The 57339-nt window shown below is 41.7% G+C and carries 52 protein-coding genes (1 of these 52 cut by a window edge); all 52 read right to left on the bottom strand.

The genetic code is table 11. The annotated features are described in order from the left end of the window. Window positions 1-169: 169 nt before the first annotated feature. On the bottom strand, window positions 170-1168 hold the full coding sequence (locus J2T13_RS16330) for an acryloyl-CoA reductase (RefSeq protein WP_429373093.1): 999 nt from the start codon (window positions 1166-1168) through the stop codon (window positions 170-172). Between the two features lie 91 nt (window positions 1169-1259). After that, entirely contained in the window at window positions 1260-3566 is a 2307-nt protein-coding gene (locus J2T13_RS16325; protein WP_429373091.1) for a thiamine pyrophosphate-dependent enzyme, read from the bottom strand. 22 nt (window positions 3567-3588) lie between these two features. Then, entirely contained in the window at window positions 3589-4596 is a 1008-nt protein-coding gene (locus J2T13_RS16320) for a 2-oxoacid:acceptor oxidoreductase family protein (RefSeq protein ID WP_429373123.1), read from the bottom strand. Between the two features lie 297 nt (window positions 4597-4893). Then, window positions 4894-6348, bottom strand: a complete 1455-nt coding sequence (locus tag J2T13_RS16315; protein WP_429373089.1) for a nicotinate phosphoribosyltransferase — start codon at window positions 6346-6348, stop codon at window positions 4894-4896. Window positions 6349-6412: 64 nt separating this feature from the next. Next, a complete protein-coding gene (locus J2T13_RS16310) occupies window positions 6413-6958 on the bottom strand; it encodes a cysteine hydrolase family protein (RefSeq protein ID WP_429373087.1) in 546 nt (181 codons plus the stop codon). A gap of 36 nt (window positions 6959-6994) precedes the next feature. Further along, window positions 6995-7777, bottom strand: a complete 783-nt coding sequence (locus tag J2T13_RS16305; RefSeq protein ID WP_429373085.1) for an NUDIX domain-containing protein — start codon at window positions 7775-7777, stop codon at window positions 6995-6997. A gap of 84 nt (window positions 7778-7861) precedes the next feature. After that, on the bottom strand, window positions 7862-8263 hold the full coding sequence (locus J2T13_RS16300) for a PaaI family thioesterase (protein WP_429373083.1): 402 nt from the start codon (window positions 8261-8263) through the stop codon (window positions 7862-7864). A gap of 94 nt (window positions 8264-8357) precedes the next feature. Beyond that, on the bottom strand, window positions 8358-8771 hold the full coding sequence (locus J2T13_RS16295) for a RicAFT regulatory complex protein RicA family protein (RefSeq protein ID WP_429373121.1): 414 nt from the start codon (window positions 8769-8771) through the stop codon (window positions 8358-8360). Window positions 8772-8826: 55 nt separating this feature from the next. Next, window positions 8827-10374, bottom strand: a complete 1548-nt coding sequence (gene miaB / locus J2T13_RS16290; RefSeq protein WP_429373081.1) for a tRNA (N6-isopentenyl adenosine(37)-C2)-methylthiotransferase MiaB — start codon at window positions 10372-10374, stop codon at window positions 8827-8829. 191 nt (window positions 10375-10565) lie between these two features. Beyond that, complete coding sequence (gene pduL, locus J2T13_RS16285) at window positions 10566-11138, bottom strand: phosphate propanoyltransferase (protein WP_429373079.1); 573 nt, start codon at window positions 11136-11138, stop codon at window positions 10566-10568. 184 nt (window positions 11139-11322) lie between these two features. Next, the gene (locus J2T13_RS16280; protein WP_429373077.1) at window positions 11323-12303 is read right to left on the bottom strand and encodes a dipeptidase; all 981 of its coding nucleotides are present in this window, start codon (window positions 12301-12303) and stop codon (window positions 11323-11325) included. A gap of 140 nt (window positions 12304-12443) precedes the next feature. Then, window positions 12444-12704 carry a stage V sporulation protein S gene (locus tag J2T13_RS16275; protein WP_068534754.1) on the bottom strand — a complete coding sequence of 87 codons (261 nt, stop codon included), beginning with the start codon at window positions 12702-12704 and terminating at the stop codon, window positions 12444-12446. Between the two features lie 94 nt (window positions 12705-12798). Continuing rightward, entirely contained in the window at window positions 12799-13593 is a 795-nt protein-coding gene (locus J2T13_RS16270) for a TIGR00282 family metallophosphoesterase (protein ID WP_429373119.1), read from the bottom strand. 66 nt (window positions 13594-13659) lie between these two features. Then, on the bottom strand, window positions 13660-15201 hold the full coding sequence (rny, locus tag J2T13_RS16265; protein WP_429373117.1) for a ribonuclease Y: 1542 nt from the start codon (window positions 15199-15201) through the stop codon (window positions 13660-13662). A gap of 319 nt (window positions 15202-15520) precedes the next feature. Then, window positions 15521-16279, bottom strand: coding sequence for a regulatory protein RecX (locus J2T13_RS16260; RefSeq protein WP_429373075.1), 759 nt, complete (start codon window positions 16277-16279; stop codon window positions 15521-15523). A 177-nt stretch (window positions 16280-16456) separates the two neighbouring features. After that, on the bottom strand, window positions 16457-17518 hold the full coding sequence (gene recA, locus J2T13_RS16255) for a recombinase RecA (RefSeq protein ID WP_429373115.1): 1062 nt from the start codon (window positions 17516-17518) through the stop codon (window positions 16457-16459). Window positions 17519-17747: 229 nt separating this feature from the next. Further along, window positions 17748-19013, bottom strand: coding sequence for a competence/damage-inducible protein A (locus tag J2T13_RS16250; RefSeq protein WP_429373073.1), 1266 nt, complete (start codon window positions 19011-19013; stop codon window positions 17748-17750). 387 nt (window positions 19014-19400) lie between these two features. Next, window positions 19401-19988 carry a CDP-diacylglycerol--glycerol-3-phosphate 3-phosphatidyltransferase gene (gene pgsA / locus J2T13_RS16245; protein WP_429373072.1) on the bottom strand — a complete coding sequence of 196 codons (588 nt, stop codon included), beginning with the start codon at window positions 19986-19988 and terminating at the stop codon, window positions 19401-19403. A gap of 214 nt (window positions 19989-20202) precedes the next feature. Then, on the bottom strand, window positions 20203-20694 hold the full coding sequence (locus J2T13_RS16240) for a YajQ family cyclic di-GMP-binding protein (RefSeq protein ID WP_429373070.1): 492 nt from the start codon (window positions 20692-20694) through the stop codon (window positions 20203-20205). Window positions 20695-20829: 135 nt separating this feature from the next. After that, window positions 20830-20991, bottom strand: coding sequence for a hypothetical protein (locus tag J2T13_RS16235; RefSeq protein WP_429373068.1), 162 nt, complete (start codon window positions 20989-20991; stop codon window positions 20830-20832). An 80-nt stretch (window positions 20992-21071) separates the two neighbouring features. Beyond that, on the bottom strand, window positions 21072-22019 hold the full coding sequence (locus tag J2T13_RS16230) for a RodZ domain-containing protein (protein ID WP_429373066.1): 948 nt from the start codon (window positions 22017-22019) through the stop codon (window positions 21072-21074). 20 nt (window positions 22020-22039) lie between these two features. Beyond that, window positions 22040-22807 carry a DUF3388 domain-containing protein gene (locus tag J2T13_RS16225; protein WP_429373064.1) on the bottom strand — a complete coding sequence of 256 codons (768 nt, stop codon included), beginning with the start codon at window positions 22805-22807 and terminating at the stop codon, window positions 22040-22042. A 181-nt stretch (window positions 22808-22988) separates the two neighbouring features. Beyond that, entirely contained in the window at window positions 22989-23243 is a 255-nt protein-coding gene (locus J2T13_RS16220; RefSeq protein ID WP_429373062.1) for a DUF3243 domain-containing protein, read from the bottom strand. Window positions 23244-23344: 101 nt separating this feature from the next. Beyond that, window positions 23345-24073, bottom strand: coding sequence for an elongation factor P 5-aminopentanone reductase (gene ymfI / locus J2T13_RS16215; RefSeq protein WP_429373113.1), 729 nt, complete (start codon window positions 24071-24073; stop codon window positions 23345-23347). Window positions 24074-24111: 38 nt separating this feature from the next. After that, window positions 24112-25341 carry an EF-P 5-aminopentanol modification-associated protein YfmH gene (yfmH, locus tag J2T13_RS16210; protein ID WP_429373111.1) on the bottom strand — a complete coding sequence of 410 codons (1230 nt, stop codon included), beginning with the start codon at window positions 25339-25341 and terminating at the stop codon, window positions 24112-24114. Window positions 25342-25395: 54 nt separating this feature from the next. Further along, a complete protein-coding gene (yfmF, locus tag J2T13_RS16205) occupies window positions 25396-26676 on the bottom strand; it encodes an EF-P 5-aminopentanol modification-associated protein YfmF (RefSeq protein WP_429373060.1) in 1281 nt (426 codons plus the stop codon). Window positions 26677-26799: 123 nt separating this feature from the next. Further along, the gene (gene sleB / locus J2T13_RS16200) at window positions 26800-27612 is read right to left on the bottom strand and encodes a spore cortex-lytic enzyme (RefSeq protein WP_429373058.1); all 813 of its coding nucleotides are present in this window, start codon (window positions 27610-27612) and stop codon (window positions 26800-26802) included. 137 nt (window positions 27613-27749) lie between these two features. Beyond that, window positions 27750-30386: a DNA translocase FtsK 4TM domain-containing protein gene (locus J2T13_RS16195; RefSeq protein ID WP_429373056.1), complete on the bottom strand. Its 2637-nt coding sequence runs from the start codon at window positions 30384-30386 to the stop codon at window positions 27750-27752. Between the two features lie 61 nt (window positions 30387-30447). After that, on the bottom strand, window positions 30448-30687 hold the full coding sequence (locus J2T13_RS16190; RefSeq protein WP_429373054.1) for a YlzJ-like family protein: 240 nt from the start codon (window positions 30685-30687) through the stop codon (window positions 30448-30450). Continuing rightward, window positions 30687-31460 carry a ClpP family protease gene (locus J2T13_RS16185; RefSeq protein WP_429373052.1) on the bottom strand — a complete coding sequence of 258 codons (774 nt, stop codon included), beginning with the start codon at window positions 31458-31460 and terminating at the stop codon, window positions 30687-30689. The genes J2T13_RS16190 and J2T13_RS16185 overlap by 1 nt, the downstream gene beginning before the upstream one ends. 174 nt (window positions 31461-31634) lie before the next feature. Further along, window positions 31635-33314: a ribonuclease J gene (locus J2T13_RS16180; protein WP_429373050.1), complete on the bottom strand. Its 1680-nt coding sequence runs from the start codon at window positions 33312-33314 to the stop codon at window positions 31635-31637. A gap of 234 nt (window positions 33315-33548) precedes the next feature. Beyond that, on the bottom strand, window positions 33549-34430 hold the full coding sequence (dapA, locus tag J2T13_RS16175) for a 4-hydroxy-tetrahydrodipicolinate synthase (RefSeq protein ID WP_429373048.1): 882 nt from the start codon (window positions 34428-34430) through the stop codon (window positions 33549-33551). 54 nt (window positions 34431-34484) lie between these two features. Beyond that, on the bottom strand, window positions 34485-35702 hold the full coding sequence (dapG, locus tag J2T13_RS16170; protein ID WP_429373110.1) for an aspartate kinase: 1218 nt from the start codon (window positions 35700-35702) through the stop codon (window positions 34485-34487). Between the two features lie 20 nt (window positions 35703-35722). Beyond that, window positions 35723-36769, bottom strand: a complete 1047-nt coding sequence (locus tag J2T13_RS16165; protein WP_429373046.1) for an aspartate-semialdehyde dehydrogenase — start codon at window positions 36767-36769, stop codon at window positions 35723-35725. Window positions 36770-36829: 60 nt separating this feature from the next. After that, complete coding sequence (locus J2T13_RS16160; protein WP_429373044.1) at window positions 36830-37426, bottom strand: dipicolinate synthase subunit B; 597 nt, start codon at window positions 37424-37426, stop codon at window positions 36830-36832. Next, window positions 37423-38322 (bottom strand): dipicolinate synthase subunit DpsA, encoded by a 900-nt coding sequence (gene dpsA / locus J2T13_RS16155; RefSeq protein ID WP_429373043.1) that lies wholly within the window; start codon window positions 38320-38322, stop codon window positions 37423-37425. The genes J2T13_RS16160 and dpsA overlap by 4 nt, the downstream gene beginning before the upstream one ends. A gap of 131 nt (window positions 38323-38453) precedes the next feature. Next, a complete protein-coding gene (gene dut / locus J2T13_RS16150) occupies window positions 38454-38903 on the bottom strand; it encodes a dUTP diphosphatase (RefSeq protein ID WP_429373109.1) in 450 nt (149 codons plus the stop codon). Then, window positions 38878-40146, bottom strand: a complete 1269-nt coding sequence (locus tag J2T13_RS16145) for a M16 family metallopeptidase (RefSeq protein ID WP_429373041.1) — start codon at window positions 40144-40146, stop codon at window positions 38878-38880. The genes dut and J2T13_RS16145 overlap by 26 nt, the downstream gene beginning before the upstream one ends. A gap of 83 nt (window positions 40147-40229) precedes the next feature. Beyond that, on the bottom strand, window positions 40230-41219 hold the full coding sequence (locus tag J2T13_RS16140; RefSeq protein WP_429373039.1) for a polysaccharide deacetylase family protein: 990 nt from the start codon (window positions 41217-41219) through the stop codon (window positions 40230-40232). A 270-nt stretch (window positions 41220-41489) separates the two neighbouring features. Beyond that, a complete protein-coding gene (gene pnp / locus J2T13_RS16135) occupies window positions 41490-43574 on the bottom strand; it encodes a polyribonucleotide nucleotidyltransferase (RefSeq protein ID WP_429373037.1) in 2085 nt (694 codons plus the stop codon). A gap of 243 nt (window positions 43575-43817) precedes the next feature. Next, window positions 43818-44087, bottom strand: a complete 270-nt coding sequence (gene rpsO, locus J2T13_RS16130; RefSeq protein WP_429373035.1) for a 30S ribosomal protein S15 — start codon at window positions 44085-44087, stop codon at window positions 43818-43820. 148 nt (window positions 44088-44235) lie between these two features. After that, on the bottom strand, window positions 44236-45216 hold the full coding sequence (locus J2T13_RS16125; RefSeq protein ID WP_429373107.1) for a bifunctional riboflavin kinase/FAD synthetase: 981 nt from the start codon (window positions 45214-45216) through the stop codon (window positions 44236-44238). Window positions 45217-45243: 27 nt separating this feature from the next. Further along, window positions 45244-46161, bottom strand: coding sequence for a tRNA pseudouridine(55) synthase TruB (truB, locus tag J2T13_RS16120; protein WP_429373033.1), 918 nt, complete (start codon window positions 46159-46161; stop codon window positions 45244-45246). Beyond that, window positions 46158-47135, bottom strand: coding sequence for a DHH family phosphoesterase (locus tag J2T13_RS16115; protein ID WP_429373105.1), 978 nt, complete (start codon window positions 47133-47135; stop codon window positions 46158-46160). The genes truB and J2T13_RS16115 overlap by 4 nt, the downstream gene beginning before the upstream one ends. Before the next feature lie 29 nt (window positions 47136-47164). Further along, window positions 47165-47512, bottom strand: a complete 348-nt coding sequence (gene rbfA / locus J2T13_RS16110; RefSeq protein ID WP_429373031.1) for a 30S ribosome-binding factor RbfA — start codon at window positions 47510-47512, stop codon at window positions 47165-47167. 14 nt (window positions 47513-47526) lie between these two features. After that, window positions 47527-50154, bottom strand: coding sequence for a translation initiation factor IF-2 (gene infB, locus J2T13_RS16105; protein WP_429373029.1), 2628 nt, complete (start codon window positions 50152-50154; stop codon window positions 47527-47529). Beyond that, the gene (locus tag J2T13_RS16100) at window positions 50147-50470 is read right to left on the bottom strand and encodes a L7Ae/L30e/S12e/Gadd45 family ribosomal protein (protein WP_429373103.1); all 324 of its coding nucleotides are present in this window, start codon (window positions 50468-50470) and stop codon (window positions 50147-50149) included. Before J2T13_RS16100 ends, infB begins: the two co-directional genes overlap by 8 nt. Further along, window positions 50463-50771, bottom strand: coding sequence for an RNase P modulator RnpM (gene rnpM, locus J2T13_RS16095; protein ID WP_429373027.1), 309 nt, complete (start codon window positions 50769-50771; stop codon window positions 50463-50465). Before rnpM ends, J2T13_RS16100 begins: the two co-directional genes overlap by 8 nt. Before the next feature lie 26 nt (window positions 50772-50797). Beyond that, window positions 50798-51895, bottom strand: coding sequence for a transcription termination factor NusA (nusA, locus tag J2T13_RS16090; protein ID WP_429373025.1), 1098 nt, complete (start codon window positions 51893-51895; stop codon window positions 50798-50800). 121 nt (window positions 51896-52016) lie between these two features. Continuing rightward, window positions 52017-52490, bottom strand: a complete 474-nt coding sequence (gene rimP / locus J2T13_RS16085) for a ribosome maturation factor RimP (protein WP_429373023.1) — start codon at window positions 52488-52490, stop codon at window positions 52017-52019. Window positions 52491-52688: 198 nt separating this feature from the next. Then, window positions 52689-57005: a PolC-type DNA polymerase III gene (locus J2T13_RS16080; RefSeq protein WP_429373021.1), complete on the bottom strand. Its 4317-nt coding sequence runs from the start codon at window positions 57003-57005 to the stop codon at window positions 52689-52691. A 132-nt stretch (window positions 57006-57137) separates the two neighbouring features. Next, a protein-coding gene (gene proS / locus J2T13_RS16075; protein ID WP_429373019.1) for a proline--tRNA ligase crosses the window boundary here: on the bottom strand, window positions 57138-57339 show its 3' end. 1247 nt of this gene lie beyond the right edge of the window; the window shows 202 of its 1449 coding nt (coding positions 1248-1449); its start codon lies off the right edge, out of view; its stop codon occupies window positions 57138-57140.

Here is a 57339-nt window from a genome sequence, read left to right as displayed (position 1 = left end):
TTCGCCATACGCAGGTATCCTAGCTACGAAGGTGGCTTGGTCCCTCCTTCGGTTGGACTTTCACCAACTAGATAATGCGTGCCTCTGGGCACGCCGCCACACAAAAAAGGAACCTCATGGAGGTTCCCCTATATATATGCTCATTCCAACTCTTTTAGTACTCCATGTATTAACGATTCAATGTAATCAGTGTTCGTCCTACAGCCCCACCCTGCAAAATAGTCTCCAACACAGAAGAAAGACCCTCAAGTGGAACCTCTGTAATCCCTTGCTGAAGTGCAGTGACGGGTTTCCAGTCCGTAGCCAACTTATTCCAAATCGCCTGTCTGCGATCCATTGGACAGTTAACAGAGTCTATACCTAACAATTGTATACCACGTAGAATAAATGGATAGACCGTATGATCAAATGACGCACCACCTGTCAGCCCAGATAATGCCACACTTCCACCATACTGTAAGCTTTTTAATATTCCAGTGAGTTGCGCTCCTCCTACAGGATCTATCACCCCAGCCCAGCGTTCTTTAGCTAGAACTCCTTTAACTGGAGCTTCAATATCTCCCCTAGTCACAACTGCGGTTGCTCCCAATTGCTTCAGGAAGTCTGTGTATTGATCCGCTTTTCCTGTGCTTGCTACAACTTCAAATCCAAGCCTAGCCAGAATAGATACTGCTATACTACCTACACCCCCAGTAGCTCCCGTGACCAACACAGGCCCCTGCTCCACTTTGAGACCATTGTGCAGGAGCTGATCTACAGATAAAGCTGCCGTAAATCCAGCTGTCCCAATGCTCATCACTTCTCGCGAAGTTAAGCCCTCAGGGAGCGCAACGAGCCACTCACTATTCAGTCTTGCATAACCACTGTATCCCCCATAGTGAGATACTCCAAGACCATAACCTGTACACAGAACAGAATCGCCCACCATAAATTTAGGGTTGCTTGATTCCACAACTGTTCCAGCTAAATCTATACCGGGTATGAACGGATATGTGCTTACAATTCTTCCGTTCGCTGAATTCGCTAATCCATCCTTATAATTAACGCCCGAATACTCAACTTGGACTGTCACGTCCCCCTCGGGTAATTGATTTAGTGCTACTGTCTCGACTCCACTCCGAAATCCTTGCTCATCGTTATGGATCATAAATGCCTGAAATTTATCCATCCTAAACCTTCCCTTCTAGAAAAAGAAGATCCCGTCCATCTAAGGGAGGTGATCTTCTTAATTATGTCACTAAATATATTACTATTTGTCCCTACAAATAAGGGTTATCGTGTTTAGCTTTCAATACATGCCAACGACGATGGACTTCTCCTTGAAAACTTTCATATGCAGCTTCGTTCTCAGGCTTGAGTAGATGTTTGGTTTTACCCATCCATTTCAACCATTCCCGGAGTTCAATCTGCTTATTCTTGTCTTCTGGATTGTAGGTAATTTGGGTGCAACCCTGTTCCACCTCATATAGTGGAAAGAAACAAGAGTCTACCGCAGCGCCCACGATCTGCGTACCTTCATTATCGTTGGATAACCAATTTAGTGGACAAGCTATTAATATTTTACCATACACTAATCCTACATGTTGCGCATACCATTGCGCCTTAGCCGCCTTCTTCACTAAATCTTGCGGGAATGCTTCAGAACCTGTAAATACATAAGGAATATTCGTCGCAGCCATAATCTGTGCTGTATCTTTATGATGCGTTGTTTTCCCTTGCTGTGTCGATCCCAGATTCGATGTAGAAGTTCGATTACCCATAGGTGTAGAGTAGGATTGTTGCGCACCAGTGTTCATATAACCTTCATTATCATACTCAATAATAATCATCTTATGATTGCGAAGTGCTGCACCAATCGCCGGTCCCATGCCGATATCCATTCCTCCGTCACCTGTAACCATGACAAATGTGAAGTCATCCTGTAAACCTAAATGTTCTAATTCACCTCGTCGTTTGCGCTCCCAGAACATCTCCACAACACCCGACAAGGTTGCTGCACCATTCTGAAATAAATTATGAATATATGTTGCCTTATGAGCAGAGTATGGATATCCCGTAGTTACAACCATGGCACAACCTGTGTGATACAATGCGATAATATCACCTTCAATGCCTTTAAAGAACGTTTCGAGTCCCGAAAAAATACCGCACCCAGGACAAGCACCATGTCCAGGAGCGAGACGTTTAGGTTTCTTCGTCAATGAACGAAGAGGGGGAATACGCACACTCAACTTTCCGGTTGCCTCATCCTTCTTTACAGTAATAAGACCTGTTTTCAAATCCTCAAACTTCATCGGCTTCAATACTCTCTTAGGTGCTTTGTCAGGTTCTCCTACGGTATGACCATAATAATCAAAAGGAACCTCAACTTTGCCCTTAGCAGCAGCCTCTATCGCTAATTCAAATAGATGGTGACCATCCTCAGCGTAAAACTCCTTACCCCCAAGTCCAAAAATCCGGCTAATCACTTGCGTTGTGCTATTACCATAGGTAAATAATGCTGCCTTTATTTCATTGACCATATTTCCACCATGGGCACCATATGAATCAGCACGGTCTCCTACTGTTATGGCTTTGACATGCTTAAGAGCTTCGGCTATTTCCTTCTGTGGAAAAGGGCGAATCATATTCGGTGCTATGGAACCCGCCTTAATCCCCTGACTGCGAAGCTGGTCTACGACATCCTTAATAATTTCTGAGGCAGAGTTCATTAGAAATACGGCCACTTCAGCATCTTCCATTTGGTACATATCCAACATGTCATACTGCCGCCCCGTCAATTGCTCATATTCGCGGGAAATAACCTCAAACACCTCACCAGCACTATACATGGCCTGAGATTGTTGATATCGATTATTAATGTAGTCAGGTTCATTCATATAAGGACCGACCGTAATCGGATTCTCTCGATCTAACGTATCTGGAAAGCCTGCTGGTGGTTTTTCTCCAACGAACTTCAGAACATCAGCTCGATGAGCAAATGCTTGCACACGGCGCTTTTGGTGAGATGTAAAGTATCCATCCGAAGCGACCATGACGGGTAAGCGAACATCTGGATGTTCTGCAAGTTTCAGTGCGATCAGGTTCATATCATATACAGCCTGTGGATCACGACACATTAAAATTGGCCAACCTGTATTCAAGGCAAAATACAAATCAGAATGATCTCCATGTATATTAAGAGGACCTGAAATGGATCTACAGACAAGATTCAAAACCATCGGGAAACGTGTCCCTGACTGCACTGGCATCTGTTCCAGCATGTACATGTAACCGTTAGCACTTGTTGCATTAAACACTCGACCGCCCGCCGTAGAGGCCCCATAACAGATACCAGCCGAGCTATGTTCTCCATCTGAAGGGATCAACTTGATATCATGCTGTCCGTTAGCTTTCATTAAATCTAGAAACTGTGCGACCTCAGTCGATGGGGAAATTGGAAAATACCCCATTACATGATAATTGATCTGATGTGCCGCATAAGCAGCCATTTCATTCCCTGATTCATATACATACACTTGCTCGACCTTCGAGCTCCCTACTTCTTGTTCATAATCGATAGCCATCCTTATATTCCTCCCTTCATTCCTAATCCGTTACTAAGTCGAATTGATGTTTTACCCCTTGCTCATCGGCAGCGCCTTCTATTTCAAGAATACCTGATAGAGCATCGGTTGGGCAGGCCTCAATACATTTCAGACATCCTTTGCAATACTGAAAATCGATACCTTGCAGGAACATTTGTGGCCGTCCCTTTTTATCTGGTTTCTCTTCCCATACAAAACAAAAGTCAGGACAAACCGTGTCACATTGAGCACAATGAATACATTCATCCACAGCAAAGACAGGCATCATACCTGAACGTGAAATACTGAGGTTCTTTAAGAAGCTGTTCCCCGGATTGGTAATCACACCCCCGATAGACTGTGTTCCGTAACCTAATACAGGCACGTCTGAACGTACGAACTCAGGCATAGACTGTCCCTCTTGCAGAACAAATTGTTGAATTACCACTTCCTGATAACCACGCTCAAATGTATTTAGGGCCGAAGCCACACTTTGTGGATACTTCTTCTCAAGTGATTTGCGAATAACTTCCTTCATTGTCCCCGGATCTAAGAATGGACAGAATCGGAACATCGCACCTAACATCGCCATATTCACACGGTTTTTCTCGTTTAGAGCAATCCCTGTGGCATCAATAATAGCCACTGTTCCTCCTAACATCTTCAACTCATTTTTTATTTGTTCGGGTGATTTTTGTGAATTAATTAGAACGATGCTATCTTCATATATTCCGCTAGTCACATTCACTGTCTTCGCTAATGCCTCATGAAAGATACTGACAACATGTGGTCGCTCAACAGGAGAAGTATCACGAATAGGTGTCGTCAAATCGCAAAAACGAATATGTGCCTTTACCGGGGAACCCTTCTTCTCTGAACCATAAGATGAGAAGCTAACACCATTCAGCCCCGCTCCCTCAACACCAGCTTCAGCTAGCATTTTCCCAGCAAGGTTTGCTCCTAGACCTCCGATCGATTCCAAGCGAATCTCGAAGAAGCCTAGCTCATTTTTTTTGGGCAAATGTACCACCGACATGACCCCTTTCAGCTATAATTTCTACAATCATTATTCTTCCATTTAACGTAATATCTCAAATTTTAGATATGAAGAATATCATATCCGAGCACTCACAATAACTTTTATCACCCTCCATATTCTCACCACAGCAACATGACACAGCATGACAAGCTATTGTCGAATGCCGCATCATTCTGCCATCTCCTGCGCTTTCCCGAGAAATAATTAACTTTCTTCTAGTTGCAAAAAAAAAGCATGTCACTCACCCATACAGGGGAAGTAACATGCTTTGCAATCTTATCTTATCTCTTAAATATCTTCTTCTTGCATATACTCTGCCATCATATTTTTCTTCAGTTCCCAAACTTCATGACTAATGTTGACACGATAAATTTCCGGATTCAACTTACGTAAATATTCAGGCCAGAACATGTTCATTTGCTCTACATGATAGCTACGTATTTCTTCAAGTTTAGGCAATGTATATACCTGAAGCCCATCAACAAAGATCGGTTCTAACATAGGCGTAGCTTCATAGTTGCGAACACTCTTTTGTAAATAAGGATGCTGCGGATTAAATAATGTAATTTTTCTACCATCGCTAGGTTGTTCTTCCCCAGGGAAACAAATATAATCAGCTAGTGCTTTCTGACTGACTTTATCGATAATACGATAGACTTCCTTCTTACCTGGTGTGGACACCTTCTCTGGATTAGCAGAAATTTTGAGCGTAGGTGTCATGATTCCATCTATATCCCGCTCTACAAGCTTGTATACTCCACCTAATGAAGGTTGATCTGAAGCGGTAATAAGCTGGGTTCCAACGCCCCATATATCAATTCGCGCTCCTTGAGCTTTCAAATTCAGAATGGTATTCTCGTCTAAATCATTGGAAGCAACGATTTTGACATATGGCAAGCCCGCTTCATCTAACATTTCACGAGCCTTAATGGAAAGATAAGCCAAGTCACCACTATCTAAACGAATCGCACTCATTTTCTTACCGATAGACTCCAGCTTTTTGGCTGTATTGATCGCATTTGGAACACCACTTTTTAGCGTATCAAAAGTATCCACAAGGAGTGTAACTTGATCAGGAAGTACTTTAGCATAAGCATCAAAAGCCTCTTGCTCCGTTTTGAAACTCTGTACCCATGAATGTGCATGCGTTCCCTTGGTTGGGATCCCAAACTTCTGACCCGCTAACATATTCGATGTAGCATCGAAGCCAGCGATATAAGCAGCTCGCGCTCCCCATACCGCCGCATCTGCCTCTTGAGCTCGTCTAGTCCCGAATTCCAGTAACGTATCTTGACCGGCAACCTGCTTGATTCTTGACGCCTTCGTCGCAATCAAAGTCTGGAAATTCATAAAGTTAAGAAGAGCAGTCTCAACCAATTGGGCTTCCATCATGGTACCCTCTACTCGTATAAGTGGCTCACTAGGAAAGACTAGCGCCCCTTCCTTCATCGAATGAATCGTTCCACGGAAATGAAACTGTCTCAGCTCTTCAAGGAATCCAGAATCATAATTCTCTTCCTGTTCAGATAAATATCTGATATCTTCCTCTGTAAATCTAAGGTTCGCAATGTAATGAACAATTCGTTCGAGACCTGCAAATACGGCATATCCATTCCCAAATGGCAACTTGCGAAAATAAGCTTCAAATACGGCTTTACGTTTGTGTGTTCCTCCGTACCAATGTGCATACATCATATTAATTTGATATTTATCGGTGTGTAATGCTAGACCCATTGTTTGCATAACTGATTTCTCCCCTTGTCTTTGAGCCAAGGCAGCATTGTTATAGAAGATGAACCGAAGTACATCAGCTTTGACTACTGATCACGCGTGCTCCAAGACTTCCTTTGAAATGCTGCAATGCCCATTCATGTCCATTCGGATTGAAACTAGCTACAGCATCCTCAAACACTGTTACATGATATCCTTTGTTATAAGCATCAACGGCGGTATGTAAGACACAAATATCTGTACACACCCCCATCAAATATATATCCTTAATCCCTCGTTCTTGAAGCTTGATGTCGAGATCAGTTCCACAAAAAGCACTATATCTCGTTTTGTCCATCCAATAAATACGCTCTTGATGACGATGGTATACATTCGCTAATTCTCCATAAAGATCTCTTCCCCGTGTCCCTCTGATATTGTGTGGCGGAAAAAGAGCAGTCTCCGGATGATAAGGATCATTCTCCTCGTGCAAGTCAACAGCCATCACTACGAAATCACCTTGATCTACATAATTCTGAGTTATCGTTGCTATCGTATGCTGAATAGCTATACCTGGCTCTCCTACAGGAAGATTGCCTTCCACAAAATCATAGGTGTAATCAATCACGATCAGTGCATTCATTACGCTCACTCCTCACAGAATTAGATCGACGATAGGTTACGTATAGATCGATAATAGGGGTACATTATCCGTAAACATATACAATTGTGCTGAACGTTGTGAATATTGATTCGAACTAAGCTTCTTCCCAGATTCATCTTTCACTTCTTCCAGAATACCTTCCCGACTACGGGTTGAAGTTATCTTCCGAATAAAGTTAGGCTCCTTAAATTCAGGAACCACGGTCTGAATGACTTGATACAACTCACTTAACGTGAAATGCTCGGGCAAAAATTGCTTAGCAATGGTCGTCTGTAGCATCTTTTGCTGAATTTTAACATACGCATCACGAATAATTTCACGATGATCAAAAGCAAGCTCCAGTTGCTCTAGCGCTTCTTCAATACCAAACAACCCTACTTCTTCAGCATCATCTGCCGCTTGCCCATGCTCAAGCATCCACTCTTCTACAAGAGCAAAAAAAGCGTTGCTAATAATCCAGCCGCGTGGATCTCTACCAGGCTGACTATATACACCTAAATATTCTAGATGTCCTCCGTCCACCCCAGTCTCTTCCTTAAGCTCTCGCTTAGCTGCATCGTATATAGATTCACTTTCCTTGCAGAAGCCCCCAGGAAGTGCCCACATGCCTGCACAAGGCCAAGCTTTGCGGCGAATTAACATCACCTTTAGTTCTCGGATCGGTAATGTCTTCGTAACCGTCTTGCGCTCCCGTTTCGTAAGTGTGAACATCACAATATCTGCCGGTACTCCGTCGGGAGTTCGATAATTTTTAGCGCTATACTTTTCCTGTTGATTATCCTTATTATCCATTCTCATCACCACATAATATTCTATTTGATATTATCATTATGATATATTAATGAAATTTGTCAAGTGATATACGTAATTATTTTCCATTGACTATCGCCGAATGACGACTCGGAACGTTCCTGTTGCTATACAACCTAATGTTCCCTCACTATTGTGGACACGAGCTTCAACGGTTAAACTGCGGCCCGCTTCATGAAGAACAACGGCAGTAACGATTAATCGCCCTTCTGTCATTGGCGCTAAGAAATGAACATTTAGATTCGTTGTTACCACATTATCTATATTCTTCTTAGCCGTTGCAACCATTCCCATAGTCTGATCCATTAAGGAAGTTAATACTCCGCCATGTACAATGCCCATAGAGTTCAAATGATGTTTCTTAGCCTCTAATGCAATCTTAACTTCCTTAGCATCACCCGATATAAATTCACATCCTAGAAATCCCCAGAATGTATCTTTACCATTTGCTATCATGCTTTCTAGTCCATCCATGATGTTATCCTCCATTACTCATCTATATATATCGACAACGTGGTTTAATTCAACAAAAAGGCGCGGATATAGTATCCGCAACCCTGTTTGTTTATTATCCACAATTGGTCGGAGGTGAGTCTGTGCCCACTTCCACATTCACTTTCTCAGATACCGTATCTCGAATGACAGAAATGACTAATTGAAGTAAGTAGTTAATATCCGTCTGAGACTGTTGAAATTCCACTACGATGGGAATGCCATCAATTTCATCTTGGTATTCGGCAATTTCACGTTCGATCTTAGCAACCATTTCTTTATTTTGAAAAGATTCAAAAGCAACAATTTCCTTTTGTTTCTTCTTCATCACTACAATCAAGTCTTGAACCCGCTGATGGTTACGAATTTTTTCTTCGGCTTGCTGGAACTGCTGAACTTCTTCACTACCCGAAATGAGATCCGCTAATTCTTTGGCCTTAGACATAATATCTTCTTGAATAACTAAATCCTTGGTATCATATGACATCATGCCATATTTATTTACATGACCTTGTTCTTGTGACAAGACTATCACTCCTATTTCATCAATTAACTGCTACAGACTCCATAATTTCACCTTTAATATACCATGTCATTGCATCACTTATTTTCACCTGAACGATGGAGCCTATGAGATCACTGCTTCCCTCAAAATGAACCAGTTTATTGCTGCGTGTTCTTCCGGCTAGAACAGAAACATTATTCTTACTCTCACCTTCTACAAGAACCTCTACGACTTGTCCACACATTTTCTCATTGTTCATGCGACTATTATCTTTAATTGCTTCGTTTAGACGCTGTAGGCGTACCTTCTTCACTTCCATCGGCACATTGTCTTCCATAATAGCCGCTGGCGTCCCTTCCCGAGGGGAATAAATGAAGGTAAATGCAGAGTCAAAACCAACTTCGTGAACTAAAGTCATTGTATCTTCAAACTGCTCGTCAGTTTCACCAGGAAAACCTACGATAATATCTGACGTTAATCCAACATTAGGAATGGCTTCTTTTATTTTGCCAACAAGCTCTAGATAGCTCGCACGGGTATACTTACGACTCATTTTTTTCAATATTTCTGTACTACCTGATTGAACAGGTAAGTGTATATGTTCAACTAAGTTACCACCTTTGGCAAGGACTTGAACGAGTTGGTCATCAAAGTCTCTCGGATGTGACGTCGTAAACCGAACTCTAGGAATATCAATCCCGCGGATATCATCCATCAGATCAGCGAAACTATATGTAATATCACTAAAGTCCTTACCGTACGCATTTACATTTTGCCCGAGAAGTGTCACTTCTTTAAAGCCTTGCCGAGCCAAATCTCTTACTTCTGCAATGACATCTTCCGGACGACGACTGCGCTCTTTACCTCGCGTGAATGGAACGATACAGTAGGTACAGAATTTATCACATCCATACATAATGTTAACCCAAGCGCGCATACCCTCGCGTTTTTTCGGTAAATTCTCAATGATATCGCCTTCTTTGGACCATACATCAACCACCAATTCCTTACTAAACATCGCTTCTTTAATAAGATGAGGCAGTCTATGAATATTGTGAGTACCAAAGATCATGTCGACAAAGCCATGCTTTTGTAAAATACGATTAACGACATTCTCCTCTTGCGCCATACAGCCACACACACCTAGTAACAGGCTCGGCTTTTCTGTCTTAAGGTGCATTAAATGACCGAGTTCACCAAATACTTTATCCTCGGCATTCTCACGAATCGCGCAAGTGTTCATCAGAATAATATCCGCGACTTTACGATCTTCCGTACTACGATACCCCATCTCCTCTAGCAGGCCCTTCATGGTCTCAGTATCGTGTTCATTCATTTGGCAGCCAAAGGTATAGATTATATAATATTTGTCCTCTCCGATGCCTCTCAGCTCGTCTGGGACGGCATTGCCGTACAGAACCTGTACGTCTTGTTTACCTCGTTGTTTTTCTTGTCTATGGTTAGGCTCCGATATAATGTTGATTTCCCGGCCTTTAATTCGAATTTTCTTACCAAACTCATCTTCAGACAACACTTTAGCATCTGAGAAATCAAAATATTTAGAGTAATCTTTACTTTGTTTAGTCATACTTTCAGTCACTCCTTCAATTCCGTTGAGGAAATTCCAACCTCCATTAAAAGGCATTACGATAAATTATACCATGAATTAGATGGCATTTCTAGCGCGTCTCTTTCGCTGTATAACATCACAAAAAAAGCAGGAGAATGATTCTCCTGCTCTCAATAACCTGCTATTTTTAACAAATCGTATTCTAGTTATTATTCAACAATTTCTACTGTATCGCCATTCTTAGCTCCAGCAGCATTCGCCTCGTCCGTATCAATATGCATATCAAGTGCGAACGAATCGGATACACGTGCAACAACATTTTCAAGCACTAATCCGCGTTCTCCGCCAAGACGAACTTTCAATAATTGCTTATCTTTGATACCCCATGCATCAGCATCTGAAGTATGAAAATGAATATGGCGAGCGGCTACGATTACACCTTGATCAAGTGTTACTTCACCAGCAGGTCCTTTAATTGTAATTCCTGGTGTTCCTTCAATGTTTCCCGACTCGCGAACAGGTGCCTTCACTCCAATGGCGAAAGAATCAGTACGAGAAATCTCTAATTGAGAGGCTGGACGCGCAGGTCCTAGAATTCTAACTTTATCAAATTGACCCTTAGTTCCAATAACAGCTACGGTTTCATTCGCTGCAAATTGCCCTGGTTGGGATAATGGCTTAAACTCTGTTAATTGGTAGCCTTGTCCAAACAAAGCTTCCACGTGCTCTTGTGTAAGGTGTATATGTCTAGCAGACACACCTAAAGGTACTGTTTTACTCATCTAAATACACTCCTTATTTTCTCTGTAATCAATATTATGCCGACATCAACATCCATTATACATCCTTTTATCCCAAAATAAAAAGGCGCTCTCCTATTGAGAGCCCTTAAATTTCATCATATTCTCGCTTCTGTTACAGGATTGTCAATTATATAGATTGAGCTAAAGTTCTCCGCTCCTACGATCACTCGATCAAGCTTTTTGGGACTCCACTAGGTCTCTCAGGTAAATGTTGTTCCAAAAAGGTTAAAGCATTCCCCGAGATCCAAGCTGTAACTTGTGCCTCTGTGTAATGTTGTAGCAGTAGTTCAACAAAATCAGGATATTGACCCGGATGTTCAAGTCCATGAATCCAAGTATCGATCCCATCAAAATCAGAACCGAACATAAGATGTTTCTCTGCACCTAGACTACACATATGCTCAATATGATACAGAATATCCTCAGACTTCACGGTAGCATCCCCGCTTTTCACAAACCAAGGAACAAAAGTTAGACCCATCCGCCCATCCAAAGCGATGATGGCTTTAATCTGTTCGTCCGTTAAATTACGAGGGTGATCACATATAGCATAAGCATTGGAATGTGAAGCAATAAAGGGCCTTTGTGTTAACTCCACTAACTCCCAGAAGCCAGCCGTTGATAAGTGGGACACATCAAGCAACATCCCCATCTTATGGCATAAGTCTATCAACTCTCTCCCCTTCGCAGTAAAGCCCCCGTTTCTTTGTTCTAGAATGCCATCTGCAGCCCAGTTCGCATAATTCCAAGTCACACCGAGAAAGCGCACACCTAATTCAAAAGCAGTCTTAACATAAAATAAGTTACCTTCCAGTCCATCCGCTCCCTCAATCGAAAGCATTCCCCACAGACTTTTGGGGTCTCGAACCTGCTCCACTTCATCCTTCCACCTAAGCCACTGCAGACCATCACCCGTGGGCAACACACGGTTACGAAAAATATCGATCCCATTTAATATATATTCAAATCGTGGCTGTCCCCAATGCTGTGACAAATAGATGGCAAAACATTGCAGACCGATACCTCCTTGTTGCATCCTTTCATAAGTGATGTCTAACCTAGCATCATCCAAGAAGGATATCTCTGCGTTCTCCGTCATTTTATTCAGAACATCACAATGTAAATCCACCCAACGTGATGGCATTCCTTTGCTCCCTTCCGTCCAGCACTTAAATTTCATGCAAAAAACCTGTCTACTTCTGAAAGAATGAATGAATTCCGCCTTCAAAACGAATTCTTCCTTCAGCTTAAGTAAACAGGTCTAATTCAACGTGACAACCCTTCTCATCTAGGTTCAACGATTAATTTAATCGCCGTGCGGTCTTCACCATCAATCACAATATCAGTAAAGGCTGGAATGCAGATCAAGTCGACTCCGCTAGGTGCTACGAATCCCCGGGCAATGGCTACTGCTTTTACAGCTTGATTCAGTGCACCAGCTCCAATCGCTTGCAATTCAGCCACGCCTCGTTCACGCAGAACTCCAGCAAGTGCCCCTGCAACCGAATTGGGATTGGATTTAGCTGAAACTTTTAATACATCCATAGTAATATCCTCCCCTGGGTATGAATGGCTCGCTTCCACATACATACTTAGATGTTATTCAGAGGAGAGAAAAAAATACCTTCTTTTTGTAATCCTATTCCATAATCCATTCATCTTCGCGTAAACGAATCTTCTCTATCTTTGTAGCTTTACCTGTTGACTCGTCAATTTGAACGAACACCCCATGGAAATGCCATTTACCGGTATCTACAACAAATCGTACAGGGAGTTGTGTCTCAAATTTACGTAAAACAGCCTCGCGCTCCATCCCCAGTATACCTTCCTTAGGTCCTACCATACCTGCATCCGTTAAATATGCAGTACCTTGTGGAAGAATCGTATCATCATTACTTTGCACGTGTGTATGGGTACCTACTACTAGGGATACACGTCCGTCTAAATGCCAACCCATAGCAATTTTCTCTGAGGTAGCTTCTGCATGGAAATCAACTAAGATACATTTATGCTTTTTACGCAGTTCCTCGACAATTTCATCACTTTTACGGAATGGACAATCTATAGCTGGTAAAAAGGTTCGACCTTGCAGGTTAACAATTGCCAATTCTTTACCGTTGGCTTTAATGACGGTATGTCCAAGTCCTGGCGTTCCCGGTGGAAAATTAGCAGGGCGTACCATTCTCGGCTCATCATCAATAAACTCGAATATATCCTTATTATCCCACGTATGATTACCCATAGTAATCCCATGGACTCCCCAGTTATAGAAATCATTTGCGATAGATTCTGTTATTCCTCTACCTGCAGCAGAGTTTTCTCCATTAGCAATAATAATATGTGGATTGTACTTGGATTTTAATACAGGAAGTAGGGACTTGAGTGCTTTTCTACCTACTTCACCTACGATATCACCAATAAATAAAACGTTAATAATAAATCTCCTCCTTGTATAAACAATATGAAAAGTGGCCCCAATGTGGCCACTTTTCATATTTACCTATTTCGCGTATTCAACAGCTCGCGTTTCTCGAATGACAGTAACTTTAATGTGTCCCGGATAATCAAGTTCATTCTCGATCATCTTCGTAATGTCACGTGCCAAGCGGAAGGACTCTGCGTCATCAATCTTCTCAGGTTGTACCATTACGCGGACTTCGCGTCCAGCTTGAATGGCAAAGGATTTCTCTACACCTTCGAATGATTCTGCAATTTCTTCCAGCTTTTCAAGACGCTTGATGTAAGTCTCCAGTGTTTCTCTGCGTGCCCCTGGTCTTGCTGCTGATAATGCATCTGCTGCACCAACAAGCATAGCGATGACAGAAGTAGCTTCGACGTCTCCATGATGGGAGGCGATACTGTTGAGAACTACTGGATGCTCCTTGTATTTCTTCGCCAGTTCCACGCCAATTTCAACGTGTGACCCTTCCACTTCATGATCTAGCGCTTTCCCGATATCATGCAATAATCCGGCACGTTTCGCCAATACAATGTCTTCTCCGAGCTCTCCAGCCATCAATCCTGCCAAGTAAGCAACTTCCATTGAATGCTTGAGGACGTTCTGACCATAGCTTGTACGGAATTTCAATCGTCCCATGATTTTGATCAAATCAGGATGCAGACCATGAACACCAACCTCGAAAGTAGCTTGCTCACCGTACTCACGGATTCGTTCATCAACTTCTTTACGAGACTTTTCTACCATTTCCTCAATACGTGCAGGGTGAATTCGTCCATCTGCTACCAGTTTCTCTAGTGCAGTACGAGCAATTTCACGACGAATTGGATCAAATCCCGATAGAATTACAGCTTCCGGCGTATCATCAATAATGAGGTCAATTCCGGTAAGGGTTTCAAGCGCACGGATATTACGACCTTCGCGTCCAATAATCCGTCCTTTCATTTCCTCATTCGGCAGTGTTACGACAGAAACAGTTGTTTCTGCAACATGATCGGCGGCACAGCGTTGAATAGCAAGCGTAATAATTTCACGTGCTTTTCTATCCGCTTCTTCTTTCGCTTGTTGCTCAATGTCTTTAATCATTTGTGCTGTCTCATGACGAACTTCTTGTTCCACATTGGTCAAAATAATGCTCTTCGCATCTTCTGTTGTCAAGTTGGATATTCTCTCTAATTCAGTCACTTGAGTTTTATAAATGGTATCAATTTGTTGCTGTGTCTCTTCAATTCGTTTCTCTTTGTTCGCCACTTGTTCTTCTTTACGTTCTAATGATTCAATTTTCTTATCCAGCGATTCTTCTTTTTGCAATAGTCTACGTTCCTGCCGTTGCGTTTCATTCCGGCGTTCACGAGTCTCCTTTTCAGCTTCAGTGCGGATTCTATGGACTTCGTCCTTAGCTTCCAGAACTGTTTCTTTCTTCAATGCTTCTGCTTCCTTCTTCGCGCTCTCCACGATTTGTACGGCAGCTTCTTCGGCACTGGAGATTTTAGCTTCTGCAATAGATTTGCGAATAAAATAACCAACGAACCCAAAGATTGCAGCTACAACGAGAACGATCAATATCCAGATCCAGGTTTCTATCAACCCGTCCACCTCCTCGTTGGTTCCTCCAAGGCATTCCTTGGGAATTCTGTAGTTGTCCTTCTTTTCTTCTACACATACTCATCATACCACTAAACGGACACACGTTCTTCATTTGTACACTTTCACAACTGTACAAAATCCACCATACACTGGCTTTAAATGTATTCATATAAATTAGGAAAATAAAATCTTTCATAAAAGACAACCTTTTTTGGAAGGAAAAAGGCCCCTTAATGAGTTCGACTTATTTTCATTTTAGTATTTGTGAAAAGATATTGTCAAGAGAATGCGTTCTATCACTTCCAAACTTCTTCTGTTAATCAAACATTACATCATCTTCATCGCTATCCTGTAAATCATCTTCTTGAACCATTTGCTGAAGGACACGTCTAACCTGATCACCTGAAAACCCACGACGCATAAGGTAAGAACCCGTTTTCCGTTTCTTTTCTAGTCCCTCACCTTTGGTCTGATTCCACTTCTTTCTTCCTATGGTCAGAGCACTATTATATTCTTGTTCAGCGCTTACACTATCGAGCGCTTCAGAGATCAAAGATTTGTCTATCCCCTTTTGTCTCAATTCTTGTCGAACCCATGCTTTCCCCTTACGCTGGCTCATGATACGCTGCTCAGTCCATTGCTCAGCATACATAGCATCATTTAGTAGCCCCTCCTGTGTTAGGCGTACTAGAACCTCCTCTATTACGTTGTGCTTTGCCCCCTTCTGTTGCAAACGAATACTTATTTCTTTGCGGGTTCTTGCTTTACGCTCTAAATATTTCAGTCCTTGTACATAAGCTTGTTGCTTCTCATTAGCGAGGACAATTTCTTCTAACTCATGCTTCCAGAATACATTCCCCTTGATCATACGATATTTGATCATCACATCTTCATGGATAGATAATACATGTTCTCCAAAAGAAATTAAATACCGATATCTCTGCTTAGGCTCACGTTCAACCCCTGTAATTATTAATTCTATATGATCTGGGAAAAGAGAGACCCCTCCCACTTCTTCATCTTGCTCCATATCATCGTACACATCACTCACGCTTGCAATCCCTCTCTTCATCATTAAAAATAGAACACTACTAGAGTAAACAAATTTAAGTTTCCCATAAAACGTATCCATTTACCGATTCATTATTATAAAATGTATGCTTTCCAATACTTCAAATAAAAGGCGCCCTATAGGATAAACTCCAGGGCGCCTTTCATAAATTAATCAGATCAGACTGATATATTCTAGAATTTATTCTATCTCCAATAGTTCCTGTTCTTCTAGCTCTTCTTCCTCTAGTTCCTTCGTTGTAGGAATTACAACAGCACTCATAAGGTTGCTAGCTGCCCGAATCTTGTTCTCTACGACATCAGATATCTCTGGATGATCCCTGAAGAACTGCTTCGCATTCTCACGACCTTGACCTAAACGCTCACCTTCATAGGAATACCAAGCGCCACTCTTGTTAATGATATCTAAATCTGTACCGATATCTACAATACTTCCTTCTTTAGAAATCCCTAACCCATACATCATGTCAATATCCGCTTGTTTAAACGGCGGAGCTACTTTATTCTTCACGACTTTGATCTTAGTGCGATTCCCTATGATGTCATTACCATTCTTAATACTTTCCACTCGACGTACATCTAAACGAATTGTGGAGTAGAACTTCAATGCCTTACCACCTGGAGTCGTTTCAGGATTACCGAACATAACCCCAATTTTCTCACGAAGCTGGTTAATAAAGATCGCCGTAGTCTTAGACTTACTAAGAGCCCCAGACAATTTCCGTAGAGCCTGAGACATCAAACGAGCTTGTAAACCCATATGGGAATCCCCCATCTCGCCTTCAATCTCCGCTTTCGGTACCAAGGCTGCTACAGAGTCAATAACAATAATATCCACAGCACCACTGCGTACAAGAGCCTCTGCAATTTCCAATGCTTGCTCACCCGTATCCGGTTGGGATAGAAGCAATTCATCGATATTAACTCCTAGGTTGCTAGCATATTTAGGATCTAACGCATGTTCCGCATCGATAAAAGCAGCTTGTCCTCCAGCTTTCTGAGCCTCAGCGATAGCATGAAGAGCTACAGTTGTTTTACCGGAAGATTCAGGTCCGTACACTTCAATAATCCGTCCTCTTGGAAATCCTCCAACCCCTAATGCAATATCCAAAGCTAACGATCCACTGGAAGTAACTTCCACTTGCATATGAGTAGATTCACCTAACTTCATAATTGAACCCTTACCGAATTGTTTTTCTATTTGACGAAGCGCTACTTCTAGCGCTGCACGACGATCTGACAATATACTCACATCCTTCTTCAACGTTTATATTTATAATAATACCTTGTTTCGGATCGTTTGCCAAGCATTTTCTCGAACATACATTCGTTTTTTTTGTAGAACCATACCCCTCCTCGTATTGCCACAAGTTCGCGATATAGAAAAAGAACCGCAGCAACAATGGCTACGGTTCTTCCGTTACAAATCATTATACGCCTATTCACATGAATCCTTCAACTTATGTCTATATCTACGACAACTGCTCACTTAACACGATCGTTCTCCATAGACGATAGAGCAAACTCTTGACCGTGCGATGACGAATAGAGTCTCGATTACCATTTAGATTAAGCTCATGAACCTCCGTTTTTTTACCTCGTTGAGCAATCGCAACATATACGAGGCCTACTGGTTTTCGTTCCGAATACGCTGGACCCGCAACTCCCGTAATTGAAAGTCCAAAATCTGTATCTCCGATCATCCGAACCTGTTCAGCCAACACTTCCGCTACTTCAGCGCTAACCGCCCCTGGGGCGTCTTCACCTTCAAGTAGATCATGAGGAACATTCAGCAACTTCTCCTTCAACTGATTAGAGTAGCAGACAATACCACCCAGAAACACAGTAGCGCTCCCTGGGACGGATGTAATGCGCTCCATAAGTAGTCCGCCTGTACAACTCTCTGCAGCACTGAACGTTAGCCCACGGTCAGTCAGAAGGTCTACAATCGCTTTCTCGATGGGTACATCTTCACTCGCATATAAGTGGTCTGGAAGTAATGCTTGAATTTGTGCTTCTAAAGCATCCAATTTAATCATCGCTTCTTTTTTACTTGGTGCTTTAGTAGAAATTCTAACTGTTACCTCCCCCTCTTTAGCGTAGGGAGCGATCGTAGGATCATTCTGGTTGTTAATTAGATCTAAAAGGCGCTCCTCTAATGCTGATTCACCGATCCCAGCAAATTTCAGCATCGTTGAGTATATAGGCATTTCATTAGTTAAAGCGTGCTGCAAGAGCCACCGTTTAGCTTCATCTTGAAACATAGGCTTCATCTCTTTAGGGGGGCCAGGAAGAACGATGTAATATTTCCCTTCATGTGAAATGGCATTACCTACAGCTAGTCCTGTTGAATTCGCTAGAGGAGTGCTCCCTTCAATAACCAGTGCTTGCCTACGATTATTCTCAGTCATGTGAATCCCCCGTTGTACGAAGAAGTTGTCCACATGTTCCATTGCAAGTCGGTCTATATGTAATGTACGACTCAATAAAGCAGCCAATGCATCTTTCGTCAAATCATCTTGTGTAGGCCCAATGCCACCTGTCAGTATAATAATATCTGCACGCTGGCGCGCCAATTCAAGCGACTCCTGAAGTCTTGACATATTATCACCGACTACCGTCTGAAAATACACATCGATCCCCATCGTAGCTAATTCTTGTGATAGAAATTGCGCGTTGCTATTCACAATCTGGCCTAGTAAAAGCTCCGTACCTACTGCAATAATCTCTGCCTTCATAATATGGCGACCTCCATGAGCGTATTATTTATGTGACTTTGCTTGAAAGAAAAGACAATAGGAGTTCATCCTATTGTCTTTTCAAACTGTGTTTAAGAGGTTGTTCAAAAAGTCATCTTTTGATCACGAAGCATATCAAGAGGCCTAATCGACGTCGAAGATTGAATTCAGCCGGTCTTAGCGTATGCTTTCGAAGTATGTTTCCTTCGGAAACATTTTAGGTACTGTAGGTACTGCAAGCGAATGCTTCCGAAGTCGTTTTTACAAAAACGTGCAGCTCCGCTCCTCACTCCCTTGCTTCATCCAATCTTCTGAGGCGTTTCAAAGAAACGCAACATCGTAAGCATACACTTTAGTGCTGAAAAGTCGACTTTTTGAACTCGCACTTTAACTATTCGAGAGGTTAAGCAGCGATTTATTCTTAATAAAATAATCAACTCCCGAATAAAGAGTGATCAAGGCAGCTGCCCATGTCACAATGACATCAAAGGGTACATTGATGAATTCAAATGGAAAGTTATTAATAAGCATCAAAACGATGGCTACAATTTGTACAACTGTCTTTACTTTACCCCAGTAACTAGCAGCAACTACCTTGCCCTCTAAGAGAGCTACTTGACGAAGCCCTGTAACTGCAAATTCACGGCTAATAATGATGACTGCAATCCAACTATCGCACTTTCCCATCTCCACTAAAGAGATCAGAATTGCTGCCACAAGTAATTTATCTGCCAGTGGGTCAAGTAACTTACCTAAATTTGTAACCATATTATGCTTACGTGCAAGAAAGCCATCAATCCCATCCGTACTCGCGGCAATGATGAAAATAATCGCTGCTATGAGTTGATTGTAAGGTAATTCATATGAATACCATCTCAAAGGTGAGGGATAGAAACCAAAATCAACTAACAGAAACACCATCATAATGGGAATCAAACAAATTCTTGCTATTGTGATACGGTTAGGCAAATTCACAGAATGACCTCCTCGAATCCACCAAGTATTTCAGAGCATCTACGTGTGTAATTATGACTCTCTCTGTCATTTATTCATGCATCCCCCAATGATTAAAAACCCATTATCCCTAAGTAATACTCACAATTATAATATACGCGTTTGTAACCTGTCAAAAAGACAACTAGACTACTGTCAATCTACGCTTGAGTCATGTCTTCATGAGAAACTAAAATTACTTCACGTTAGTAAATTGCAGGTCTAATGAAAGATCCGCTTTACGCAATAATTGAATGATGCCCTGTAGGTCGTCTTTACTTTTACCCGTTATACGAATTTGGTCCCCTTGGATCTGGCTCTTGACTTTCAGTTTAGAATCACGAATCAAAATATTGATTTTCTTAGCATTTTCATGATCTATTCCTTGCTTCAGTGTCAGTCTTTGCCGAACGGTCCCCAGAGAGGCAGGCTCTATTTTACTATAATCTACATTTCTCAGTGATAAACCACGTTTAATCATTTTGGTCTGAAGAATGTCAATGACAGCATTTAGTTTATACTCATCGTCTGAAATAATGACGAGTGTATCTTTGTCTAGCTTCAGACTACTTTTACTGCCTTTGAAATCAAATCTTGTTTCAATTTCTTTTTCCGCTTGTGTTATAGCATTAATCATTTCCTGTAAATCAAATTTGGATACAATATCGAATGAATTTTCAGAACTCATTGTTCCACGCCCTTTCTTTCTAAACATCTACGTAGTCATAATATATGATTCTTACATTGAAGTCTAATCAGCAAAAAAGGTACTCCCGTGAGAACCTGCCTCATGTGTAGGAATACCTTTTCTAAAGTAAGTGATTTATTTACTACGGGACGGATCTCTAAACATATCAAGTATCCCTAAGACAATGTGCGCAAGTCCATACCCTAGAATTCCATAGCCCCAAGCATGGGGGGTTAGATAATAACCAAGGAGGCTTACAATGATCCCCAAGGTAATTACAATCCAGCTGACTGTCATGGTCATACCTCACTTCATCGAAAGTAGAAAAGACTCCAGCCTTATGTAGCTGATCTTATTCTTTCCCTCCGTGAGGTTCCTTATTCGCCAGTTACTGGAGTACTTGCTTCGGGTTGACCCATTTTCAACAAAATCCGTGATGTAGCCTTACCATCGGTAACCGTCTGTCCTCCAACCGTTATATCAGTCGCTTTGGAGTAACCCGACTTGATATACAGACCTTGACTATCTAGATCATAAGACAGGGTATCCCCATCTTTAGTATTGTCAAAGAACAGCTTCTCACCCTGCGAATTTTCTCCTCGGTACACTTCCAGCCAACTTTGACCCGTTGCTTTAATTTCCACTTGAACCTTGCTTCCCTCTGGAGCAGCTACTTTAAAAATTGTATTTTTTCCGCTTTTACCATCTTCGGTAACTGTTACACTCTGAGGTTCCTGCTCTGGCTCCGGTTCTACAACGGGTTCTTCCTCTCCAGGAGTCACTACCGTATCATTACCCTCCGGTGTCGTCCCAGCCTCTCCTCCATTGCCTATAGGTGGTGTGACTTCAGTATCCTTAGGCTGGGTGGAAGGATCATTCTGCGAATCTGTAATCTTTTGTCCCGAATCCACAACCTTATTGGAATTAGGGGTATCATCTCGTGTTGATAAATAAACATAAATGACAACAACAATCAGTATCGGAAAAGTCCACATCAATACGGTAGATAACCATTTAACATTACGTTCCGAAGGGACCTTATTGCTCGAACGCTTCTGGATCACTGGTTCCATTGTGGATTCAGGCTGCAAGGATGACACATCCTGCTTATGCCCTTCTAATAGCTCATCTGGATTTAACCCTACTGTCTCTGCGTAAGTCTTAATAAAAGCTCTGACATAAAAAGTTCCCGGAAGAACTTTATAATCACCTGCCTCGATGGCTTCTAAATATCGCTTACGAATTTTTGTCATTTCTTGGACATCGTCCAAGCTCATTCCTTTTTCTAATCTGGCTTCTCTTAACTGCTGACCCAGTTCTGACATACCATCACCTCCTGTCTAATTTATAAATCGTCGGTATAAGTGCTGGTGAATGTATCATAAATAATTTCCTCACTAGGATTATTCCGAAGTTCAATAATGAACGTGAAATCATCAAACGTATATTCCGATTCCTTAACAAAAATATCGGGATGCTCAATCACCTTCGTACACGGCATATCCATAATATCTTGCAACAAATTGTAATGCTTCTCACTTGACCGAATTGTACTCACAATTCCATCAATAATAAAGACATTGTTTGGATTCATTTCATCCTCAGATAGCTGGCTTCGAATAGTCTGACGTAGCAATGTCGAAGACACAAAAGTCCAGCGTTTCATGGCACATACACTTCCAGCAATAATGGACTCTGTTTTACCAACGCGCGGCATTCCTCTAAGTCCAATAACCTGATTTCCCTCTTTCTTAAAGACTTCACCCAAAAAGTCCACTAATAAACCAAGTTCATCACGAGTGAAACGAAAAGTCTTGTGATCATCTGAATCCCTGTCAATGTAACGTCCGTGTCTGACAGCTAAAATATCAACAAGTTTAGGCGGTCTCAATGCAGAAACAGTTATACTATCCACCTTTTTGAGCATCTCACCCATCAGGAGAATTTTATCCTCGTCATCCGTTTCAAGGAGCATCCCTCGAGTTTCACCTTCCACGCCATTAATTGTCAGTATATTAACTTCCAGCATCCCGAGTAAAGAAGCAATATCTCCCAGTAACCCCGGACGGTTTTTATGTATCTTATATTCCATATACCATTGTTTGATTTCCAATTAAACACCTCATCTAACACATATTCGACAAAATAGACCTCTAACCCTTCGGGAGAGGCTCAAATCTTGATCGGTTTGAATAACGGGTCAAGTTAATGATATATAAAAAAAATATGAAAAACAAGGTCAACTCTGTAATCATTGTAGAAAAGCTCCCAAATGGGAGCTTTTCTCATGGTTGCTATACGTTTTTTTTGGCCAACTTCACCATTAGACGGGCGATTGTACGCCGTTCTTCTTTGTCACCAACTGACCATAGTTCTTTCAAGGCACGGTTGGAGGGGTTTTGTGGATCGACTTTTTCATCAAGGAAATCGCCGATTTCGTAGGCCAATTTAGATATGGTATCTTCATTCATACCCATCTTCTCAGCTTGCACCACACGTTCACCCAAGAACTTTTTCCATGTGTCAAAATTTCTGAGTACTGTTGACATCATTAAATCCTCCTTTGCTTGACGCATGAGATTTAAAATCAACAGTTGTAATATGACCTAATTCACTCTTCCTTATTCGAAAAAAAATGGAGAAGTTTCACCTAGGTAATCCATCCCCCATTAGGACTAATAATTTGCCCATTGATATAACTCGATTCAGGGAGTGCCAAGAAATAAACAAGTGACGAAATTTCATCGGGCCTAGCCAGTCTTCCCGCAGGAATTTCTTCCTCTAACATGCGTATTTCTTCCTGCTCTAGATGATCCATCATTGAGGTATCCACTGCACCAGGAGCTACTCCGTTAACCGTAATTCCTGATGGTGCAAGTTCCTTAGCCAACGCTTTAGTGAAAGCATTCACGCCACCTTTACTGGCTGAATACAGCACTTCACAAGAAGCACCCGAAATACCCCATACGGAAGAAATATTAATAATCCGTCCATATCGCTGAGAAACCATATACGGCATAAATTGTTGGGTACATAAGAACATGCTTTTTAGATTGATTGACATCACATCATCCCAAATCTCTTCCGTAACGTCAGCGAGAAGACCATAATGTGAAATACCCGCATTATTAACCAAAATATCCGGCATTAATCCATGACTTTCCAATTTCTCTCGTACTCTACAGATTTGATCCTTATCCTTCAAATCCGCAGTCACTGTCATTACCTTTGCCCCATGAGACATACATCGTCTAGCGACATCATTAGCCGCTTCATGGGAATTCATATAGTGTATGACTACATTCATACCGACCATTGCAAAACGCTCAGCAATAGCCGCTCCAATGCCTCTACTGGCGCCTGTCACTAGCACGGTCATCTCACCGATCGGCTTATTTCCGCCTGTACCTTGTTTATTCAAGGATTCACCACTAGCGACACAGCCATCTGCTCCCAATCGATATGTTCACATAAACGTTGATTAACATCCTCTAATGTAATCGATTCATACACATGGATGACATCAAAGAAGTCACTCCCCCGGAATTGATACTTCGTAAACTCATGCGCAATATTCTCAGCAGAATTTAGCATGCGCAAATAACCACCTATTTTCTTTTTGCGTGTACGTTCAAAGTCTGTTTCTTTAAAGCCACTTTTGATAATGATGTCTACTTCTTCTCGGATTCGTTGAAGCAACAAATCAGGATTTGGAGTATCTCCACCTACTGCAGAGAAGGCATATTGCGGTGAACTATTATATTCATGACCAAAACTGTCAGAAATAAGGTCTTCGTCATACAGCTTTTGATACAATGCCGTACTAGAGCCAAATAACAAATCCAGCATAATTTTGCTTATGAGATCCCGTCTCAATAATTCCTCACCTGTGAAATCAACCTTCTTTTCCTTAAATCCAAATAAACACTTAGGCATTGACACCGTTAGCTTGCTCTCACGAAGCTTCTCTGCTACACCTACTTGTTCTTGATCAAAGATTCGTTCAATACTACCTTGAGGCGTATACGACTTCTTCGCTTGGTTATTCCGTACAAGTTCAAATACTTCTTCTGGATTTACTCCACCTACTACAAATAACAACATATTGCTGGGATGATAAAAAGCGTGATAACAACGATATAGCGTTTCCTTAGAAATGGTAGCAATGGACTCCACTGTTCCTGCAATATCGATATGCACAGGATGAGACTTATACATGGCTTCAATTAGACCGAAATAAACGCGCCAATCGGCATTATCTTGATACATGTCAATTTCCTGACCAATAATGCCCTTTTCTTTCTCCACGTTCTGATCTGTGAAGTAAGGATTCTGAACAAAGTTAATCAAGGTCTCTAAATTATCTTCAATATTCTCAGTCGCTGAGAACAGATATACCGTTTGGTCAAAGCTGGTAAATGCATTCGCCGAAGCTCCTTGTGATGCATAAGTAGCGAAAATATCTCCCTCTGGCTCTTCAAACATTTTGTGCTCTAGAAAATGAGCAATACCATCAGGAACAACTATTTCATCCTCACCTTCTAAACGAAAATGATTGTCGACCGATCCATATTTCGTTGCGAACGTAGCATAAGTTTTATGAAAGCCTGGCTTTGGAAGAACATATACGCGCAGACCATTATCCATCACTTCAGAATATAATGTTTCTTGTAAATTATCATATTTTACACTTTGCACGGTCTATTCCTCCTTTTGCCCTCTCAAGAAGTAAATGGTATCCAACTCAAAGGTAGATGCTGCAGCTTGCACATCCTCCACCGTAATATTCTCAACCTGCTGAAGGAGTTCTTCTCCCGACCGCTCTTTTCCTGATAATTGGCGATTAAAATCAAAACCGATCATTTCAAAAGCAGAGTCATCTATTTCACGGAGTAAATTGCGGATCATTGCTTTCGTCTGTGACATTTCAAGTTCGCTGATATGACCCGCCTTCATTTCTGCAATCTGATTCTGAATGATCTCAACAGCTTTCTTATAATTCTGAACCTCAATACCGGATTGAATCGTTCCGATGCCTTTATGACCGTCATACCTTGACGAAGCGTAATAAGCTAAACTTTCCTTCTCACGAACATTAAGAAACAGCTTAGAATGTGGATATCCACCCAGTATACCGTTATACATAAGTGCGGCAGCATAATTATCGTCACCATAGGTGATCGATGTGCGAAGCCCCATATTTAGTTTACCTTGACTAACATCTAATTTTTCCTCAACGATGCGTACTTCTCCTTCTTCACGAGAAGATGCCTTAGTCTCATAAGAAACTTGCTTAACAGGACCTAATTGGAAATGTTGCTCTACCAGTTGCTTGACTTCTTCAAGTGTCGTATCCCCTACAACATAAAGATCGATATTAGCTTCATCTAGCCATGTGCGATAGGCCTTATAAAGTGCTTCAGCGTTAATAGAATCTAAATCTTTACGTTGTCCTAGTGGGTGTAGACGGTAAGGTTCATTCCGACACATCTCTTCTAAGCATCGTTCTGCAGCATATCGAATTTTATCATTGATAATGGATTCTAACTTCTTCCGTACGTTCTCTCGCTCTGCCTGTACGTAAGAATCTTTGAAATGACCATTTTCTAGTGCAGGCTTCGTCACCACTTCTCCCAAAAAGGAAAAGGACGAGCTCAGCAAACTTTCATCGCTTTGAACAAAAGAATCATTAATCGTGTCCATACGAAATTGGACGATTTGATAATCGCCTCTTTTGTACACATCAAATCCAAAACCCGCACCATATAACTGTTCTAATCGTTCACGAAACTGTATTGTTTCTGGATAGGACTCCGTCCCTCTACGCAATACAAAGGGTGTTAAGGCTGTAGTTGTCACTGTATCTTCTGAAAGTGGAGTTCCAAAATACAAAGAAATTGCATACGTTTTGAAGCGTTTTGTAGGTAGCACATGTATCCGCACCCGTCCTGCATTATCATGTTCAAATCCCATTTTATTCAAGGTCCGAATCTCCTTTATATTGTGGCTTTGTCAAACCATTTACAATCATTAATAATATCCATTCTATACCAGACGAAAGTCAAGAAGCAACCGAAGACAAACCTTCGATTGCCGTTTTAATAGTTACATACAGAAAATATGCTCTCCTATCGTTTTTACTTGCGCTCGTGTCCATATCCACTTCGAAGTTGCTGTTTTGGGGTTGAAATAATATAAACATCCATCTGATGGATCCCAGCCATTCAAAGCCTGCTGCACCGCTTGACGGGCTTGTTCATTCGGCTCTAACCAGATCTGGCCATCAGCTACAGCGGTGAATGCTCCAGGTTGAAATATAACGCCCGAGACTGTATTTGGAAAGCTTGGAGATTTAACTCGGTTCAAGATGACAGCAGCAACCGCCACCTGTCCTTCGAAGGGTTCCCCACGTGCTTCTCCATACACTGCATTGGCTAGTATCTTCAACGTGTTCTCAGACAATCCCATCGTATTTGAAGAAGTTCTAGACGCATTATCTTTGGTGGCCTCAGGGGTCTTAGCTGTAGTTTTTTCGGCTTGAATAGATTGTGTTGGTTTCCAATCCTTCGTTGCATTATACAGCTTCAGCTTGGTCTTGCCCCCCGCTACACCATCTATTTTCATCCCAAACTCTGATTGAAACCATTTCACAGATTTCAAAGTACCACTTCCGAAATGACTATCTATTTTACCTGTGTAGAACCCTAAATACTTAAGTCTACCTTGCAGTTCGTATACATCCTGACCTGTCGCTCCATATTTAACTACGTTTGAACTGAATACGGGCTCTGAAGGAGTGGAGTGAATATTGTGATCATCATTGCTATTCGTCTCAGCCCCACTATTCGTTATTCCGAATACTACTACGGACAAAAGAAATAACACACTGAAAATTATCCAACCTCTTTGTTTAGTCATAAGTTAGCTCTACCTTTCTCTTGTGGGTTTTACAGGATCGCTAACGTTATTATGACAAGAGCCGTGACTTCCTATTCATTGATCCTTTCAACAATAAAGAGCCTTCCGCTGACATACACGAAAGACTCTCATCTTCATCATGAACTTATTTTGTTGTGCTGCTGATACTGCTCTATTGATAAAAGAACCTCGCGGGGCTTACTCCCTTCATACGGTCCAATAATTCCACGAGACTCCATAGAATCAATTAAACGGGCCGCACGGGTATACCCCACCCTCATTCTTCTCTGCAATAAGGATACTGACGCTTGCTTGGCTTCAAGTATAATCTGAACCGCTTGATCAAATAGTTCATCAAGCATTTCATCAGAATTCGCTGATGATTCCTCCACTTCAGGCACGAGGAATTCGTCATATTTAGCTTGTCCTTGATCACGAACATAATCGACTATATTCTCTACTTCCTGATCATTTATGAAAGCGCCCTGTACTCGAATCGGTTTAGATGAACCCATGGGTAGGAAGAGCATATCGCCTCGACCCAGTAACTTCTCGGCTCCTCCCATATCTAGAATGGTTCTAGAATCCACTTGAGAAGATACTCCAAAGGCAATCCTTGACGGAATGTTGGCCTTAATGACCCCCGTAATAACATCTACAGAAGGTCTTTGTGTGGCGATGATCAAGTGAATCCCTGCTGCACGTGCCATCTGTGCAAGCCGAGTAATCGCATCCTCGACGTCGTTGGCTGCTACCATCATCAAGTCAGCTAACTCGTCCACTATGACTACAATATAAGGCAATTTAGCCGGCAAATTATCTTTCATCAGTTTATTATAACCTTCAATATTACGTGTCCCAGATTTAGAGAACAGTTCATAGCGCTTTTCCATCTCAACTACAATCTTTTTCAGCGCTAATGAAGCACGCTTAGGATCCGTCACAACTGGAGCTAACAAGTGAGGTATCCCATTGTATACATTTAACTCCACCATCTTAGGATCTACCATAAGAAATTTCACTTCGTCAGGCTTTGCCTTGTAAAGAATACTCGTGATAATCCCATTAATGCAGACAGACTTACCCGATCCTGTGGCACCTGCCACAAGAAGATGGGGCATCTTGGCAAGGTTGCCGATAATAGTCTGGCCTGATATATCTCTACCAAAAGCGACAGAGAGCTTAGAATCAGCATCCTGAAATATGGAAGTCTCCATGACTTCACGCATCGTTACAATAGACACTTCATTGTTAGGTACTTCAATCCCAATAGCTGATTTCCCAGGGATCGGTGCTTCCATTCGAATGTCCCGCGCTGCAAGCGCCAAAGCAATATCATCTGTAAGACTAACAATTCTACTCACCTTTACCCCTATATCAGGCTGTATTTCATAACGAGTTACAGCAGGACCTCGAACAACTTCTAACACCTTAGCACGAACACCGAAACTCTCCAGTGTAGCTTCAAGTTTACGAGCTGTTTGCATATAATCCTGTTCATCACCCGCTTTACCTGTACTTTGACTCTTCGCAAGTAAACGGAAAGGCGGCAATATGTAAGGCTTAGGAGGTGGAGCTTGCACAATCATTTCCTCGGGTATGATATCGGCTTCGCTTGGTAAAACACCTGGAGCAGAATCAGCATTGGATTTGTTCATTTCCCCTTGATCTTGATCGGAAGTATGACCTATTGCACCAACGTCCGGACTATTCATAATGACATTCTTTAGATCTTCAACTTCCTGCCCTGTAAAGACATCCTCCAGGTCATCTTCCTCTATAACCCCTTCAGACTTCACCTGTTCGAAGAAATTTCGGATGATCGGCGTAGCTACCTTCGGTACATCTGCTGGTTCACTCCAAGGAAGCGTATGTTCCTCAGCCTCAAGATGATGATCTTCATCGGTATAGGATTGAGCTTGAATAACACTCGATCCTTCTTGATCCTGAACCTCAGCCTCCTCTTCCTTCGCTCCCTTTCTACTACCAAACAGTTGGAAGAATAACGGTGCCGAACGTTTAGTCTTAGTGAGACTAAAGTCTTCGTAGTCATCCTCTTCTTCTTCATCTCCTGGCAATAGCCTACTCTTATGAACAGCTGGGGACTTAGCATTCGATGGGGTCTGATTCACAGATTGTCGACGTGCATTTAACTGTTTTTTTATACTCGTCCCAGTCTTCCATACCTTTGTACGAACAATTCGTATCAAATCTACGTATGACAAGTTAGTAATTAACATAAAACTAATAATAAACATAACGATCATTAGCAATTTAGCGCCAATATTTCCAAATAACCAGAAAAGTACAGTATACTGCACCGTACCCACATATCCCCCGCCGATATCTTTATCCATCATAGAACGTTCATTTTCAACGGAAGGTGAAAGAAGCGCTTCATGTAAATCCATTTGTCCCTGTTTAAAAATGCTAGTCGAATTAAATTCGATCGGCGCAAGCTTCTTCTCTAATCCAGATATGCTACTCATCAATGTTAGCGCAAGCACAAGTAACAATAAGCCACTTTTACGTGTATTCCACCGTGACGGCCACTTCCTACTGATCATAACCATAAGACCAAAGTAAATTCCTATTAACGGAAATACGAAGTAAAACCTTCCTAGAAAAAGACCAAATATTTTGGATAGGGACCATCCGACCGTAGCTTCGCCTGATAGTGCAATTACAGATAATGTAATGAGAATAATCCCATATATTTCATATTTAAGTACACTGCTAAGTATAGCTTTTTTCTTTTTTCTTCTTTTCGCCAAAAAAGTCACCCCCGGAACAACATTATACCATATAAATCCGTGGGTACCTATGTTCTGTTTTTCAGTCTAAAGTCTCATTTTTCAAGTAAGGAAGATAACTAATCATTTGTCCAGGGGCGTAGGCTGGATTCAAGTAATCAGCTAAAGAACAATGAAGAAGCCTAACAATTTGTGCTGAATTATTAGCCATTGGCATGACCTGCATTAGAATACCATTTATTTGGATGTCAGCTGTTTGTTCAGGCTCCTTTAGGCTCCCTGCCCATACTGTCTCTATAGGCATAATCGTATAAAGTGTCATTACTGCACCCTTCCCTGTATAACTAATTTTTGCTGTTCTTCAATCATGAAATTAAGTTTGGCCAATGCCTGACCAATACCACCAACCTCATCCATCAATCCATATTCAACAGCGTCTAATCCCCCAACAGCAGTCCCGATATCTCGATTAAGCTCCCCTGTCTGGAACATCAGCTTCTTAAATTTCTTCTCTGTAATTCGAGAATGAGATGTAACAAACCGAACAACCCGTTCTTGCATCTTCTCCATATACTCAAAAGTCTGAGGAACACCAATCACTAATCCATTTAGACGAATAGGATGGATCGTCATGGTTGCACTTTCAGCAATAATAGAATAGCTAGAAGCGACTGCAATCGGTACGCCGATACTATGCCCTCCCCCAATAACAACGGTAACCGTAGGCTTAGTTAGCGAAGCTATCATCTCTGCAATCGCAAGACCTGCCTCTACATCTCCACCTACTGTATTTAACACAATAAGTAATCCCTTGATATCTTTGTTCTGTTCTGCGGCTACAAGCTGAGGAATAATATGTTCGTACTTAGTCGTTTTATTCTGAGGAGGTAATACGATATGCCCCTCAATTTGACCAATAATTGTCATGCAAAAAATATTTGACTCACTGTTCGGTACCGTTGTTTGTCCTAACTGTTGAATGGTATTTACAACTTGAGCTTCTTCTTGCAAGGGTGGCAACTGCCCAGGAAGTTCTGTCTCATCAGATGATTTAGCATTTATTTCTTGATTTTCACCATGGGAATTGCTTGTCATTGTATTTCTCCTTTTTCTCAACTATATCGTTAGTATGGGAGAAAGGAGACTATATTTATACCCTATGAGCGCATAAAAAAGCCCCTGTTCCGCAGGGAACCGTCCAATATTGCCTGCGAAAAAGGGGCGACTGTGTGCTTGCACTATATCTAGTCGATTATTCGTTTGTAAATTCTATACTTCCATGATGATGGGAAGAATCATCGGTCTACGACGAGTTTGTTCGTACAAGAAACGTCCCAATGCATCTTTTACTCCTGTTTTAAGGGAGGCCCATTCATTCACTTTCTCACTCATAAGCTTCTGAAGCGTACTGGAGACAATCCGATTCGCTTCGTCAAGTAACCCTTCGGATTCTCTTACATAGACAAATCCTCTAGAGATGATGTCAGGTCCTGACATGATGCTACCATCTTGCTTACTCAATGTGACCACAACGACAAGAATACCGTCTTGAGAAAGTAGTTTACGGTCGCGCAATACGATATTACCTACATCACCAACGCCTAGCCCATCAATCAATACATTACCTGCGGTGACTTTACCAGCTCTGCGTGCTGATCCGTTAATAATTTCAACGATTTCACCAAGTTCTGTAATAAATATATTAGCAGGATCAACGCCTACTTCTTGAGCGAGTAAAGAATGGCGACGTTGCATACGGAATTCACCATGAATTGGAATAAAGAATTTCGGCTTCATTAGATTTAGCATCAGCTTTAATTCTTCTTGACTACCATGACCTGATACGTGAACCCCTGGATGCGTACCACTGTAGATAACATTAGCACCCAATTTAAATAATTCATCAATTGTGCGTCCAACATACTTCTCGTTACCTGGTACTGGTGTAGCTGCAATAATTACTGTATCTCCAGGTAAAATATCTACTTTACGGTGTGTAGAGCGAGCCATACGTGTTAGCGCTGACATTGGTTCCCCTTGACTTCCTGTGCACAGAATAACTACGCGATCTGCCGCCATCTTATTCACTTCTTCAGGTTCAATCAACATGCCATCTGGCACATTTAAATAACCTAATTCAGATGCGATCGCTACTACATTAACCATACTGCGACCAATAACAGTCACTTTGCGTCCTGTAGCTTCTGCTGCATTCAAAGCTTGCTGAATACGATGCACATTCGAGGCAAATGTCGCTATAACGACACGTTGGGATGACTTACGGAAGATATCCTCAAGTACTACTCCTACATTACGTTCCGAAGGAGTGAAGCCTGGTTTCTCAGCATTCGTACTATCGGATAATAGAGCTAATACCCCTTCTTGTCCAATAGCAGCCATACGTTGTAAGTTCGCAAATTGACCATTAACTGGTGAATGATCGAACTTAAAGTCCCCAGTATGAACAACATTTCCTTCAGGAGTAGCGATGCAAATCCCTACAGAATCAGGAATACTATGGTTTGTTCCGAAGAAGGTAGCTTTCATTGTTGTACCGATTTCAACTACGGAATCTTCATCAATTAAAATACGTTTTGTTTCACCAAGAAGATTAGCTTCTTTTAATTTGTTCTCCACCAAACCAAGCGTTAGTTTCGTTCCATAAATCGGAACGTTCAGGTGTTTCAACACGTAAGGTAGTCCACCGATATGATCTTCGTGTCCATGTGTCAGCAATATGCCTCTCACCTTGTCACGATTTTCTGTCAAATAGGAAATATCAGGAATAACAATATCAATTCCGAGCATATCCTCTTCCGGGAACTTCAATCCGGAATCCACTACAATGATGTCATTTCCATATTGAATGACATACATGTTTTTCCCGATTTCACCGACGCCGCCCAAAGCAAATATCGTCAATTTATCGTTATTTAATTTTTTAGACAATTGAATCTTACCCTCCTGTATGGTTTTGGACGTCGCACCATCATTTATATTATATTTCAAAAATATACCGCACCCAGTCACTTGACATCATTATACATGATTAAAAAGCGAAAAAACAAGTCATCATCTATGTAAGCATTAGGTTTCCCCATCGGCGAAGCCTTTATTTATGAAAAAAGCACCTCCGCGGAGGCGCTTCATTACCGCTATTAATCAAAAATACATCATTAATAATTATAACGAAGAAACTAACTTTTTGATGAATTCTGACTCTTCCTCATTGGGCGAAATCAGTGGCAGTCTCACGTCCCCTACTTGATGCCCAAGCAGCTCAAGAGCATATTTAACGGCTGATGGGTTAGGAAGTGGGCTTGGGGATTCAAAGAGTCCTTTAAACACAGGAAACAGTTGCTGGTGAAGACGAGCAGCCTCTTTGATGTCACCTTCGAGATATGACGTTATCATCTTCTTCATAGGAACACCTATAATATGACTCGCAACACTAATAATCCCATAAGCTCCTACAGCTAATGTTGGAAGAGCTGCTGAATCATCTCCAGAGTAAACTCTGAATTTCTCGTTCGCACCTGCAACTAATTGAGTCACTTGATCTACCGATGCACACTCTTTAGTAGCCACGATATTAGGAATCTCTGCCAAACGAAGGGTTGTGTCTACCGATAGACTAGTTACTGTACGACTGGGTACATTATAGAGTATTATAGGTAGCTCTGTACTGTTCGCAATAGCTTCGAAATGCCGGAACACGCCTTCTTGACTAGGTCTATTATAGTAAGGAACCACCAACAAAAGACCATCGACACCCAGTTTCTCAGCTTCTTGGGTCATATGGATTGAGTGTGCTGTATTATTACAGCCTGTACCTGCAATGATCTTACACCGGTTATTCGCCTTCTCAACAGCAAACCGAAACAACTCCAACTTCTCATCATCACTTAACGTTGGTGATTCACCTGTTGTTCCAGCAATGACCAAAGAATCTGATTGCTGTTCTTCAATCAAATAATCAATTAATTTGGAAGTCTCATTCCAATTAATACGACCTTGTTTGTCAAAAGGGGTTACCATAGCTGTGATTAATCTTCCAAAGTCCACTTTTTTTCCTCCTAAAAAACAGCGTAAACTTGATATATCTATCACAATACTGCGTTACCGATGCAGTTGAAATTTCGTGTGTAGCGCCCGCATCGATTGCACCATATCTTCTTTTTTGACAAGTACCCATATGGTCGTATTGGAATCCGCCGATTGTAATATTTGAATATGATGCTCACTCAGAGCTTCTACTATTCTAGCCATTATACCAGGAACGCCATTAATTCCACCGCCAATTACGGAAACCTTGGCACATCCGGATAAGCTACTTGGTTTGAAACCCATATCTTGCAGTGCTGTAATTGCTCGCTCTGAATCATGGTCGAATACCGTATAGACTGCCCCTTTAGGTGTCACGTTAATGAAATCAACACTAATAGAATTTTCCGCCATCGACTTAAATACTTTCAACTGCAGATTACTCATCCCATCTTCACAGTCTACAGTTATTTGAGTCACATTACTAACGTAGGCTATACCTGTAACATAACGATCTAGAATACCAGACTGCACGTCTTGGAATCCCTCTGGATGTGTAACTAGCGTGCCTTCACTCTCTGAGAATGTTGAACGTATTCGTACAGGTATCTGAGCCTGCATTGCAATTTCTACAGCTCTTGGATGAATAACCTTGGCACCTTGATAAGCCATATTACATATTTCAGCATAACTAACATAAGCTAATGGCTTAGCATCTTCAACGATCCTTGGATCTGCTGTCAATACACCATTAACGTCTGTATAAATATCAACCATTTCAGCATGTAATACTGCACCTAACGCTGTAGCTGAAGTATCACTTCCACCTCTACCAAGCGTAGTGAAATCCCCCGACTCGCTCTGACCTTGAAATCCTGTCACAATAACCACTTTATGAGTCTTAAACTCCTCAATAATTCGAGTAGGACGAACGTCTAAAATACGTGCGCTTCCGAAATGATCATCTGTGACAAAACCAGCTTGCGCCCCGGTCAAAACGGTTGAAGATATACCTTCATTTTGGAGTAGGCTACACAATGTAGCTGCGGATATAATTTCACCGCAGCAGAGTAGTAAATCTTTTTCACGATCAGGTAATGAATCCCCATTCTGTACAGCCCAATCAAGAAGGGTATCTGTAGCATATGGATCTCCTTTTCGCCCCATAGCAGACACGACAACAACAAGATTATAGCTGAGAGCTAGCTCCCGCTTAATGTGTGATAATACATGTTCTCTAGCCTGGGGTGAGGAGAGTGAAGTGCCACCGAATTTCTGAACTAAGATGCGCATTCCCATATCCTTCATATCCCCTATGCACGTCCAGAATGCTTTGAAACTATGATTTCAGCAATTTGTACAGCGTTCCAAGCTGCACCTTTCAAGAGGTTATCAGATACAATCCACATATTAAGACCTAAGTTATGCCCTAAATCACGGCGTAAACGTCCAACGAATACATCTGGTTTACCAGCAGCTTCAGTAGCTAAAGGATACAATTGTGAAGCTGGATCATCCACCAATGTAATGCCTGGTGAATTCGCAAGAAGCTCTTTAACTGCATTAAGATCATAATCTTGTTTCAGTTCTACGTATACCGATTCAGAGTGACCATACACGACAGGAATACGAACACAGGTCGCTGTTACTTCAATTGAAGTATCGCCTAAGATTTTCTTCGTTTCGTTAACCATCTTCATCTCTTCTAACGTATAACCATTCTCTTGAAATTTATCAATTTGCGGAATCGCATTAAAGGCAATTTGGTGTTTCACAGGCAAAGATCCTACAGGAAGTATATCAGGTTGAACATCATGTCCCTCAAGCACATTTTTGCTTTGACGAAGCAATTCCTGAATAGCTTGGTTACCTGCACCGGATACAGCCTGATAGGTAGAAACGATGATACGAGAAATACCATACGTGTCTTGCAATGGTTTCAATGCAGCTACCATTTGGATTGTGGAACAGTTCGGATTTGCAATAATTCCAACATGTTCATCAATTTTCTCCGGATTCACCTCTGGTACTACAAGCGGTGTACTCGGATCCATGCGGTAAGCGTTCGTGTTGTCAATACATACTGCCCCATGTCTAACAGCATGAGGTGCCAATTCCTTAGTTACATCTCCACCAGCACTAAACAACGCAATGTCAATGCCGTCAAAGCTATCAGGGGTAGCTTCTTCTACTAGTATGTCTATGCCTTTAAAGTTAATGACAGTTCCTGCAGAACGTGCAGATGATAGTAGCTTTAGCTTAGCAACCGGAAAATCACGTTTTTCTAATAATCCCAAAATCTGTTGCCCTACTGCTCCTGTCGCTCCTACAACCGCCACATTAAACTTTTGATTGCTCATTATGCCGTATCTCCCCTTATCAATTAAGACATTTTTCTAAATCCATATAAGTTATAAGTTCTAAGCTGAATGAAACCGTTCGATAATCATAGGTTGCAGTTGAACTCCTTGCAACGCGGAATAGCAAGCCTCAGGAATAAGATCCATCTTAGCAACGAGAGAATTCGGCTTTTGTTCAGGATTATCCTGGCCAAAAGGAACAAAGTAAATGTTCTTCGTCACTAATAATTTAGCAATATTCGCTGCGTTCAAGCCAAGCCCATCATTCGTAGATATAGCCAGCACCAAAGGACGACCATTACGCATTTGAGCTTTGGCTGCCATTAACACCGCAGTATCCGTCATAGCATTGGCTAACTTACTTGTCGTATTGCCAGTGCAGGGTCCGATGACCAGCACATCCAACAATTTGGAAGGCCCTAGTGGTTCGGCCTCAACAATTGTAGAAATAATATCATTACCCGTTATATCTTTCAACTGTTTCAACCAATTTTGTGAAGTACCAAAACGTGTATCGGTGGTTGTTACTGTATTTGACACTATCGAAACGACGTTGGCGCCCAATTCTACAAAACGCATAATTTGCGGCATTACCTCTTCAAAAGTACAGTGAGAACCCGTTATTGCATAACCAACAGTCTTGCCCTTCCAATTCATTGCCCATCCCCCCGAATCTTCTTTCCGTCCGAAATCAACTGTACCAATGTATTGGCAATGATAATACCAGCCGTTTTGGGAGCTACGATACCGGGTAGACCAGGAGCAAGCAGCGCCTTAATTCCCCGCTTCTCTGCATAACGAAAATCACATCCGCCAGGGGCCGAAGCAAGGTCAATTATGACTGCACTTAAGGGCATTTTGGACAGGGTCTGTGCTGTGACTATCATAGTCGGTATCGTATTAAAAAGCAAGCCGATATTGCCCACTACACCCTCCAAATCCCTTGTCAGGAAAGGATCCCAGCCCATTTCAGTCGCCCTAGCAAAGTGCTCCACAGATCGTACTCCCATCCTCACATTCGCTCCCAAACCTTGCAAACTTCTTGCCATCGTAAATCCTGTCCGACCCATTCCCAGAACGATACAATTCGACCCGTGTATCGTAAAGTCAGTGTTCTGGATCGCCATCATCAATGCGCCTTCTGCTGTAGGGATAGAATTATAAATAGCTACATCATCACGCTCAAGCAATTCAACAAGCTTAATCCCATACCGAGTGCAGACATTCCTTAGATAGGATTTAGCCATACCTGTGTAAATCGTGCATTCTGGCGACAACGCAGCGAAATGTTCATCCGTCAACTCAATAGAATCAGAAGAGAATAACGTATTAACCTTCCCCTCATCATCACACCCTATCATGGGTAATACGAGACAGTTAGCTGTCTCTAATAACTTAAGAGACAATTTAGTTCTGGAAATATTTACTAATTGGTCTTTCAAGTCTTCAAACCCGACAATACCCACCGAGGCGTTTAAATCCGAACACTTCCGAATTACTTCGATCTGCCTCGCATCTCCGCCTAGGAACACCATTCTGACTCTTGTCAGCATAATGTCGCTCCTTTCACAATACGTGTTCTATACACGCATAATATGCTACAGGCGAATGAGGGGTGAACAAAAAAAAGCCTGTAGCCTACCTTTTTAAAGGCAAAGCCACAAGCTTATTACATTTACTTACATTATGATTTTCCTGTATGACCGAATCCGCCAGCTCCCCGAACGGTTTCTGAAAGCTCATCAACCACTTCCAAAGCTACTTCAGGTACAATTTGAAACACCATTTGAGCAATTCGCTCATTTCTAACAATCGTGAAAGGAACATCCCCCAGGTTAATGAGGAGGACTTTAACTTCACCACGATAATCTGCATCAATGGTTCCTGGTGTATTTAAACAAGTAATACCATGTTTAAGTGCAAGACCACTCCGAGGTCGGATCTGCGCTTCAAGCCCTTGAGGCATAGCAATGGCAAAACCTGTAGGTATTAATTTCCGTTCACCAGGATTCAACACACATTCCTCTTCTACAGCTGCATACAAATCAAACCCTGAGGCAAGTTGAGACATTTTCTCAGGTAGTTTGATATCCTCGTGTCCCGAAAATTTATGAATTTGAACGTAATGTAACAAAATCATCTCTCCCTACTCCTGTAATCATTTTGTCTGAATTACCTACCATAGCTATAGACAACGGCTCACTAAACATCAGATCAAGCACCGAATCCACATCTGCCATCGATACTTGCTCAATATTATGAATCATTTCATCTAGCGTGTAGTGTTTACCGAGCATCAACTCATTCTTGCCTAGACGATTCATACGACTTCCTGTTCCTTCTAAGCTCAATATAAGACTGCCCTTTAACTGTTCCTTACCTTTACGTAACTCATCTTCGGTAATACCATGAGTAGCTACGTCCAACAGTACCTCTTTGGTTAAATCCATAACCTCTTTAGTCTGCTTCGGAGCAGTACCGGCATAAATAGTGAATAAACCATTGTCTGCATGAGCGCTATGATAAGAGTAGACTGCATACGCCAATCCCCGCTTCTCACGTATTTCTTGAAACAATCGTGAGCTCATTCCGCCACCTAGCGTATTATTTAACAATACCATAGCATACAGCCGCTTATCCTCATTCGAACATCCTGGGAAAGAGATACAAATGTGATTCTGTTCTGTCTTCTTTTTATGAAACAAAAGATTGCTATGAAAGCTGGGAACGATGACTTCACTTTCAGTACTGTGGATATCAAATCCACCAAAGTGACGTTCTAGCAGTTCTACTAGGTGCTCATCAATATTACCAGCCACACTTATGACCGTATTCTCTATCGTATAATGTTTGTCCATATAACATCTTAAGTCGTTAGCGTTCATTGATTCTAGACGCTCTCTGGTTCCTAGGATTGGATACGCTAGTGGATGATCTCCATATACTACTTTAGCCATCAGATCGTGAACCAGATCATCGGGATCATCTTCATACATTGAAATTTCTTCTAGTATGACGTTCTTCTCTTTCGACAGCTCTTCATCATCTAGCTTCGAGCGAAAAAACATGTCTGATAACACATCTACAGCGATCGGAAGATGCTCATCCAGCACTTTGGCATAATAGCAAGTATACTCTTTGGAAGTAAAGGCATTTACATTGCCACCAATAGCATCGAATTGTTCTGCAATATCTTTAGCGGTAAAGCGTTCTGTCCCTTTAAATAGCATATGCTCAATGAAATGAGAGATTCCGTTGTTATCATCATTCTCATTTCGCGACCCCGTTTTGACCCATATTCCGAAAGACACGGATCTACAATTCGGGATTTTCTCCATAACTACTCTAAGGCCGTTAGTTAGTTTTATTCGTTCCAATAGAAAGGCCTCCTATCATCATCCGCAAGCTATTTCATTCTAATCTCATAAACCAATCCTTATCGTATCATAAAAAACACGACTCACTCAACTGTATCTCTATCTACCCGCTCGGAAGACAACGTCTGAGTTACGGTACCCAGTACCAGACCTTTTCCTTTAATTGCTTGAATTATTCCCTGTAGTGCTCTCGAGGATGACGAGGTTGGATGCATTAGAATCAGATTTCCTGGTTCTACTTTGCTTGAAATCTTGTCTACAATGGACTCAGGAGAAGGCTTACGCCAGTCCACAGTATCTAAAGTCCATAGTACAGTGTACATTCCAAGCTCACGAGCGATCTTCACAGTGTTATCATTGAAATCTCCTGAAGGAGGGGCGAACCAAAGATTATCGACACCCAATTGATCTTTAAGTAGTTGTTGCGTTTTACTTATCTCTGCTACAGCACGTTCCTTACTTAACTGACTCATATTAGGATGAGAATAAGCATGATTCGAAAGTTCATGACCTCTTTGCTGAATAACTTTAGCAAGATCAATGTTCTTCTTCAACCAACTACCATCGAAAAAGAACGTGGCTTTTACCTTTTCCTGATCCAAAATATCAAGCATGGGTATAATAAATTCATTTCCCCACGCCACATTTATCATCAGTGAAACCATAGGCTTATTTGGGTTACCACGATAGATCGGATCTGCGCCTAGATCAGCAATGGACACCTTCGGTATAAGGACACGATGGATATATCTTATAGGGGTAGATCGACCTTTATTCTCGGTCAATTTATACGTTGCTTCCACATCTAATTCCATTCCATTATATCCAGGAATTACTTTCCACACTCGATCTAACCTAGCGTCAATAGGTTCAATTCTAGTCTGAGTAGCCTTATCTTTAATCTGTTGATATAACGGATCTATGTCAGAAGTATCCTCCACTTGTTTAAAGGTATCCCTAGAGACAAAAGTGAGGCGTCCCTCCTCAATAAATTGCCGAATACTACCTGCTTGACCTAATCCAATGACAATCGTAAAACAAGCAAGGATAACCGCGATTCTTCTCGTATACATGGAACTTTCATCTCCCTTGTCACCTTTGTCCAATCATATGAACAACCTATAGGGAATATGAATAAAGAGTTCTACAAGAAGAAACGGATTCACCATCCTTAAAGGGAAGATAACCGTTTCTAATAGAAATAAAGATCAGCAGTAATTTATTTATTTCAGTAAGCGCTGATATGAATTAAAACCCTTATATTTAAAAAAAGAGCCAGAAGTTTACCTTTCTGCCTCTTTCCTTTATTTGATTAATTTCGAAATACACTGTCTGCTACATGATTATACAGTTAATGTCGCTTTGCGGGACAAATTAATACGTCCTTGTTGATCAATTTCAGTTACCTTGACCGTAATAGAATCACCTATCGCGATTACATCTTCACACTTAGCGACACGTTCTGTCGATAGTTGAGAAATATGAACCAGGCCTTCTTTATTTGGAAGTATTTCTACGAATGCACCGAATTTCTCAATTCGTTTCACTGTACCCACATAGATTTCACCGACTTCAACCTGACGAACGATACCTTCAATAATTCCTCTAGCCTTTTGATTCATCTCTTCATTCGTAGATGCAATGAAGACACGACCATCTTGTTCGATATCAATCTTCACACCGGTTTCTTCAATAATTTTATTGATGATTTTACCACCTGCACCAATAACATCTCGAATACGATCTGGGTTGATCTGCATTGTCATGATTTTAGGAGCATATTGAGATAGGTTAGTTCTAGGTTGTTGAATGGCTTCCATCATTTTACCTAGAATGAACATGCGACCTTCTTTAGCTTGATTCAAAGCTTCATGAAGAATGGCACGATCAATACCATCAATTTTGATATCCATTTGAATAGCTGTTACGCCTGCTGCTGTTCCTGCGACTTTAAAGTCCATATCGCCAAGATGATCTTCCATTCCTTGAATGTCAGATAGAATCGATACATGATCTCCATCTTTGATTAGTCCCATAGCTATACCAGCTACTGGTGCTTTAATCGGAACACCTGCATCCATCATGGCAAGAATACCTGCACAAATACTAGCTTGTGAAGTTGAGCCATTAGATTCCAATACCTCAGATACTAGACGAATTGCATAAGGAAAGTCTTCTTCAGAAGGTAGAACTTTAGACATTGCACGTTCACCAAGAGCACCATGTCCAATTTCACGACGACCTGGAGCGCGAAGAGGACGTGCTTCACCTACGCTGAACGGAGGAAAGTTGTAGTGATGCATAAAGCGTTTGGATTCCTGTGGATCGATACCATCAAGAATTTGTACATCTCCAAGTGCTCCCAACGTACATACACTGAGGGCTTGTGTCTGACCGCGTGTAAACAAACCTGTTCCATGCGTACGTGGTAAAATATTGGTATCACATTCGATTTTTCGAATTTCATCCAAATTCCGTCCATCTGGGCGCACTTTATCATGTGTAATCAAACGTCTTACTTCTTCCTTAACTATGTCATGAAGCACTTCCTTGACATCTTTCATGAGTTCCGGAGTCTCTATGTACTTCTGCTCAAATAAAGTTACCGTAGCTTCATTAATAGCGTCAATAGCATCCTGACGTGCATGTTTTTCAGAAATTTTAACAGCTTCTTTAAGCTGAGCTGCTGCAAATTCTCGAACTTCATTATTGACAGTATCATTCACTGCATGAAGTTTAACTGCCATCTTTTCTTTCCCGGCTTTTGCAACTAACTCTTCAATTGTCGCCACAATTTTCTTGATTTCATCATGACCAAACATGATTGCCTCGAGCATAATCTCCTCTGGCACTTCGTTGGCCTCTGCTTCCACCATCATAATCGCGTCTTTCGTTCCTGCAACGACCAAATAAAGATCACTAACGGCTTGATCTGCTGTGTTCGGATTAATAATAAATTGACCATCCTTACGTCCAACGGCAACTCCGCCTATAGGTCCACTAAAAGGAACATCGGAAATACTAAGTGCAGCAGATGTACCGATCATTGCCGCAATATCAGGTGCACAATCTTGGTCCACGCTCATAACAAGATTAAGAACTTGTACATCATTACGGAATCCTTCAGGGAATAACGGACGAATAGGACGGTCAGTTAGACGACTTGAAAGAATTGCTTTCTCACTTGGTCTACCTTCACGTTTAATAAATCCACCTGGAATTTTCCCAACAGCATACAGTCTTTCTTCATAATTAACCGTTAATGGAAAAAAATCTAGATCCTTAGGTTCGTTAGAAGCTGTTACTGTACACAGAACTACAGTCTCACCATAGTGAACCATCACTGCAGCATTCGCTTGTTTAGCAAAACGTCCTGTTTCCAAGATCAGAGTTCTTCCACCTAATTGCATTTCAACTCGATTCTCCATGAAATCCCTCCTTTATTAAATTATAAGTAGTGAGGCTCATATAGCCTGTCTTCTTATAATTATTGTGAAACGGATACCGCTCCTGTACAGAGTGTGTAAAGCCGCTTCTACTTATCCATAGTATTTCCATATCCTATAAATTTCATATACACCTACATAAAAAGCAACCCGGTTGCCCCGCAGTCACTCCTAAAAGGACATACGGTTAACAACCAGGCTGCATTTACTAAATCTATTGGATTATTAACGGCGCAATCCGAGTTTTTCGATAAGTGCGCTATAACGTCTAACATCCTTGTTCTTCAAGTACTTCAATAGTCTACGGCGTTGACCAACCATCTTCAACAATCCACGACGGGAATGATGATCCTTCTTGTGAGTACGAAAGTGAGTTGTCAAATTCGTAATGTTCTCAGTAAGGATAGCAACTTGCACTTCTGGTGATCCAGTATCGGATTCATGAGTTTTATGCTCGTCGATTAATTGGTGCTTACGTTCTTGAGTTAATGCCATTGCTATTCACCTCCTTCAATATAATTGCCGTTAGCCTCGTTAACGTCGGTGAAGTTCGTATAACCAAGCTAAGGTCATGTGTCATAGTCTTAATGACGTTAATCAGTATAGCATATCTATCTGTATAAAGTAAATGTCATTCAAAAACTTACTCTAGCGTCATAAGTAGCTGCTCCGCTTGCTTAGCATCTGCTTGAATCTGGGTAATTAATTCTTGTATAGAAGGAAAACGACGTTCTTCACGAATATAATACACGAGCTCCACCGTTAGATGTTCTTTATAAATATTCTCGTTGAAATGGAATAAGTGAACTTCAAAACTAGGTGCAATTTTTTGTTCATGAAAAGTTGGCTTAACTCCCAAATTCATAACTCCCAAAATCCAGTTCCCTTTATACAAGGCACGAATCGCGTATACACCTTTAGCAGGAATAACGTATCGATCATCTAATGACAAGTTAGCTGTAGGAAAGCCAATTGTTCGACCTCTCTTCTCACCATCAATAACCGTACCCGTTATGCGATAGAAACGACCAAACCAGTTGTTGGCCTGTTCAATATGCCCTGCTTGGAGCGATTTACGAATAGCTGAACTACTTACCTTCTCACCATCGACCAGAAACGGGGGGACACATGCAACTTCCATGTCTCCTTGTCCCATCTCACTAAGCATCTCCACATTTCCCTCACCCATATATCCGAAGCGGAAGTCAAATCCGACAACTGCTATCTTGATGTTCAAAGGAAGCAAAACGCCTCTATAGAAATCCAATGGACTAACACGAGAGAACTCTTCATCAAACTGAGCGACATATAACGTATCGATCCCCATACTAGCAAGGAATTCTTGTTTATCTTGAAGAGGTGTTAAGTACCCCTCATAATCACCTTTGCCCATAACATCTTTAGGATGTGGATTAAAGGTTAGAACTGCCGAGGGAACACCCTTCTCCTGTGCCAAAGAAATAGCTGTAGAGATCACAGAGGCGTGTCCTCGATGTAGTCCATCAAATTGGCCGATGGCAACCACCTGAGATAGTGGACACTCACGAACCATTTCGGATGAGAGGGGATATGATAATAGGACAGTTTTCACAACTTTTTCACCTGCAATTCCATTAAATAACATCACGTGTCATGAGATCATTAAATCATTTTATTCTCGCAAAAAGACTTTGACAGGAGCAATCGCTCCGGTCTCTTCCTGTCGTTGAAATATACCGAGAAATCTTCCTGTCCCATCGTATAGACGAAGGGGGTCAGAATGGATTACTTCGGGTATAACTGCCTTATATGAAAGCCGCTGGCCCTGAAGAGCAGCAGATATTTTATCATCAGATACCGTATGTGCGGGTAAATGAGTGATCGCCTGATCCACAGGAATCAAATGTGAAATAATGGATCCATCTTCCATATACCGTTCAATATCTTCGAAACTCAGACACTTGTCGGCGATAATACCTGCAGAGCTCGTCCGCTCTAGCTTTACCATAACCGAAGGTAGTCCCAGCATTCGTCCAATATCAACACAAAGCGTCCGAATATACGTCCCTTTAGAACACAACACCCGAAAGGAAATCTCAGGATAAGGTCCTTCTAACCTGATATCCGTCATTTCAATCTCATATATTGTGACTTCACGACTCTTCCGCTCAACAGTCTTGCCTTGACGAGCAAGCTCATACAGACGCTTACCATCAACCTTGACTGCGGAATACATTGGAGGAACCTGAGATATAATCCCATGGAATGAATGAAGCACTTCCTCCACTTGTTCCTTGGTAATTGTGACCTGCTCTACTTGCTCAGTAATTTCTCCTGTGAAGTCCTCGGTATCCGTAGCCATGCCGAGCCGTAATGTCGCCTGATATTCTTTAGGGAGCTCTTGCATGTATTCAACGACACGAGTAGCTTTACCTAGGCATAGCGGCAGTACGCCCGTTACCTGAGGATCTAGCGTCCCCGTATGACCAATACGCTTCATACGTAGAATCCGGCGAACTTTGGCTACTACATCATGCGATGTGAAGCCGGCTGGTTTGTAGACTGCAAGAATCCCTTCAAGTTCACTCATAATAAAGTCCTCACCCGCTCAATCACCTGTGAAATTATAGTATCCAAGGTACCTTCCATTCGACACCCTGCAGCCCTTGCATGACCTCCACCGCCAAATGTTTGCGCTAATTCAGCAACATCCACTTTTCCAGCAGATCGTAAACTTACTTTCACTGCATGATCATCAATAACTTTAAAGAAAATACCGACTTCAACCCCACGAATATTACGTGGGTAATTCACGATACCCTCAAGCTCCTCATTGACTGCACTACACTCCAACATATCCGCAGGCGTTAGGTGAACCCAACTAATCTGACCGTCTGATGACATTTGAAGCGTATTTAATGCTTTGACCAGTATGTTCATTTGAGGGAGAGTCATCTCCTCCAGTAAGTTCTCAGCAAGTTCAGGGCCATTCACTCCATACGTTAACAAATCTGATGCCATACCCATAATTTTGGGAGAGGTATTTGAATACCGAAATCCACCACTATCCGTAAGAATCCCTGTATAGATGGCTGTAGCAAGCTCTTTCGTCCACTTTACATCGAACAGCCCAAGCAGATCATATAATATTTCGGCGGTCGCTGCTGCGTCTGCGTTAATAACATTAACCTGTCCATAGCCATTGTTCGTAGGATGATGATCTATATTCAGAATAAGAGCATCTTCAGCAAACAACTGATTCGTTAGACCTACGCGCTTAAAGTCAGCACAATCTACACATATAACATGCTGATACGTGCGTAAGGGAGGATGAATCTCCATGTTCTCAATTTGATCCGCCATTGTCAGAAACAGCATTCGCTGCGGAATCGGACCTTCATTAATCATGGTAAATTTCTTCCCTAGACATGAGAGAAGCCAGCCCACGGCTACCGTGGAACTGACTGCATCTCCGTCTGGCTGTACATGCGACACTACAAGATAATCATCGTGCTTCAGCAAATATTCCTTAGCCTGCTCAAGCGCTTGTTCATAGGTCTGCATCGCCGTCTCCTTTAAAACTGTCATTAGTGTTACTCATTCTTATCGATTTCACCTAGTAGCTTCTCAATATGACTGCCATAAGCAATAGACTCGTCAATTTTGAAGAAAAGTTCTGGTGTATGCCGAAACCGAATTCGTTTACCTAGCTCCGAGCGAAGAAATCCGTTAGCTTTCTCTAATGCTTTTAACGTATTCTGCTTCTGATCCTCATCCCCAAGTACACTTAAGTAAATCTTTGCTTGTGAGAGATCATTAGTGATTTCGACACCAGTGATAGTGACGAAACCAATACGTGGATCTTTCAACTCACTTTGGACGAGTTGGCTCAGTTCTTTCTTAATCTGCTCTCCAACACGCCCTGTTCTTATTTTAGCCATGTAAATTCACCTCTCTACTTGCGTTCCACAGTTTCCATGATGAACGCTTCTATAACGTCGGCTTCTCTGACGTCATTATAGCTTTCCAAAGTAATCCCACATTCATAACCTTGGGCAACTTCTTTCGCGTCATCTTTAAATCTCTTAAGTGAATCGATTTTGCCTTCATGAATAACAATGCTGTTTCTTATCAAGCGAATTTCAGCATTACGAGCAATTTTACCTGAAGTTACCATGCAGCCTGCAATAGTACCCACCTTACTGATACTAAATGTGCTACGAACCTCAGCATGGCCAATAACTTTTTCTTTAAAGATTGGATCGAGCATACCCTTCATAGCTTGCTCAATTTCTTCTATAACATTATAGATAACGCGATGTAAGCGAATATCTACTTTTTCTTGATCCGCTGTTATGCTGGCTTGATTGTCTGGGCGGACGTTATATCCGATGACGATCGCATTCGAAGCAGCCGCAAGAATGATATCCGATTCTGTAATCGCACCTGCACCACTATGAAGGATCTTGACGCGAACGCCTTCTACTTCAATTTTCTCTAGGGAGCTCTTAAGTGCTTCTACAGTACCCTGAACATCACCTTTGATAATGACATTAAGTCCTTTAATTTCGCCATCTTTAATGTGTTGGAACAGATCATCCAACGTTACACGAACGTTGCTACCCATCTCTGATTGACGTTGCGTAATAGAACGTTTGTCCGCGATGGAGCGTGCTTTCCGTTCATCTTCAAATACCATAAATGGATCTCCAGCTTGCGGAACTTCAGTCAGACCTGTAATTTCAACAGGCGTCGATGGACCCGCTTCCTTTAAACGACGACCCTTATCATTCACCATGGCACGAATACGACCGAAGCAGTTACCTGCTACAAATGCATCACCCACACGAAGTGTACCATGTTGTACGAGTACACGTGCTACTGGACCGCGACCTTTATCTAGTTCCGCTTCAATAACGGCACCACGAGCACGTTTGTCAGGATTTGCTCTATATTCGTTCATTTCTGCTACAAGCAGAATCATTTCAAGCAAATCTTCAAGTCCCATTCTTTGTTTTGCAGATACATTTACAAAGATCGTATCTCCGCCCCACTCTTCTGGAACTAGACCATGCTCAGTTAATTCTTGTTTCACCTTATCCGCATCAGCGCCCGGTTTATCGATCTTATTAACTGCAACGATAATCGGTAATTCTGCCGCTTTAGCATGGCTAATTGCTTCTACAGTTTGTGGCATAACGCCGTCATCTGCAGCGACAACAATAATTGCGATATCTGTAATCTGAGATCCACGTGCACGCATAGCTGTAAATGCTTCGTGACCTGGTGTATCCAAGAAAGTGATCTTCTTATTGTTAATTTCTACTTGATAAGCACCAATATGCTGCGTGATACCCCCAGCTTCGCCACTTGTTACATTCGTAGAACGAATAGCATCCAATAGTGTCGTTTTACCATGGTCAACGTGACCCATAATAGTTACTACAGGAGGACGAGATTTCAAATCACTCTCTTCATCAATTTCTTCAACAGTCTCGAAGCGATCATCTTCTACCGCAATTTTCACTTCAACTTCCACGCCGAATTCAGCAGCTAGAAGAAGTACTGTTTCAAGATCTAACTCTTGATTGATGGTTGCCATAACACCCATTGTAATTAACTTTTTAATGACTTCCGAAGCATCCTTATGCAGAAGCTTAGCAGATTCACCAACAGTCATAGCACCACGAACAATGATTTTTTTCGGTGTATTATCAACTTTTTCACGACGTTCAGCTTGATATTGGTTTTTACCTCTACCGTTATTTCTGCCACCGCGATTGTTTCTGAAATTACCACCCTTGTTATCATCATAACGTTTAGCACCATTGTTGCCTGAGTTTCCTGGACGGTTCTTGTTCACACCTTGTTTTGAGCTATCTGTCGTTTGGGCAGTTCCACCAGCACGGTTTTGCGTTTGCGGACGAGCACTTGTATTACTTGTATTACTTGTACTACTTGTACGTTGTCCTCCACCTTGTTGAGAGCTGCTACGATTAGATGATTGGCTACCCTGTTGTCCTGTCGTTCTTTGACCGCCTTGGGATGTGGAAGGTCTTGGTGTTGTTCCTGTACTGCTTTGCGGTCTTGCTGTTCCAGCGTTACTTTGAGGTCTTGCCGAGCTAGAACTGCTCTGAGGTCTGGAAGCCCCTTGACTTGTTTGCGGCGTTGACGATACTGCACTATTATTGTTACTCGGATTATTGTTCATACCTACCTGCTTTTCCTGTTGTTTTTTTGTCTGATCTTGGTCATTTGTGGAATTCACTGCACTAGTAGATACCGACTCCTGTTTACGCTCTGGAGTCTCATCCTTAGCCATTCCTGCTGACCCATTGTTACTAGATGACGTTGATGCGGTTACACGATTATCACCGCTGTCTCTTTTAGCTGCTGCGTTAGACTTTATGTTTTTAAAGAACTGTTCCACTTTGTTGACGGACTCACTTTCCATAACACTCATATGATTGTTTACAGGAATATCAAGTCGTTTCAAAATGGTGATAATTTCTTTACTACTCATATTGAGCGATTTAGCATACTCATATACGCGTGTCTTATCCTTATTATCTTGTTTACTCAATATACTCCACCTCCGACATTGTCTCCATTGGTTTGGAGATCATTTCAGCGAACCCTTGATCCGTAATTGCCAGCACAACGCGATTTGGCTTTCCTATACTTGTGCCCAGACTTTCGCGGTCAAATCCGATCAACAGAGGGATTTTGTATGTTCCGCATTTATCGCGAAACTTTTTTTGTGTATTTAACGAGGCGTCACCCGCCAAAACAACTAGTTTGGCTTCTGAAGAACGAATTGTTTTGAGCACAATTTCATCACCAGTAACAATTTTTCCTGCACGCATGGCTAGACCAAGACGCGAAAGCGTCTTATTCATCATTAGAATTCTCCTTTTGAATCAGAAATTGATCCTCTGCAGCTATAAAATCATCTGCAAGTTGCTCATAAATTTCAGAATTTACATGATGTTTTAGAGCGCGATCCAAAGATTTATTCTTCTGTGCCAGCTTAAAGCAGGATACTTTACCACATAAGTACGCTCCACGTCCTGACTTTTTACCTGTCAGATCAATGAGCACCTCGTCTTCCGGTGTTTTTACGATGCGAATCAGTTGTTTCTTCGCCATCATTTCGTGGCATGCCACGCATTTGCGTAACGGCACTTTTCTTTGTTTCATCTTACTACCTCCGTCCTGACTGGAGATTAATCGACAGAGATTGAATCTTGATGTGTTTCCTCAGCGTAAGTTTTAGGTCTACCAAATTCTTCTTCCGCCTGAGTTTCACTCTTAATATCGATCTTCCATCCAGTCAACTTCGCGGCTAGTCGAGCGTTTTGTCCCTTAATACCAATAGCTAGAGATAATTGATAGTCAGGCACAACAACACGAGCCATCTTCTCACTCTCAAACACATGGACTTCCAACACTTTAGAAGGACTAAGAGCATTAGCTACATACTCTTCCACTTGATCTGAATAGCGCACGATATCAATCTTTTCTCCACGCAGTTCGTTTACAATAGTCTGTACACGAACACCTTTAGGCCCTACACAAGAACCTACAGGATCCACTTCATCGTTACGTGAATAAACTGCAATTTTGGAACGGAATCCCGCTTCTCGTGCTACTGACCGAATTTCAACAACACCATCAAAAATTTCTGGAACTTCGAGTTCAAACAGACGTTTGAGAAGACCGGGATGTGTACGAGACAGCATGATTTGCGGTCCTTTAGTGGTGTTCTCAACTTTAGTGATATACGCTTTTGTCCGTTCACCGTGTTTGAATTTCTCATTTGGCATTAACTCGTTTAATGGTAAGAGTGCTTCCACTTTACCCAAGTCAACATACACGTTCCGCTGATCCTGACGTTGTACCGTTCCTGTGACAATATCTTCTTCTTTGTCTACAAAAGCGTTATAGATAAGTCCCCGTTCTGCTTCGCGTATACGTTGAGTCACTACCTGCTTCGCAGTCTGAGCTGCAATACGTCCGAAATCACGAGGTGTTACTTCAATTTCAGCAATATCCTCCAGCTGGAAATGTGGATTAATCTCCCGTGCTGCCGGTACTGAAATCTCTGTACGTGGATCAAGAACTTCTTCCACAATCAGCTTGCGGGCGTATACTTTTATTACCCCCGTATTGCGGTTCATATCAACTCTTACATTCTGCGCCGTATTAAAATTACGCTTGTAGCTCGAAATTAGCGCAGCCTCTATAGCTTCGAACAATACATCTTTACTAATTCCTTTTTCTCTTTCCAGTTCATTCATTGCTTCAATAAAATCCATACTCATTGGAATGTAGTTCCCCCTTTCTTAACAGTGCCAAGGATAGTCATTTTTAACTATGAGTTATCCTTCAGCACCATACATTTACGATGAAATACTAGACCTCTATTATATATATCTAATATTTTTAAAAAATAATGGCCAACCTAGCGCTGGCTACTTTATCATATGGAACACTATACTGCATTTTCTTTTGTTTCTTAGCGACTTCAATGAGAAGTACATCATCCTCAAACGAAATAAGCCGGCCTTCAAATTCCTTGAGACCGTCCAGCGCTTCGTATACAGTGACAAACACATCCTTGCCTACAGCCTTTAGCACATCAGTGTTTTTCTTCAGTGGGCGCTCTGCACCTGGGGAAGATACTTCAAGAAAATAAGCATCAGTTACAGGGTCATTTCCATCCAGTTTCTCGCTCATATATTCGCTAACTAAGCCGCAGTCATCAATATCAATGCCGCCTTCTTTATCAACAAAAATACGCAAGAAATAATTACTTCCTTCTTTTACATATTCCACATCGACAAGTTCGAACGCATGTTCATCCAAAAATGGCTGTATCATTTCTTCCACGATACTTTTTATCTTCGGTGTGCTCAAAGACTATAACCTCCAAGACTTTCAATATCCTATATACCAAAGAGTAAAGAGTGGGTTGCCCCACTCTTTAAACAACGGTTCTATCTCCATGATTACCAATAAAAATTATAACATAGTCTGCCAACACTGACAAGTATCTGTCCTTGACTACCCTTGACCTATAAGGGCTCTAGAACCTCCACGTAGCTACTTTATTTTCTAGAATAAAGAAAGCTGATTGCTCTCAGGAAGACCTCTGAAGCACCCTAATTGGGTTAATACTTCGACAATTGCTTTACCAGTCTTGGATTTTTGTTGGAAATCCTCAATGGACAAATATTCTCCATCTTTACGAGCAGCCACTATATTTCGAGCTGCATTATCTCCAATGCCTTGAATGGCTGCAAATGGCGGGATTAATGAATCTCCATCCACTATAAAACTTGTAGCCTCGGAACGATATAGATCAACATTATTGAATCGAAAGCCACGTGCTGTCATTTCAAGTGCCATTTCTAGAATAGCCAACATACCCTTTTCTTTAGTCGTTGCCTGGAAACCTTTTTGCTCAATTTCTTGGATTTGACGATAAATAGCATCATATCCCTGACAGAAAATATCAGCGTCGAAATCCTCAGCACGGACTGTAAAGTAAGTTGAATAATATTCAATCGGATAATTTAATTTAAAATAAGCAGTACGAACAGCTGAGATGACATAAGCCGCAGCATGCGCCTTCGGGAACATGTATTGTATCTTAAGACAAGAATCAATATACCAAGTTGGAACTTTACATTTTTTCATCTCATCGATCCACTCCGGAGATAGCCCTTTACCTTTCCGAACGCTCTCCGTGATGGTAAATGCAAGCCCTGCATCCATACCGGCTTTATAAATCAAGTAGAGCATAATGTCATCGCGACAGCCAATAACCGTTTTAATATTACAAGTACCGCTTTTAATTAATTCTTGTGCATTCCCGAGCCATACACCCGTTCCATGTGATAATCCTGATATTTGAAGTAAGTCCGCAAACGTCGTTGGCAGTGCTTCAATCAACATCTGACGTACAAACTTAGTTCCCATCTCAGGTATCCCATAAGTGGCCACTGGGGTTCTTATCTGCTGGGGCGTAACACCAAGTGCATCTGTGGAGCTGAACAAACTCATTACTTTAGCGTCGTTCATAGGAATGGTTGTCGGGTCTACACCCGTTAGATCTTGTAGCATCCGCATCATGGTCGGGTCATCATGACCTAGAATATCTAACTTCAATAAGTTAGCATCAAAGGCATGGTAATCAAAGTGAGTTGTTTTCCACTCCGAACTCTGATCATCCGCTGGGTATTGAATTGGCGTGATATCTTCAATTTCCATATAGTCAGGAAGAACTACAATCCCCCCTGGATGCTGCCCTGTACTTCTTTTAACGCCTGTAAATCCAGCCGCAAGCCGACTTAGTTCTGCTCCACGCCAATGCTTCTGATGTTCTTCTTCGTACTTTTTGGTATAGCCAAATGCTGTCTTCTCTGCGATGGTACCAATTGTACCTGCCCGGAATACATTATCTGGCCCAAAGAGTACCTTCGTATAATTATGGGCTGTTGGCTGATATTCACCAGAGAAGTTAAGGTCAATATCGGGAACTTTATCACCCTTAAATCCAAGAAAAGTTTCGAATGGAATATCCTGACCCTCACCTTTCAGTAATCCTCCACAATCAGGACAGGTCTTATCAGGTAAATCAAATCCACTAGGCACACTACCATCAAGAAACCACTCGCTATGTCTGCATTCTTCATTTTTACAAATATAATGGGCAGGCAATGGATTTACTTCAGAGATTCCTAGAAAAGTAGCCACCACTGATGACCCTACTGACCCCCGTGAGCCTACTAGATAACCATCCTGATTGGATTTCTTAACTAAACGTTCAGAGATGAGATAGTTGGCAGAGAAACCAAATTTAATAATGGGTGCTAATTCCTTCTCTAATCGTGCAATCACCACTTCCGGTAAATCTTCGCCATAAATACTCTTCGCTGTTTCATAACAGGTATTACGAATTTCTTCGTCAGCGCCTTCCATCATCGGTGTATATAACTTATCCGGGAACAGTTGAATCTCTTCAAATCGTTCTGCTAGTGCAACAGTGTTAGTGACCACAACCTCTGTAGCTTTGCTCTTCCCAAGAAACTCAAACTCTTCAAGCATTTCATCCGTTGTACGTAAATGAGCATCAGGCTTACGAATATCTTTCAGTGGGCTAAAGCCGGTAATTCCATTGATTGCAATATCACGAAACAGCTTCTCTCGTGGTTCTAAGTAATGGACATTTCCCGTTGCAATGACTGGTTTATCTAACTTTTCCCCAATTTCACATATCCTTTTCACAGCGGTCTTCAACTCTAGTGCACTGTTTACAAGTCCTTTTTCCACCAAATGCATGTACATCGTTAATGGTTGAATTTCTAAGATATCGTAGAATTGAGCCACGTCTTCTGCCTCTTCTACAGACTTGTTCAATACCGCTTCGAATAATTCGCCCTTTTCGCACCCAGAAATAATAAGCAGTCCTTCGCGAATTTCTTCTAACTTAGATCTAGGTATGCTCGGAACCCGCTTGAAATATTCCGTATGTGACATAGAGATAAGTTTAAATAAGTTTTTCTTACCTGTCATATTAAGCGCATATATGCAGCAATGAAAGGGTCTGGCATTAGATAGATCCTTACCCACATAGTCGTTAAGACGATCTAACATCGTGATCCCTTTCATTTTATCAGCATCAACAAGTAAACCATTCAATATACCTACTAACGCAATCGTATCATCTATCGCTCTATGATGGCTTTCAAGCAGAACCTTGTATTTAGACGCCAATGTGTTAAGACGATGATTCTTCATTCCTGGGTATAACAGACGTGCAAGCTCTAATGTATCCAGAACAGGGTTCGTCATTTCAGACATTCCATATTCCTTCAGAGATGCTTGGATGAACCCTACATCAAATCTAGCGTTATGGGCGACTAGAATGCCATCCTCAGCAAACTTCACAAATTCATGTAGAACTGGCTCAAGATCTGGCGCGTCTTTGACCATCTCATCTGTAATGTTTGTAAGCTGTTGGATATGGTATGGAATCTTCTCATGTGGATTCACAAAGGTAGCGTAACGATCGATCTCTTTACCCTCTTTTATTTTGACAGCTGCCAACTCTGTAATTTTACTATGGGTCACCGATAGACCTGTGGTCTCGATATCAAATACGATAAAGGTCGCTGTCTTGAGGTCTATCGCCTGTGGTTGAAGTACAATCGGAATAGCATCATTAATAACATTCGCTTCTACGCCATAAATCATCTTTAGCCCGTTCTTTTTAGCAGCTTTGGCTGCATCTGGGAAACTTTGAACCCCACCATGATCCGTAAGGGCAATTGCTGTGTGTCCCCATTTTGCTGCTGTTTTGACATATTCACCAATAGGTGTTATTGCATCCATCGTACTCATGGTTGTGTGTAAATGGAACTCTACCCTCTTCACAGGTGCATTATCCTTGCGGGTTGGAGGTGCTTGTACTTCATTCAAATCTGAAGGAATCATAACCAGTTCCGGTATCTGCATGAAGCGGTCTAGTTCCACCCGTCCCCGTGCTTTTACCCACTTCCCATTCTCAAGCAGATTCATAACCCGTAGATCTTCCTTGGTCTTAGCAAACATCTTCATTTGCATGGAGTCACCAAAATCTGTGATATTAAACATGAATAAAGTACTGCCGTTACGCAGTTCCTTCCGGTCAAGGCCAAATACAGTTCCTTGAATTGTAATCTTCTTTTCTTCGTCTTGAATTTCCTGAATCGGAACTGGAGGTTCCTTGATGTCATAACCCACTTGAAGTCTAACGTCCCCTGCATCTTCATCATAACTTTGAGCTTCTGCTTCCATGCTACTAATCATGTTCTGAACAACTTCGCGTTCTTCTTCAAGTCGCTTCTGTTGGAATTCCTTCTGAACTTCTTTTGCCGAATCTCCAATGAGAAGTTTAACTCGTAAGGGTAGTGCAAAGTGCTGTACATAGTAACGTGTAATGGCCTGATCTATTTGTTTCTTCTTCGCTAATTCCAACGTCATGGCATCTGTCATTTTTAATAACAATTGATCCCCGTCTAATTCGTGTAAGGCTCTCACCATCCACCCATTTACCGAAGGAACTTCACGTTGCACCCACTCTATAAATAAATCCCAATACGTATCCACAATGTCAGCTGCAGGAACCTTATCAATATACTTTATAATAAAACTGATTTTGGCAATATGCTGCATTTTCTCTTGAATTTTGAGACAGAATGCTCGATATACCTCACCCGGAATGAGTGTTTCTTTGATGATACTAATGACCCACTCTTGACTACTCCGACTAATTTCTACTTGTTCAATATATCCGTCCATGAAATGAGATTGTATAAGTGCGGGTGGAACTTGACCTTGTTTCATAAGAAGTTCGAATCTCTTTCTCTTCTCTTCCTCGTTACTCATCTTTACTCCCCCTTACTTCCAAGCTTCAAAAAAATGAAAAGCTCCCGTCTACAAAAATGTTCTCGATCTCTTGCCCACCGACTCATTTCTGCCCAGAAGCTCTCCATCATTTATCTGTATTGCATCATTTATTTAGTAAGCTCTGGCAAAAACTACCGTGTGCTCTGCTGGCTTCCCACATACAAGACAAGTATGCTTTTGTTCGGCAGGCTCAAAAGGAATATTACGACTCGTTGCACCCGTTTCTTCCTTCACCTTGCTCTCACATTCTTCCGTACCACACCATCCAGCTAGAGAGAAACCACGACGCTCTTCCATACTTGCCTTCATATCT

The sequence above is a fragment of the Paenibacillus sp. DS2015 genome, assembly GCF_050433705.1.
In the GTDB taxonomy this organism is placed as follows: domain Bacteria; phylum Bacillota; class Bacilli; order Paenibacillales; family Paenibacillaceae; genus Paenibacillus_AQ.
This window is presented reverse-complemented; position numbering and strand designations above follow the sequence as displayed.

Bases quoted from the DNA above. Each gene is read 5' to 3' on its own strand.
- J2T13_RS16330 (WP_429373093.1), bottom strand. From the start codon at position 1,168: ATGGATAAATTTCAGGCATTTATGATCCATAACGATGAGCAAGGATTT.
- J2T13_RS16325 (WP_429373091.1), bottom strand. From the start codon at position 3,566: ATGGCTATCGATTATGAACAAGAAGTAGGGAGCTCGAAGGTCGAGCAA.
- J2T13_RS16315 (WP_429373089.1), bottom strand. From the start codon at position 6,348: ATGCAAACAATGGGTCTAGCATTACACACCGATAAATATCAAATTAAT.
- J2T13_RS16310 (WP_429373087.1), bottom strand. From the start codon at position 6,958: ATGAATGCACTGATCGTGATTGATTACACCTATGATTTTGTGGAAGGC.
- J2T13_RS16305 (WP_429373085.1), bottom strand. From the start codon at position 7,777: ATGAGAATGGATAATAAGGATAATCAACAGGAAAAGTATAGCGCTAAA.
- J2T13_RS16300 (WP_429373083.1), bottom strand. From the start codon at position 8,263: ATGGATGGACTAGAAAGCATGATAGCAAATGGTAAAGATACATTCTGG.
- J2T13_RS16295 (WP_429373121.1), bottom strand. From the start codon at position 8,771: ATGATGTCATATGATACCAAGGATTTAGTTATTCAAGAAGATATTATG.
- miaB (WP_429373081.1), bottom strand. From the start codon at position 10,374: ATGACTAAACAAAGTAAAGATTACTCTAAATATTTTGATTTCTCAGAT.
- pduL (WP_429373079.1), bottom strand. From the start codon at position 11,138: ATGAGTAAAACAGTACCTTTAGGTGTGTCTGCTAGACATATACACCTT.
- J2T13_RS16280 (WP_429373077.1), bottom strand. From the start codon at position 12,303: ATGCCATCACGTTGGGTGGATTTACATTGTGATGTTCTGAATAAAATG.
- J2T13_RS16275 (WP_068534754.1), bottom strand. From the start codon at position 12,704: ATGGATGTATTAAAAGTTTCAGCTAAATCCAATCCCAATTCGGTTGCA.
- J2T13_RS16260 (WP_429373075.1), bottom strand. From the start codon at position 16,279: ATGATGAAGAGAGGGATTGCAAGCGTGAGTGATGTGTACGATGATATG.
- J2T13_RS16250 (WP_429373073.1), bottom strand. From the start codon at position 19,013: ATGAAGGCAGAGATTATTGCAGTAGGTACGGAGCTTTTACTAGGCCAG.
- J2T13_RS16240 (WP_429373070.1), bottom strand. From the start codon at position 20,694: ATGAGTTCTGAAAATTCATTCGATATTGTATCCAAATTTGATTTACAG.
- J2T13_RS16235 (WP_429373068.1), bottom strand. From the start codon at position 20,991: ATGACAGTCAGCTGGATTGTAATTACCTTGGGGATCATTGTAAGCCTC.
- J2T13_RS16230 (WP_429373066.1), bottom strand. From the start codon at position 22,019: ATGTCAGAACTGGGTCAGCAGTTAAGAGAAGCCAGATTAGAAAAAGGA.
- J2T13_RS16220 (WP_429373062.1), bottom strand. From the start codon at position 23,243: ATGTCAACAGTACTCAGAAATTTTGACACATGGAAAAAGTTCTTGGGT.
- ymfI (WP_429373113.1), bottom strand. From the start codon at position 24,073: ATGACCGTGCTAGTGACAGGCGCCAGTAGAGGCATTGGAGCGGCTATT.
- yfmH (WP_429373111.1), bottom strand. From the start codon at position 25,341: ATGGATAATGGTCTGCGCGTATATGTTCTTCCAAAGCCAGGCTTTCAT.
- sleB (WP_429373058.1), bottom strand. From the start codon at position 27,612: ATGACTAAACAAAGAGGTTGGATAATTTTCAGTGTGTTATTTCTTTTG.
- J2T13_RS16190 (WP_429373054.1), bottom strand. From the start codon at position 30,687: ATGACACTTTATACGATTATGCCTATAGAGACAGTATGGGCAGGGAGC.
- J2T13_RS16185 (WP_429373052.1), bottom strand. From the start codon at position 31,460: ATGACAAGCAATTCCCATGGTGAAAATCAAGAAATAAATGCTAAATCA.
- dapG (WP_429373110.1), bottom strand. From the start codon at position 35,702: ATGCGCATCTTAGTTCAGAAATTCGGTGGCACTTCACTCTCCTCACCC.
- J2T13_RS16165 (WP_429373046.1), bottom strand. From the start codon at position 36,769: ATGAGCAATCAAAAGTTTAATGTGGCGGTTGTAGGAGCGACAGGAGCA.
- J2T13_RS16160 (WP_429373044.1), bottom strand. From the start codon at position 37,426: ATGAATTGGAAGGGCAAGACTGTTGGTTATGCAATAACGGGTTCTCAC.
- dpsA (WP_429373043.1), bottom strand. From the start codon at position 38,322: ATGCTGACAAGAGTCAGAATGGTGTTCCTAGGCGGAGATGCGAGGCAG.
- J2T13_RS16140 (WP_429373039.1), bottom strand. From the start codon at position 41,219: ATGTATACGAGAAGAATCGCGGTTATCCTTGCTTGTTTTACGATTGTC.
- pnp (WP_429373037.1), bottom strand. From the start codon at position 43,574: ATGGAGAATCGAGTTGAAATGCAATTAGGTGGAAGAACTCTGATCTTG.
- rpsO (WP_429373035.1), bottom strand. From the start codon at position 44,087: ATGGCATTAACTCAAGAACGTAAGCACCAATTAATCGACGAGCATAAA.
- J2T13_RS16125 (WP_429373107.1), bottom strand. From the start codon at position 45,216: ATGTTATTTAATGGAATTGCAGGTGAAAAAGTTGTGAAAACTGTCCTA.
- truB (WP_429373033.1), bottom strand. From the start codon at position 46,161: ATGAGTGAACTTGAAGGGATTCTTGCAGTCTACAAACCAGCCGGCTTC.
- J2T13_RS16115 (WP_429373105.1), bottom strand. From the start codon at position 47,135: ATGCAGACCTATGAACAAGCGCTTGAGCAGGCTAAGGAATATTTGCTG.
- rbfA (WP_429373031.1), bottom strand. From the start codon at position 47,512: ATGGCTAAAATAAGAACAGGGCGTGTTGGAGAGCAGATTAAGAAAGAA.
- J2T13_RS16100 (WP_429373103.1), bottom strand. From the start codon at position 50,470: ATGAATAAGACGCTTTCGCGTCTTGGTCTAGCCATGCGTGCAGGAAAA.
- rnpM (WP_429373027.1), bottom strand. From the start codon at position 50,771: ATGAAACAAAGAAAAGTGCCGTTACGCAAATGCGTGGCATGCCACGAA.
- nusA (WP_429373025.1), bottom strand. From the start codon at position 51,895: ATGAGTATGGATTTTATTGAAGCAATGAATGAACTGGAAAGAGAAAAA.
- J2T13_RS16080 (WP_429373021.1), bottom strand. From the start codon at position 57,005: ATGAGTAACGAGGAAGAGAAGAGAAAGAGATTCGAACTTCTTATGAAA.